At 71.0% G+C, this 55,457-nt stretch carries 43 protein-coding genes and 1 pseudogene; 23 read left to right on the top strand and 21 right to left on the bottom strand.

The window, feature by feature from the left end; genetic code table 11:
- Positions 1-779 (bottom strand): annotated as a pseudogene (locus tag ABD327_RS31680) (hypothetical protein); the annotation flags it as partial.
- Between the two features lie 1,016 nt (positions 780-1,795).
- Here ABD327_RS31680 and ABD327_RS31675 point away from each other — a divergent pair.
- Complete coding sequence (locus ABD327_RS31675) at positions 1,796-4,948, top strand: AfsR/SARP family transcriptional regulator (RefSeq protein WP_344456098.1); 3,153 nt, start codon at positions 1,796-1,798, stop codon at positions 4,946-4,948.
- Positions 4,949-4,987: 39 nt separating this feature from the next.
- Here the strand turns inward: ABD327_RS31675 and ABD327_RS31670 are convergent, their stop codons facing one another.
- The 9 genes from ABD327_RS31670 to ABD327_RS31630 all read right to left on the bottom strand — a co-directional run bounded on the left by ABD327_RS31670 (position 4,988) and on the right by ABD327_RS31630 (position 14,353).
- A complete protein-coding gene (locus ABD327_RS31670; RefSeq protein WP_344456096.1) occupies positions 4,988-5,278 on the bottom strand; it encodes a septum formation family protein in 291 nt (96 codons plus the stop codon).
- A 189-nt stretch (positions 5,279-5,467) separates the two neighbouring features.
- Complete coding sequence (locus ABD327_RS31665) at positions 5,468-6,499, bottom strand: 2-hydroxyacid dehydrogenase (protein WP_344456094.1); 1,032 nt, start codon at positions 6,497-6,499, stop codon at positions 5,468-5,470.
- Between the two features lie 13 nt (positions 6,500-6,512).
- A complete protein-coding gene (locus tag ABD327_RS31660) occupies positions 6,513-7,106 on the bottom strand; it encodes a histidine phosphatase family protein (RefSeq protein WP_344456092.1) in 594 nt (197 codons plus the stop codon).
- The gene (locus tag ABD327_RS31655) at positions 7,103-8,527 is read right to left on the bottom strand and encodes an FGGY-family carbohydrate kinase (RefSeq protein WP_344456090.1); all 1,425 of its coding nucleotides are present in this window, start codon (positions 8,525-8,527) and stop codon (positions 7,103-7,105) included. The genes ABD327_RS31660 and ABD327_RS31655 overlap by 4 nt, the downstream gene beginning before the upstream one ends.
- Positions 8,524-9,993: an FGGY family carbohydrate kinase gene (locus ABD327_RS31650; protein ID WP_344456087.1), complete on the bottom strand. Its 1,470-nt coding sequence runs from the start codon at positions 9,991-9,993 to the stop codon at positions 8,524-8,526. Before ABD327_RS31650 ends, ABD327_RS31655 begins: the two co-directional genes overlap by 4 nt.
- A 1-nt stretch (position 9,994) precedes the next feature.
- Positions 9,995-11,224, bottom strand: a complete 1,230-nt coding sequence (locus ABD327_RS31645) for a sugar ABC transporter permease (protein ID WP_344456084.1) — start codon at positions 11,222-11,224, stop codon at positions 9,995-9,997.
- A complete protein-coding gene (locus tag ABD327_RS31640; RefSeq protein WP_344456082.1) occupies positions 11,221-12,015 on the bottom strand; it encodes an ATP-binding cassette domain-containing protein in 795 nt (264 codons plus the stop codon). Before ABD327_RS31640 ends, ABD327_RS31645 begins: the two co-directional genes overlap by 4 nt.
- A gap of 66 nt (positions 12,016-12,081) precedes the next feature.
- Complete coding sequence (locus tag ABD327_RS31635; RefSeq protein WP_344456080.1) at positions 12,082-13,155, bottom strand: ABC transporter substrate-binding protein; 1,074 nt, start codon at positions 13,153-13,155, stop codon at positions 12,082-12,084.
- Positions 13,156-13,357: 202 nt separating this feature from the next.
- A complete protein-coding gene (locus ABD327_RS31630; RefSeq protein WP_344456077.1) occupies positions 13,358-14,353 on the bottom strand; it encodes a sugar-binding transcriptional regulator in 996 nt (331 codons plus the stop codon).
- Positions 14,354-14,770: 417 nt separating this feature from the next.
- Between ABD327_RS31630 and ABD327_RS31625 the strand changes: the two genes are divergently transcribed.
- The gene (locus ABD327_RS31625; RefSeq protein ID WP_344456074.1) at positions 14,771-16,201 is read left to right on the top strand and encodes a sulfatase family protein; all 1,431 of its coding nucleotides are present in this window, start codon (positions 14,771-14,773) and stop codon (positions 16,199-16,201) included.
- 127 nt (positions 16,202-16,328) lie between these two features.
- Here ABD327_RS31625 and ABD327_RS31620 read toward each other — a convergent pair whose 3' ends face one another.
- Positions 16,329-17,327 (bottom strand): helix-turn-helix transcriptional regulator, encoded by a 999-nt coding sequence (locus tag ABD327_RS31620; protein WP_344456071.1) that lies wholly within the window; start codon positions 17,325-17,327, stop codon positions 16,329-16,331.
- Positions 17,328-17,389: 62 nt separating this feature from the next.
- On the opposite strand from ABD327_RS31620, the gene ABD327_RS31615 reads away from it, so the two are divergent.
- Together ABD327_RS31615 and ABD327_RS31610 are read left to right on the top strand one after the other, a co-directional pair.
- Positions 17,390-17,965 carry a DinB family protein gene (locus ABD327_RS31615; protein ID WP_344456069.1) on the top strand — a complete coding sequence of 192 codons (576 nt, stop codon included), beginning with the start codon at positions 17,390-17,392 and terminating at the stop codon, positions 17,963-17,965.
- Positions 17,962-18,423: a VOC family protein gene (locus ABD327_RS31610; RefSeq protein ID WP_344456067.1), complete on the top strand. Its 462-nt coding sequence runs from the start codon at positions 17,962-17,964 to the stop codon at positions 18,421-18,423. Before ABD327_RS31615 ends, ABD327_RS31610 begins: the two co-directional genes overlap by 4 nt.
- Positions 18,424-18,434: 11 nt before the next feature.
- Here ABD327_RS31610 and ABD327_RS31605 read toward each other — a convergent pair whose 3' ends face one another.
- Both ABD327_RS31605 and ABD327_RS31600 read right to left on the bottom strand, forming a co-directional pair.
- Complete coding sequence (locus ABD327_RS31605) at positions 18,435-19,088, bottom strand: response regulator (RefSeq protein ID WP_344456065.1); 654 nt, start codon at positions 19,086-19,088, stop codon at positions 18,435-18,437.
- Positions 19,076-20,206 (bottom strand): sensor histidine kinase, encoded by a 1,131-nt coding sequence (locus ABD327_RS31600; RefSeq protein WP_344456063.1) that lies wholly within the window; start codon positions 20,204-20,206, stop codon positions 19,076-19,078. The genes ABD327_RS31605 and ABD327_RS31600 overlap by 13 nt, the downstream gene beginning before the upstream one ends.
- 214 nt (positions 20,207-20,420) lie before the next feature.
- Here ABD327_RS31600 and ABD327_RS31595 point away from each other — a divergent pair, with 214 nt between their 5' ends.
- Entirely contained in the window at positions 20,421-21,536 is a 1,116-nt protein-coding gene (locus ABD327_RS31595) for an alpha/beta hydrolase (RefSeq protein ID WP_344456060.1), read from the top strand.
- A 15-nt stretch (positions 21,537-21,551) separates the two neighbouring features.
- Here ABD327_RS31595 and ABD327_RS31590 read toward each other — a convergent pair whose 3' ends face one another.
- A complete protein-coding gene (locus ABD327_RS31590; protein ID WP_344456058.1) occupies positions 21,552-22,955 on the bottom strand; it encodes a family 1 glycosylhydrolase in 1,404 nt (467 codons plus the stop codon).
- 80 nt (positions 22,956-23,035) lie between these two features.
- Here ABD327_RS31590 and ABD327_RS31585 point away from each other — a divergent pair, with 80 nt between their 5' ends.
- The 7 genes from ABD327_RS31585 (at position 23,036) to ABD327_RS31555 (ending at position 30,496) form a co-directional block, all read left to right on the top strand.
- Positions 23,036-23,647 (top strand): TetR/AcrR family transcriptional regulator, encoded by a 612-nt coding sequence (locus ABD327_RS31585; RefSeq protein ID WP_344456056.1) that lies wholly within the window; start codon positions 23,036-23,038, stop codon positions 23,645-23,647.
- Positions 23,648-23,722: 75 nt separating this feature from the next.
- Entirely contained in the window at positions 23,723-24,961 is a 1,239-nt protein-coding gene (locus ABD327_RS31580; RefSeq protein WP_344456053.1) for an MFS transporter, read from the top strand.
- Positions 24,958-26,727: a sulfatase gene (locus ABD327_RS31575; protein WP_344456051.1), complete on the top strand. Its 1,770-nt coding sequence runs from the start codon at positions 24,958-24,960 to the stop codon at positions 26,725-26,727. Before ABD327_RS31580 ends, ABD327_RS31575 begins: the two co-directional genes overlap by 4 nt.
- A gap of 104 nt (positions 26,728-26,831) precedes the next feature.
- Complete coding sequence (locus tag ABD327_RS31570; protein WP_344456049.1) at positions 26,832-27,686, top strand: ABC transporter ATP-binding protein; 855 nt, start codon at positions 26,832-26,834, stop codon at positions 27,684-27,686.
- A complete protein-coding gene (locus tag ABD327_RS31565) occupies positions 27,683-28,708 on the top strand; it encodes an ABC transporter permease subunit (RefSeq protein ID WP_344456047.1) in 1,026 nt (341 codons plus the stop codon). Before ABD327_RS31570 ends, ABD327_RS31565 begins: the two co-directional genes overlap by 4 nt.
- Positions 28,709-28,721: 13 nt before the next feature.
- Entirely contained in the window at positions 28,722-29,837 is a 1,116-nt protein-coding gene (locus ABD327_RS31560) for a sensor histidine kinase (RefSeq protein ID WP_344456045.1), read from the top strand.
- Positions 29,838-29,842: 5 nt separating this feature from the next.
- Positions 29,843-30,496 carry a response regulator gene (locus tag ABD327_RS31555; protein WP_344456043.1) on the top strand — a complete coding sequence of 218 codons (654 nt, stop codon included), beginning with the start codon at positions 29,843-29,845 and terminating at the stop codon, positions 30,494-30,496.
- A gap of 178 nt (positions 30,497-30,674) precedes the next feature.
- On the opposite strand, the gene ABD327_RS31550 is transcribed toward ABD327_RS31555, so the two are convergent.
- The 3 genes from ABD327_RS31550 to uppS form a co-directional block, all read right to left on the bottom strand.
- Positions 30,675-32,117, bottom strand: coding sequence for an oxygenase MpaB family protein (locus ABD327_RS31550; RefSeq protein WP_344456041.1), 1,443 nt, complete (start codon positions 32,115-32,117; stop codon positions 30,675-30,677).
- The gene (gene iscB, locus ABD327_RS31545) at positions 32,117-33,601 is read right to left on the bottom strand and encodes an RNA-guided endonuclease IscB (protein ID WP_344456038.1); all 1,485 of its coding nucleotides are present in this window, start codon (positions 33,599-33,601) and stop codon (positions 32,117-32,119) included. Before iscB ends, ABD327_RS31550 begins: the two co-directional genes overlap by 1 nt.
- 265 nt (positions 33,602-33,866) lie before the next feature.
- Positions 33,867-34,577 carry a polyprenyl diphosphate synthase gene (uppS, locus tag ABD327_RS31540; protein WP_344456036.1) on the bottom strand — a complete coding sequence of 237 codons (711 nt, stop codon included), beginning with the start codon at positions 34,575-34,577 and terminating at the stop codon, positions 33,867-33,869.
- Between the two features lie 356 nt (positions 34,578-34,933).
- On the opposite strand from uppS, the gene ABD327_RS31535 reads away from it, so the two are divergent.
- Entirely contained in the window at positions 34,934-36,556 is a 1,623-nt protein-coding gene (locus ABD327_RS31535; protein WP_344456034.1) for a Na+/H+ antiporter, read from the top strand.
- Between the two features lie 47 nt (positions 36,557-36,603).
- Here ABD327_RS31535 and ABD327_RS31530 read toward each other — a convergent pair whose 3' ends face one another.
- Positions 36,604-37,107, bottom strand: coding sequence for a hypothetical protein (locus tag ABD327_RS31530; protein ID WP_344456032.1), 504 nt, complete (start codon positions 37,105-37,107; stop codon positions 36,604-36,606).
- A gap of 28 nt (positions 37,108-37,135) precedes the next feature.
- On the opposite strand from ABD327_RS31530, the gene kdpF reads away from it, so the two are divergent.
- From kdpF to ABD327_RS31505, 6 genes are read left to right on the top strand one after another with little or no spacing between them, the layout of a single operon-like run.
- Positions 37,136-37,528, top strand: a complete 393-nt coding sequence (gene kdpF, locus ABD327_RS37540) for a K(+)-transporting ATPase subunit F (RefSeq protein WP_425547270.1) — start codon at positions 37,136-37,138, stop codon at positions 37,526-37,528.
- Positions 37,529-39,190, top strand: a complete 1,662-nt coding sequence (gene kdpA / locus ABD327_RS31525) for a potassium-transporting ATPase subunit KdpA (RefSeq protein WP_344456030.1) — start codon at positions 37,529-37,531, stop codon at positions 39,188-39,190.
- Complete coding sequence (kdpB, locus tag ABD327_RS31520) at positions 39,190-41,325, top strand: potassium-transporting ATPase subunit KdpB (protein WP_344456027.1); 2,136 nt, start codon at positions 39,190-39,192, stop codon at positions 41,323-41,325. The genes kdpA and kdpB overlap by 1 nt, the downstream gene beginning before the upstream one ends.
- On the top strand, positions 41,322-42,236 hold the full coding sequence (locus ABD327_RS31515; protein WP_344456025.1) for a potassium-transporting ATPase subunit C: 915 nt from the start codon (positions 41,322-41,324) through the stop codon (positions 42,234-42,236). Before kdpB ends, ABD327_RS31515 begins: the two co-directional genes overlap by 4 nt.
- A 14-nt stretch (positions 42,237-42,250) precedes the next feature.
- Positions 42,251-44,755, top strand: a complete 2,505-nt coding sequence (locus tag ABD327_RS31510; protein WP_344456023.1) for a DUF4118 domain-containing protein — start codon at positions 42,251-42,253, stop codon at positions 44,753-44,755.
- The gene (locus ABD327_RS31505; RefSeq protein WP_344456021.1) at positions 44,756-45,433 is read left to right on the top strand and encodes a response regulator; all 678 of its coding nucleotides are present in this window, start codon (positions 44,756-44,758) and stop codon (positions 45,431-45,433) included.
- 4 nt (positions 45,434-45,437) lie between these two features.
- Here ABD327_RS31505 and ABD327_RS31500 read toward each other — a convergent pair whose 3' ends face one another.
- The 3 genes from ABD327_RS31500 to ABD327_RS31490 form a co-directional block, all read right to left on the bottom strand.
- Positions 45,438-46,112, bottom strand: a complete 675-nt coding sequence (locus tag ABD327_RS31500; RefSeq protein WP_344456019.1) for a response regulator — start codon at positions 46,110-46,112, stop codon at positions 45,438-45,440.
- Complete coding sequence (locus ABD327_RS31495) at positions 46,109-48,607, bottom strand: DUF4118 domain-containing protein (RefSeq protein WP_344456017.1); 2,499 nt, start codon at positions 48,605-48,607, stop codon at positions 46,109-46,111. The genes ABD327_RS31500 and ABD327_RS31495 overlap by 4 nt, the downstream gene beginning before the upstream one ends.
- A 144-nt stretch (positions 48,608-48,751) precedes the next feature.
- Positions 48,752-49,141 (bottom strand): nuclear transport factor 2 family protein, encoded by a 390-nt coding sequence (locus tag ABD327_RS31490; protein ID WP_344456015.1) that lies wholly within the window; start codon positions 49,139-49,141, stop codon positions 48,752-48,754.
- 346 nt (positions 49,142-49,487) lie between these two features.
- Between ABD327_RS31490 and ABD327_RS31485 the strand changes: the two genes are divergently transcribed.
- The 4 genes from ABD327_RS31485 to ABD327_RS31470 all read left to right on the top strand — a co-directional run bounded on the left by ABD327_RS31485 (position 49,488) and on the right by ABD327_RS31470 (position 55,413).
- Entirely contained in the window at positions 49,488-52,304 is a 2,817-nt protein-coding gene (locus ABD327_RS31485) for an AfsR/SARP family transcriptional regulator (protein ID WP_344456013.1), read from the top strand.
- A gap of 361 nt (positions 52,305-52,665) precedes the next feature.
- Entirely contained in the window at positions 52,666-54,021 is a 1,356-nt protein-coding gene (locus tag ABD327_RS31480; RefSeq protein ID WP_344456011.1) for a helix-turn-helix domain-containing protein, read from the top strand.
- 58 nt (positions 54,022-54,079) lie between these two features.
- Positions 54,080-55,132, top strand: a complete 1,053-nt coding sequence (locus ABD327_RS31475) for a beta-ketoacyl-ACP synthase III (RefSeq protein ID WP_344456009.1) — start codon at positions 54,080-54,082, stop codon at positions 55,130-55,132.
- 47 nt (positions 55,133-55,179) lie between these two features.
- On the top strand, positions 55,180-55,413 hold the full coding sequence (locus tag ABD327_RS31470; protein WP_344456007.1) for an acyl carrier protein: 234 nt from the start codon (positions 55,180-55,182) through the stop codon (positions 55,411-55,413).
- The last annotated feature ends 44 nt before the right edge of the window (positions 55,414-55,457 follow it).

Genomic DNA, 55,457 nt, shown 5'->3' with positions numbered 1-55,457 from the left:
CACCCCTCCTCCGGCGGCAGCACCATCAGACCCGCCTGGAACGCGCTGTTCAGCCAGGCCAGGACCTGCCGCCGGCCATGCCAGGCCCACACGGCCGGATGCACGGCCATCACCACCCGGTGGGTCCGTTCGGGGAGCGCGGCGGCCAGGCGGCCGGGCAGATCCGGATGGCGGCCCAGGAGGCTCCGAGGCCCCCACGTCGACGAGATCACCACGAGACGCTGACCAGGACGCACTCCGAGCGCTCCCCGGTAGGTCTCCCGCAGGTGTTCGCTGGCCGTCATCCGGTCCAGGGCCGGATCTCCGGTGATCTTCACGACCGGTGCGGCCTCGGGACAGAACCGCAGCAGGCGGTCGCGGTGGTCGTCCCGCGCCACGGCCAGCAGCGACGGGATCACCCGGCCGCCCCCGACGAGGGTCTCCGGACGCAGTCCCGCCACCGGCCGTGCCGCGATGGGCCCGTCGCCCTCCCACTGCCGGCTCAGCATCGAGGGCCCCACGCCGTGCGGCACGATCATGACCGGCGCGTTGAGGGCTTCCAGTTCGCCGTACCCGGCCGCCACGGCCAGGTCGAACCGCGTGTTCACCGCCTGAGACCAGGGGATCCCCACCGCCCCGGACCTCCGCAGGTAGCGCGCCGCGCCTTCGGCCAGCACCGCCGCCGGCATCACCGTGTACACCACCTGCACCCGGTGGTCCTGCTCGATCAGCGTCATCACGTCCGCCAGCCGGTTCACGGCCGTCAGGTGGTGAAAGACCACCAGGACCCGTTTCGCCACCGGCAACGTGGCGCCTCTCCCCGCCCCGGGCCCGAAAGGCCCCCGGCCCCATCCCTCGTCCACCGTTCCTCCTCCACCCGTCCGGCCCCGCTCGGGCCACTGGGCAGAGCTTCACCCTCAGAGGTGGACGTCCGGCTTGCAGCACACTGGACGTCTTGGCTGCAATCGAGGTGAGAGAGTATGAATTCACTCGTTCACCGGCTTGCTCGCATCAGATGAAGATGCGCTTCGGTGCCACCGAGGGCACCGAAGCGGGTGCGACGGTGAACGAGATGGTCCCTTTATCCGCGTCGATCCGCGGAGCCCTTGACTCTATTCGCCTGCTTCGGCTCGAGCTCCCGTACCTCAGCCTGTCGGGACGGTTCGGTTGCGGGAGACTTGATGTCCGGGCTGCTTCGGGAAAGCGAGTGGGATAGGAGCCCGGGCTTATGTTCCGGACTCACGCCGACCGGGTGGTCGGGCACTTGCTCCCGGTCTTCGCCTGTCCGCCGGACCGGCCGTGTGCGACCATGAAGATGGTAGAAGAGGTTTCGAAACTTTCGCAGGAAAGGTAGGGCGCCGATACTTGCGCAGCCGGAACCGAGATTCCTGCCGCCCCTGTCGAGGTGACCGAAGGGGTAGAGGCTGCGCGGACTGGCGACGTCGCCGCCAGGAAAAACACCGCCAGCATTATGCAACAGCCGAATATGGCCTTCTTCATTGAGTGGTTTTCTCCTCGGCGAAAGGTGAAAAATATATCGTTGGCGTTCGGTGGCATGAATGCGAATCGATGCCCGCCGAGCCTTGGTCACGATGAAATCGGAGACCGAAGTGTCGGCGCGATCAGCCTAGGGCATTCCAAGGGTGGCCGCAAACGCGACATTATGCCCCTCACCTGCGAATTCACCGAAGATTTAGCCCACACCACCCCATGGTGGACATAATTGACATAATCCTGTAACGCCTCAAAGGTGATTTTCCTTCTATTGTGCTGTGACACTGGCACAGGATGGACAAGGGATCCGGCGGAGGCAGGGATGGACGCCGTTAAAGTGTTCGGACCGCTGACGGTCACCTGGCAAGGCGAACCGTGCGATCTCGGTGGTGCGCGTGAGCAGAGCGTTCTGGCGGTCCTGCTGCTGGAGTGCGGACGGCCGGTCGCGGCGGAGAGCATCATCGCGCGGGTGTGGGACCAAGAAGCTCCCGATATCGTCCGCGGCACCCTGACCTCTTACATCTCGCGGTTTCGAGGCCGGTTCAAGAGGCCCTCCGGCCAGGTCATGGAGATCACCTCCCAGAACGGCACGTATACGTTGCACGCTGACACCGAACGAATCGACCTTCATCGTTTTCGGCGGCTGCGGCGCCAGGCGCTGGCCATCGGAGAGAGCGGCGACACGGCGCAGGCGGCCGCATTGCTGCGGGAGGCCGACGAACAGGTGCAGGGCGACCCGCTGGCCGGGCTGCCCGGCCGGTGGATGCAGCAGATGCGCACCAGCCTGAGTGAGGAGGTCAGAGCAGCCGGGCTGGAACGGATCGCCTTGGAACTGCGCCGCGGACGGCATGCCGAGGTGGTCAGCGAGCTGTACCGGCTTTTGGCGCAGCATCCAGAGGATGAAGGACTGGCCCGACATCTCATGATCGCGCTGTACCGGTGCGGCCGGCAGGCCGACGCCCTACGCGTCTACCAGGAGACGCGGATGCTGCTGAAACACAGATACGGCTCTGAACCCGGAGAGGGACTCCGGGAGACGCATCAGCGGATTCTGCGGCAGGACTTGGGTCTGGCCGTGACCCCGTTGTACCGGCGTGAAAGCAGCAGTCAGCCTTCCACCCTCCTGCCCCGCCCTGAGAACCTCACCGGCCGTAGCGGCGAATTGAACATGCTTCTGCGGCGTTCCGGTGAGAGCGCCGGTGACGAAAGACCTGGGCCGGTGGTCGATGTCATCGAGGGTATGGCCGGAGTCGGGAAGACTGCTTTGGCGGTTCATGCCGCTCACGCCATGACACGGCAGTATCCCGACGCGCAGTTGTTCCTGGATCTGCGTGGACATGATCCGGAGCAACGGCCGCTGACGGCGGCGTCCGCGTTGTCGGAGCTGCTGAGAATGCTGGACCTGCCTCCGCCGCGGATTCCGCACGACGTGACCGAACGGAAGCACCTGTGGCAGCGGGAACTGGCCGACCGGCGTGTCGTCATCGTTCTGGACGATGCGACCTCCCTCGATCAGATCGTGCCGCTCCTTCCTTCTGCACCGGGTTGCCGGGTCCTGGTCACCACCCGGCGGCGGTTGCGCGGCCTTTCCGGCGCCGTCCGCCTGCCACTGGACGTCCTGACCCCGGACGAGGCCACCGCGTTGCTCACCAAGACCGCGGGTCGGAAGGGAATGGCCGCCGACCCCAAGGCCCGTGAGATCGTCCGGCGCCTGGGGCACCTGCCGCTGGCCATCAGACTGGCGGCCTCCAACCTGCGTGACCGATACGCGGGGGACACCGGCGCTTTCGTCGCTGATCTCATTGCCGGTGAGTCCGGAGCGGCGGGCCGGGAACCGGCGGACGCCGCAGTCATCGCGGCCTTTGAACTGTCCTACAGGCAACTGGACGCGAACGGGCAGAGGCTGTTGCGGAGCCTGGCCTTCACCCCTTGTCCGCGCATCACCGTCCGTGCCGCCGCCGCGCTGGTCGGTCGTCCGCCCGATGAGGTGGGCGGACATCTCGAGATGCTGGTGGACCACCACCTGCTGTCCGCCGGCGACCAGGGCGGGTACGTGCTGCACGATCTCACCCGCGCCTTCGCCCGCGCGCGCAGTCTCCGTGAGGACACCACGGCATCGCGACGCCGCGACATCCATCGTCTGGTCATCTTCTATCTGGAGACCACGGGCGCAGCCGACCACGTGCTGCATCCCTACCGGCGCCGGCTCACCGTCGCCCCGGCAGAACGGACCGTGCAGTCCCGCTCAGAAGCCCAGGCGTTCATGCAGGCCGAATGGCCGAACATCCTGGCGGTCGCCCGCTATGCCATCCGACACGAATGGAAGCGGGCCGGCGCCGATCTCATCATCGCGGCCTCCAAGTTCCTGGAGAACTCCGGACTGTGGGAGGAATGCGCCTCGGCCGATCTCGCCGCGCTTCAGGCGTTCCGTAGCCTGGGGGATCGGAAAGGTACCGGCCAGGCACTGCTGGAGCTGGGATTCGTCACCTACCGTACCGGCCATCACCAGCAGGCGCTGCAGTATGCGCATCGAGCCGCGTCACACTTCCGGGCTCTCGGCGACTCGGCGGCTGAAGCCGAGGCCATCGACTGGGCCGGAGTCGTTCACTGGTCGATGGGCAAGGCCCGCGCGGCCCTGGCCTACCACCAGGAAGCCCGCGGCATCTACCGGAGAACCGGGAACCTGTCGGGTGAGGCCCAGGCCCTTGGTCACGCCGGCATAGCGTTCTGGCAACTGGGACGCTACCGGGAGGCGATCGAACACCTGAGCGAGGCCCTGGCGGCCTTCCAGCAGGTGGGCGACCAGCGGAACGAGGCCATGACGCTCAACAACCTCGGCGAGGTGCTCCGGCAACGCGGCCTGCACCGCGACGCGATGGAGCTGTACCAGAAATCCATGAAGATCTTCGCGGAGATCACCGGCCGACAGTACGACGCCATCATCCGGAACAACCTCGGCAGCATCCACTACTACAAGGGTGACTATCCCACCGCTTTGGACCATTTTCGCCAGGCCCTGACCACATTCTGGGCGACCGGTGACCGCCGCAACATCGCCAGCGCCCTGAACAGTATCGGTGCGGCCTATCAAGAGATGGAAAAACACAGCGAAGCGCTCATCCACCACTACCGGGCCCGCCAGATGGCCGAGAGCATCGAGGAGTCCTACGAACTGATACGCGCACTCGCCGGAACAGCCCGGGCCCAGAGCGGCCTCGGGGACCACGAACGTGCTCTGGCCTCCTACGAATCAGCGCTCGTCCTCGCTCAGACGACGAGCGACCCCTACCAGCAGGGAATGATCCATGACGGCATCGGCTCGGCCTTCCATCACCTCAACGATCCGGACACCGCGCGTATCCATTGGCGCCAAGCACTGAACCTCCTCCAGGAGCTCAGCGTCCCCGAAGCGGAGACCATCGCCATTCGCCTGGAAGCCATGGAAGACGACACGACTCCAGGGGGGCCGGGATAACCGTCCGGGAGCGCTCGATCACCAAAATCCCGGGTTCTCTCAGGGGACCAGGGACCGGTGGAGGAAGTCGCTCTCGATGGGCGAGACCAAGCACAGGACCTGCCGGTTTCCCTCGGCCCAATCCGAACGGGTTGGAGAGACGCCGTAGTAGTCGAGGAAAAGGTGCTGAGGGTGCTTCTCGAAGAAGGCGTTGAGCATGTCGTCGCACTTGCCGTCGATCGTCTCGTCGACCGCCTTCTGTCCGGGGTAGGGGCCTTCGGGAAGGGGCTCGGTCGACAGGACCTGGAACTCGTGCGGCTTCGAGCAGTTCTTCAGGAGGCGTTCCTTCACACTCTCGCCGGTGTAGACGTCGTTGAATCAGTCGCCGGGCTTCAGATCGGGGAAAACGTCATCAGAAGCGGGCACCGACCGCATGCTGGATCACCACGAATTCTCCTGTACCGGTGGACGGCAGTCCCCCCGGCAGGCCGCGCGAAGTGATGGCGGGGCGGCCTGCCGTTGTGGGGGAGGGGCCGGGGGTCAGGGCAGGACGGCGGGGTTGGCGAGGTGGAGGGGCTTTTCGCCGCGGAGGTGGCGGGCGACGTCGGCGGCGACGATGGTGGCGGCGTTGGCGGCGGTCTCCTTGGAGGCGCCGGCGAGGTGGGGGGTCATGACGAGGTTCGGGGTGGTGAGGAGGCGGGAGCCGGCGGGGATGGGCTCCTCGGGGAAGACGTCGGTGGCGGCGCCGAAGAGGTGGCCGGAGTCGAGGGCGTCGCACAGGGCGTCGTAGTCGAGGAGGGAGCCTCGGGCGCAGTTGACGACGACGGAGCCGGGGGGCATCGCGGCGAGTTCGGCCCGGCCGATCATGCCCCGGTTGTCGGCGGTGGCGCGGGCGTGGACGGTGAGGAAGCGGGAACGTTCCAGGAGCTCGGGGAGGGCGACGAGTTCGACGTCGGGGGCGGCAGAGGCGTCCAGGTAGGGGTCGTGGACGAGGACGGCGGCGCCGAAGCCGCGGAGCATGGCGGCGACGCGGCGGCCGATGGCGCCGTAGCCGACCAGGCCGACGGTGCTTCCGGCCAGTTCGGGGCCGACGTTGTCGTACTTGTAGTAGTCGCCGCGCCAGACGCCGCCGGCGAGGTCGCCGTGGGTCTGCGGGATGCGGCGGGTCGCGGCGAGGATCATCGCCAGGGTGTGCTCGGCCGTCGCGACGGCGTTGCGGCCGGGCGCGAACGTCACGGCCACGCCCGCCTCGGTGGCGGCCTCCAGGTTGGCGTTGACCGGGCCGCCGCGGCTCACCCCGAAGAGCCTCAGCCGGGGGGAGGCCGCCAGGACCTTCTTCGTCAGCGGCGCCATCTGGGTGACGCAGACGTCCACGCCGTCGAGCGCCTCGATCAGTTCGTCCTCGACGTCGGAGGCCTCGTCGACCTCGCCGACCCGGCTGAAGGGCGTCACGGGCCACGGCAGCGTCAGCTCTCTGGCCTCGAAGTCCACGGGGACCTCCCGGCGCAGCGCGTCGAGGAAGAGGCTGTTGAGCACGAAATGGTCGCCTGCGGCGAGAATCCGGATGGTCACGGGAAGAGCTCCGTCACTGGGTGGGAGAGTTGTACTGCAGGAGTGCCGCGCGTCCTTCGCGCAGGCGGATCTCGGTGAGGGCGCCGTTGTCCAGGCGCGGCAGCCGCCGCCGGTACTCGCCGAGCGGGATGCCCAGCAGCCGGCACAGCGTCAGCCGGATCGCGGTGGTGTGCGCGACGACCAGGACCCGGCCGCCCTCGATCTCGGTGAGGCACGACAGGAACCGCTCGGCGGCCGCGTACGGGTCCTCGCCGCCGGGCAGCGGGTTGGCGGCGGGGTCGGCCTCGAACGCGGCGCGCTCGGCGGGGAAGCGCTCGTCCATCTCGGCCTTGGTGAGGCCTTCGCCGCTGCCGAAGTCCAGTTCGCGCAGCCGGGCGTCCACGCGCAGGTCGACGCCCGCGGCCTGCGCGGCGGCCTCGGCGGTGATGCGGGCGCGGCTCAGCGTGGAGCACCACACCGCGTCGAGTTCGGCGCTCTTGGCCCAGACGGCCAGGCGTTCGGCCTGCCGCAGCCCCTCGTCGGTCAGCGCGATGTCGCTGACGCCGGCGTAGCGGTTCTCGGCGTGCCAGACGGTCTGGCCGTGCCGGACCAGGACGAGATCGGTCATCGTGCGCTTCTTTCGTGTGCGTGCGCGGCGACGTGGCCGGGCAGCCAGCCGCGCGCGGCCAGCTCGTCCACGAACCGCAGGTAGAGGGTCGGGTCGGCGGGACGCGGCTCGATCACCTCGCGGGTGCGGGCCATCCGCGCGGTGAGCCCCTGGGCGAGCAGCGCCATGCCGAGGGCGGGCTCGGCGTTCTCCCGCAGCGTCACGGGGCGGCCGAGGACGTCGGCGCGCATCCGGTTCCAGTAGCCGCTGCGGGTCGCCCCGCCCGTCAGGATGATCTCACCGTCGACGGGGGCGCCGAGCAGGTCGAGGTAGTCGAAACACAAACGTTCGACGAAGGCCGCGCCACGCAATGCCGCCGCGTAGCGGGACACGTCGTCGTCGACCGTGCCGAGGGTGAAGCCGCGCGCGTCGGGGGCGTTGAACGGGAACCGCTCGCCGGGCGAGACCAGGGGATAGGTCACGGCGTCCAGGCCGGTGCGGTTCTCGGCCTCGGCGGCGAGGGCGTCGAGGTCGCGGCCGGGGAGGTCGCGGGCGAGCACGCCCGCGCCGGTGCTGGAGGCGCCGCCCGGCAGCCACCCGCCGTCGGGCGCGCGGTGGGAGTACACGACGCCGAGGGGGTCGTGCACCAGTTCGGGGGTGACGCCCTTGAGGACGAGGGTCGTGCCCAGCACGCTGTTCCAGCTGCCGGGCGCGGTGGCGCCCGCGCCGAGCTGCGCGGCGCACCCGTCGGTCGTCCCGGCGATCACGGGGGTGCCTTCGGGCAGTCCGGTCGCCCGGGAGGCGGCCGCGCAGACCGTTCCGAGCACGGAGCCGGGACGCACGACGGAGGGCAGCACCGAGGCGGGGACGCCCAGCACCTCCATGACGTCGAACGGCCACTCCTCCTCGATGAGGTCGACGCCGGTCTTCAGCGCGTTGCTGAGGTCCGTCGCGGTCTCGTGCCCGACGAGCCTGCGGTTGACGAAGTCGTTCTGGTGTGCCAGCCGGGTGCCGTCCGGGTGTTCGCGCAGCAGCCACAGCAGCTTCGGCAGCGCCCATGGTGGCTGCATCGCCCGGTAGCCGAGCCGTGCCCAGACCGCGCCGCCGACCGTGTTGACCCGGGCGAGCTCGCCCGCCGCGCGCCGGTCGTCGTACATCAGCGCCGGTGAGCGCGGGTTCCCGGCGTCGTCTACGAGCAGGACCGTGCCGGAGGTCGCGTCGACCGCGACGCCGCCGACGTCCTGCCGCGCGACCCCCTCCAGCGCCGCCGAACAGGCGGCCGTCAGGGCGTCCCACCATTCGGCGGGGTCCTGCTCGTGCCGGTCGCCGTCGCGGCGGCTGGTGAGCGGGCGGGACGCCGAGCCGACGACGTCGCCGACATCGGTGACCGCCATCACTCGGACACTCTGTGTCCCGAGGTCGATACCGACCCAGACCGTCATGAGTTCCTCTCCCAGGGCGGGACCCCGGCGCGCAGCGCCCGGAACCCGGCGAACTTGTCGTGGTAGACCCCGGCGCGGTCGGGGTCGGGCTCGAAGGTGTCGCGCAGCCGCACGAGCGCGCGCGCCGCCTCGGCGAGGCCGGTGAAGGCCCCGGTGGCGACGAGCCCGGTGAAATAGGCGCCGCGCGCCCCGACCTCGCGGTCGGCCGAGCGGTGCACGGGCAGCCCCGTCACGTCGGCGATGAGGCCGGCCCAGAAGTCGTTGGCGGCGCCGCCGCCGCACACGCGCAGGTCGTCGGTCCGCCCGCCGATCGCGGTCAGGCAGTCGCGGACGACGAGGGAGAGCCCTTCGAAGACGGCCCGGGCGAGGTGCTCGGGGCCGTGGTTCAGGGTCAGCCCGACGATCGTGCCGCGGGCGGCCGGGTCGGTGAACGGGACGCGCTCCCCGGCGGGCGACAGGTACGGCAGGAACGTCAGCCCGCCGGCGCCCGGCTCGGACCGGGCGGCGAGTTCGGCGAGCGCCTCGGGCCCGGGGACGCCGAGCGTCCGGCAGGCCCAGTGCAGGACGTCGGCGCCCGCGAGGGTCGGGAACGCCCGCAGGTAGCCGGTGTCCAGGGCGAGCGTGACGCCGACGGGTTCGCCGTCCAGCGGCGGCTCGACGACCATGGTCTCGGTGCACAGGGTCGTGCCGAGGATCCCGCAGGCCCGGCCGGGCTCGATCGCTCCGACGCCGAACGCGGTCGTGGCGATGTCGTAGGGCGCGAGCACGACGGGCGTGCCCGCCGGGAGGTCGAGGGACGCGGCGGCCTCGGCGCTCAGCGCCGCGACGCGGCCGTCGTGCTCGACCGGCTCCGGCAGCAGCGGTGCGGCCCACTCCATCCCGAACAGGGAGATCAGCTCCGGCGAGTACCGGCGCGTCCGCAGGTCGAGGAACGGCGCGGAGGCGTCCGAGGAGTCGACGGCGATCCGTCCGGTGAGCCGGGAGAACACCCATCCACCGCAGGTCAGGCAGGCCGCGGCCGTCTCGAGGCGTTCGGGCTCGTGCTCGCGCAGCCAGGTGAGGATCGCGTGCGGCAGGCCGGGGAACGTGGGGTTGCCGCCGACGCGGAACGCCCGTTCCGGCAGCCCGGCCGCGGCCCACCGGTCGACGACGGCCGCGGCGCGGCCGTCGTTCCACAGGATCGCGGGCCCGGTCGGATCGCCCGCGGCGTCGACCGGCCAGGCGCCGTCGCCCTGGGCGGTGACCGCCACGAAGTCGACGGTCTCGGCCGGGCCGAGGGCGGCGCGCGCCTCGCGGACGGTCGCCGCCACCGCGGCCCAGACCTCGTGCATGTCCTGCTCGGCGCGGTCGGGGGCGGGCCTCCGGACCTCGGCCCGGCTGCGGGCGACGGCGGTCTCGGCGCCGCGGCGGTCGTAGCCGACCGCCTTGATCACCGAGGTGCCGACGTCGACGCAGATCGCCCCCACGCTAGCCCCTGCCCGAGGAGGTGCGGGACTTGCGCGCCGCCGAGTCGATGATCACCGCGAGCAGGAGGACCAGTCCGGTGACCATGAAGCGGATGGAGGAGTCAAGGCTGAGCAGGGTGAGTCCGCTGGAGATCGACTGGATGACGATGATGCCCAGGAGCGCGCCCCACGCGCTGCCCCGGCCGCCGAAGAGGCTGACGCCGCCGATCACGGCCGCGGCGATGGCGTTGAGGTTGACGTCGCCGGTGCCGCTGCTCTGGTTGGCCGCAGCGAGCCGCGAGGCCATCAGGACGCCGCCGACCGCCGCGAAGGTGCTGCACGCGACGAACACGGAGGTGTAGACGCGCCTGACGTTGATGCCCGCGCGCCGTGCCGCCTCGACGTTGCCGCCCACCGCGTAGACCGACTTGCCCCACTTGGTCCGGGTGAGCAGGTAGTGCATGACCATGACCATGACGAGGAAGAGCACGAACATCCAGCCCACGCCGCGGCCCTGGTTGAGGTACCACACGGCGAAGCCCATGACCGCGAGCAGCGCGACGCTGCGGGCGGCCAGGAAGCCGGCGCCGCTGGCCGACAGGCCGGCGGCGGTGCGGGAGCGGGCGTGCAGGAACCCGCTGGCGAACAGCCACAGGGCGGCGACCGCGACCAGCACGTACGACAGCCACTCCGGCACGAAGGCCAGCTGCGCGAAGTGCACGATGCCCGAGTCGAACGGCAGGTTGATCGCGCCCTTGGTGCCCAGCACGTAGAGCTGCAGGCCCAGCAGGCCCAGCAGGCCGCCCATGGAGATGACGAAGCTCGGCACCCCGAAGCGGTTGAACACCTGCGCGTAGACCCAGCCGACGACGACGCCCATCGCGATCGCGCCGAGCACCGCGACCCCGGCGGGCAGCCCCTGGTCGACGAACAGCACCGCCAGCAGCGCGGCCGACAGGCCGCTCGCCGAGCCGACCGACAGGTCGATCTCGCCGACGAGCAGCACGCACACGATGCCGAGCGCCATGATGCCGACCGCGGCCGACTCCATGGTCAGGTTGACGAGGTTGGCGCTGGACAGGAACACGGGGTTCAGGACCTGCATCACCGTCCAGATGATGATCAGGCCCACGACCACCGGGATCATGCCCAGTTCACCCTGCTTGGCACGGTCCACGACGGTGGCGAACACGCCGCGCACGCCGTCGCGCGCCTGGAGGCGCTCGTCCAGAAGATCGGTCTTCACGCTCACGGGCGCGATCCCTCCTTGCTCTGCCGCTTGGCGGCCCGCTGCGTGACCACGTTGTCGGTCGCGCCGGTGATGGCGGCGATGATGTCCTCGGGGGTGACCTCGTCGACGGCGAAGACCCCGTTGTTGCGGCCGAGCCGGAGCACGGCCACGCGGTCGGCGACCGCCTTCACGTCCGCCATGTTGTGGCTGATCATGATCACGCCCAGGCCGTTCTCGCGCAGCCGCTCGATGAGGTTGAGCACCTCGGCGGTCTGCGCGACGCCCAGGGCGGCGGTCGGCTCGTCCAGAATGATGATCTTGGGGTCGCCCAGCAGGGAGCGGGCGATGGCGACGGTCTGCCGCTGGCCGCCCGACAGCGAGGCGACGGGCACCCGCACGGTCGGGATCTTGGCCGAGAGCCGGCCCAGCAGCTCCCACGAGCGCGTCTCCATCGCGACGGTGTCCAGCCGCAGCGGGCGCAGCTCGTGGCCGAGGAACAGGTTCTCGATGACGTCGAGGTTCTCGCACAGGGCCAGGTCCTGGAAGACGGTGGCGATGCCCAGCTTCTGCGCGTCCTTCGGCGAGTCGATCCGCACCCGCCGTCCGGCGAAGGTGATCGTGCCGGAGTCCGCGGGGTGGACCCCCGAGAGGATCTTCACCAGGGTGGACTTCCCGGCGCCGTTGTCCCCGACCACCGCGACGACCTCGCCGGCCGCGACGTCGAGTTCGATGTCCGTCAACGCCGCCACCGCGCCGAAGGACTTGTTGATTCCTCGCAGGGACAGCGCCTGCTCCGCGTTCTTCGCGGTCATGGGAGGTCTCCTTGACGGTGAAGGGGAGGCGCGCGCCGCGGGGCACGGCGGCGCGCGCCACGTGCGTTACTTGATGCCGAGCTCGGTGCAGGCCTTCTGGTATTCGGCGGTGCAGACGTCGGCGGCCTTCATGATCCCGCTGTCGAAGAGCACCTCCTTGACGTTCTCCCGGGTGACGACGGTCGGGACGAACAGCTCGGAGGGCGTGTCGTACAGGGTGGTCTTGGCCTCGGGGGTCTCGCCCTTGATGAAGGCGTGCGCGATGACCGCGGACGCCTCGGCCACGATCTTGATCGGCTTGGAGATCGTGTTGAACTGGTCTCCCTTGATGATCCGCTGCGCGGCGGCGACCTCGGCGTCGTTGCCGGTGACCGGCGGGACGTCGACGCCCGCGGCCTTGAACGCCGCGATCGTGCCGCCGCCGGTGCCGTCGTTGGCGGCGACCACGCCGGCGATCTGGCCGTCGAACTGCGCGATCTGGCCGCTCACCCAGCTCTGGGCCTTGGCCGGCTCCCAGTCGGGGGTGTCGTACTCGGCCAGCAGCTTGAAGCCGCTGGTGTCGACCGCGCTGTGGATGCCCTTCTTGATGAGCATGGCGGCGGCGTCGGTGGGGGAGCCGTTCACCTGGAGGATGCCGCCCTCGGCCTTCTCCGCCTTCAGGTGCTCGACGAGGGACTCGCCGATGAGGGAGCCGATCTTCTCGTTGTCGAAGGAGACGTAGTAGTCGGCGGGGGTGGCGGGGATCGGCCGGTCGTAGGCGATGACGGCGGCGTCCTGGGACTGCGCGGTCTTGACGATGCTGGCCGCCGCGGCGGAGTCCACCGGGTCCAGGACGATGACCTTTGCGCCCTGAGCGAGCGCCGAGTTGGCCTGCTGCTGCTGCTTGGAGGCGTCGGAGTCGGCGTTCTGGTAGATCACTTCGCAGTCGGAGCACAGCTCCTTCATCTTCGCCTCGAACAGCGGCTTGTCCTGCAGCTCGTAGCGGGTGGAGGCGAGGTCGGGCATCAGGAAGGCGACCTTGGCGCCGTCGCCGCTCGCGGTCGAACCGGAGTCCGACTCCGAGGAGCAGGCGGTCAGGGCGGCGCCGGCGACGAGCGCGGAGACGGCGAGAGCGGCCGCTCGCAGCTGAACTTTCTTCACGATGACTTCCTTACTTACTGGACGCCGAGCGGGACTCCCCGTATCGGCCCCAGCTCCGGGGTGGCACGAGCCTGAGGGTCGACCCGTGGTGCCGACACGGTACGCCCGACTGGAACAAATGTCCAGCAAAAATGTTCAGGGGTGGCACAGGGCTGAGAAAAATCAGACAAAGCGAGGGTATGTGCAGGTCAGAGCGCTGAGGTCAGCGGGCGCGGGTGGCCGCCAGGAGCCCCTCGGCGGTGGGGACGTCGCTCACGAGCACGTTGAAATAGCCGCCGCGGGCGCCCGCGACGATCGAGGGGATCTTCTCCTGGCCGACGGCGACGGCGATCGAGACCGGGATCCGGCGCAGGTCGGCGAGGCTGGTGGCGACGACCCGGTCACTGCCCGGATAGGACACGGGAAGGCCGTCCTGGTCGTAGAAGCGCGAGCACACGTCACCGACGGCGTTGCGCAGGCTGGGGGCGTCCGAGGGCACGAACGACGGGAGGACCTGGCGCATCAGCGGCGCCGCGCCGACCCCGACCAGGGCGCACTTGGCGCGGCCCCACAGCTCGTTGATCCGGCGGAAGGACGGCTCGTCCTGGAGCGACCCGAACAGGGCGGGCCCGGGCAGGGCGGGGGCGTACAGGTAGCTGGGGACGCCGCCGAGCCGCTCGGCCAGGATGCGGGTGGTCTCGTTGGTCTGGAACCAGGGCTGCGGCTCCTCCTGGCCGCCGACCGCGGGCGCGACCATGACGCCCGGGAAGTGGCCGAGGTCCTCCTGGGCGCACTCGTACACCGTCGAGCCGGACGACACCACGATCACGTCGCCGGGCAGCGGCCCGACCGCGGCCAGGGCGCGCGCCACGCCGGGCGCGAGCCAGGGGCCGAGCCTGGGGCCCTCGGCCCTGGGCACCAGGTGCACCTGGCGCAGGCCCACGGCCTCGGCGACCTCGGCGGCGAGCCGGCCCCCCTCCAGCCCGGCGGGCCTGCGGACCCGGATCTCCACGATGCCCTGCCTCCGGGCCTCGGTGAGCAGCCTGCTCACCGTCGCCCGGCTGACGCCGAGCCGGCGGGCGATGTCGGCCTGGTTGGCGTCCTCGAGGTAGTACTGGGTGGCGGCCGCGTACATCAGCTCCTGGGGGAACCGGGCGCCTGCCGCCCCCTCGGTCCCGCCCGCGCCCGCGATGTCCGCGCCCAATCCGCCCGCCCCCATTCTGAAAATATGTTCTGCACGAGTGTAAGCGACCGGGATCGTCGACCAAGAGGATCCTAGGCGGCGGGACCGGTCGGGAGGGACCCGTCTGGAAGGCGCGGCCTTACGGCGCCCGGTGCGCTCATCGGGCGCGACGCGGCGGCCGGGCCGGAAGGTGTCGAGGCGGGTTTCGGTGGAGTTTGCCCGGTCTGCCGCCGGGTAGGGGATAATAATCTACGTCGTAAAGCGCCCGGGTCGAGACGGGCGCCGACGCTCCGGGTCGCTTTGGGGAATTCTCGCGAAGAGGGCCGTGGGCTCATTGACTTAATCCCTACCTGAAAAGTAGGGTTAATTTCTGGGTTGTTTTTCGTCTTTTAGGCATTCTGTGCATGCGATCATGCATCAGGATCTCGCCCGGTGGAAGAGAGAGGTGACCTCTTGGGCGCGCGAGTGCAGCTGGGGAGACGCGGTTTCCTTGCGGGGGCGACCGCGGCCGCCGCGGTCGGCGCGGGCTGCATGCCCGGAAGCCGGCAGCTCCTGGAGGTACAGGCAGAGGCCCGGCCGATCCAGGAGGAGGAGAGGGCCGCGAAACGGCCGAACGTGCTGCTGATCGTCACCGACGACCATCCCAAGCACGCGGCGTGGGCGCTGCGAAAGACGCGCAAATGGCTGGCCAAGGGGGGCGTGGAGTACGTCCACGGGCACACGACCACACCGTTGTGCGCCCCGGCGAGGGCCTCCATCTTCTCGGGCCGCTACGCCCACAACCACGGGGTCCGCGACAACCACCAGAAACTGCTCCTCGACCAGGACGCCACGATCCAGCGGCACCTCAGGGACGCGGGCTACCGCAACGGCATGTTCGGCAAGTTCCTCAACGAGTGGCGGATCGCCAGCCCGCCGGAGCACTTCGAGGACTTCGCCGTGCTCAGCCCCGTCGGCTACGTCGACGGCCGGTTCAACCACAACGGGAAGGTCGCCAAGCTCCCCGGCTACACGACCCACCGCATCCGCGACTTCGCACGCGACTTCATCCGGAAGGGCGAGACCGACTCGAGGCCCTGGTTCGCCTACGTGGCCCCGTACGCCTCGCACGCGCCCTTCACGCCGGAGGAGCGGTACGAGAACGCGCGCGTGCCGGCCTGGTCGGGACGCCCCTCCATGTCCGAGGCCGACCAGCGCGACAAGCCCGCCTACCTGCGTGAAGCCGACGTGTCCAAGACCCGCGGCCAGACCATCCGCCGCCAGCAGATGCGCACGCTCATGTCCGTCGACGACATGGTCCAGGCCCTGCGCGACGAGCTCAAGGCCACCGGCCAGCTCGACAACACGCTCGTGATCTTCATCGGGGACAACGGCTTCCTGTGGGCCGACCACGGCTGGGCCCGGAAGTCGGTGCCCTACCGCCCCGCCATCGAGGTGCCGTTCTACCTGTCCTGGCCCACGGGCGGCCTCGCGTCCGGGACCAAGGACCGCCGACTCGTCGCCAACATCGACATCTCGGCGACGGTGCTGGACGCGGCCGGGATCAGGCCCCGCACGCCCCAGGACGGCCGGTCGCTTCTCCGCCGGGGCTCGCGAGACCACCTCCTCGTGGAGTTCTGGCGCCGAGGAGTCGACCCCCGCCTCCCTCACTCGTGGGCGTCCTACGTGACCAAGACCGAGCAGTACACCGAGTACTACGACCTCCGTACCGACGCGTCCGGAAAACCCGTCGGCAGCGGAAAAGTCCTCTTCCGCGAGTACTACGACCTCGTCAAGGACCCGTACCAACTCGTCAACAAGCTGCACGAAGCCTCCCGCGCCCAGGAGAAGGCCTGGGGAATCCCCGCCATGGCATCCCGCCTCTCCGCCTCCCGAACCGTCTGACGTCCATCCTTAAAGGCCGCCATGCGGACGGCACCGATGTCCGCGGCGATGAGGGCGTGGACGGTGTGACCTGGTCCGCGGCTCGGGTCGGCGTGCTCGGCGTAGAGGTGGCGGAGGGGTTCGCGGCTCAGGGATCCTCCGCGGCCGGCGCCGGTGAGGCCGCCGCACCGGCCGACAGCAGTCTCTCGGCCAGCACGCGGCAGCGCCTTCGCAGCTCGGGAGGGTCGAGCACCTCGAAGTCGTGCCCCAGCAGGAGCACGTGCATGAGCACGGAGTCGAGTCTCTCGGCGCCGCTGAGCACCTCGCAGAGCTCGTCTCCCCGCTCTCGTACGACGGCCGCCGACGCCGGAATCTGCGCGCGCACCCGCGCCGCCGAGGCGTGCACGAGGAAGCGCGCCTGGTGCGGGTAGACCCGGCTCGCCACGTTCTCCTGCACGTACGTCGCCGCGTCGGGCGCCGCGCGCGGGCGGAAGCGCCAGGTCCGCGCGGACACACCGGTCATCCGGTCGACGCGGAAGTTGCGCCAGCCGTCGCGGTCGAGATCGTAGGCGAGGAGGTACCAGCGCCGGTCGGAGGCGACCAGGCGGTAGGGCTCGACCCGCCGCTCCCGCACCTCGCCCCCGGACGGATAGTCGAAACCGGCCTCGACCTCGTCGCGGCAGGCTCTGGCCAACGTCATGAGCACCTGGGGGTCGACCGGCGTGCGGCCTCCGCCGAAGGACTCCACCGAGCCGGAGAGCGCGTGCACCTCGTGCCGCAGCCGGGTGGGCAGCACCCGGTCGAGCTTGGTCAGCGCCCGGAGCGCGGCGTCACCGGCTCCGGCGACGCCGCCGCCCGCGCCGGCGAGCAGTGAGGCCACGGTGGCGATCGCCTCCTCGTCGTCCAGAAGCAGCGGCGGCAGGTCCTGCCCGGCCCCGAGCCGGTAGCCGCCGCCGACGCCCTGACCGGCGTGCACCGGATAGCCGAGCGAGCGCAGCCGCTCGACATCCCGCCGTACCGTGCGCGGCGTGACCCCGAGCCGGTCGGCCAGCTCGGGGCCGGTCCAGACCTGCCGCTGCTGCAGCAGCCCGAGCAGGGTGAGCACCCGCTCCGTCGTACTCCGCTCATCCCCGCCTGTCGCGCCCATATCGCCCACCCTGTCAGAGATAGCGGACCGATCCCGTCCGCCATGGGTGTCAGAGTGGATCCATGGACGCAGACGACCTCGACTGGAACCGGACACTGCGTGAGCAGTGGGAATTCCACTGGAACCACCAGCTGCGAGCCCGGCTCGACGGCCTCACCGACGACGAGTACTTCTGGTCGCCGGTGCCGGACGCCTGGAGCGTACGGCGGCGTGGCGACTCGACGATGCCCGTGCAGCCCGGTTCCGGTGACTTCACGATCGACTACGCCTTCCCGGAGCCGGTCCCTACGCCTTTCACCACGATCGCCTGGCGACTCGGCCACGTCATCGTCGGCGTGCTCGCCACGCGCAACGCGGCGCACTTCGGTGCGCCGGCGGCGTCGTACGAGACCTGGGAGTACGCCGGCGGCGCGGCCACCGCGCTCGACCAGCTCGAGGTCCAGCTCGACGTCTGGCTGGCCGGGGTGCGCGGCCTCGGCGCGGCCGGGCTCCGGGTCCCGGTCGGCGAGAAGGAGCCTTTCCCCGAGCTGCCCATGGCCGATCTGGTGCTGCACATCCACCGCGAGCTGATCCACCACCTGTCCGAGGTCTGCCTGCTGCGCGACCTCTACCTGCACACGAACGGAGCAACCCCATGAGCCGCCACATCCAGGTCACCTTCGACGCCCACGACCCGCGGGCGCTGTCCTCCTTCTGGCGCGACGTCCTGGGCTACGTCCACCCCGGCCCGCCCGGCGTCGACCTGCCGGAGGGCGCAGACCCGCTGGCCGCGTGGGACGGCTTCCTCGCCCGGATCGGCGTACCGGAGGAGCAGCGCAACACGAGATCGGCCATCGAGGACCCGGACGGGCAGGGGCCCCGCCTGTTCTTCCAGCAGGTGCCGGAGGACAAGGTCGCCAAGAACCGCGTCCACCTCGACGTCCGCGCGGCCCCCGGACTGCAGGGGGAGGAGCGGATGGCGGCACTGGAGGCCGAGTGCGCCCGGCTCGTCGCGCTGGGAGCGACGCGGATACGCCGCGACGAGCCCAAGCCCCCGATGAGCGCCGGCTTCATCGTGATGGCCGACCCCGAGGGCAACGAGTTCTGCCTGGACTGACGCGGCTTGGGTCAGGCGAGTCCCGCGTCGTGGGCGAGGAGGGCGATCTGGGTGCGGTTGTCCAGGTCGAGTTTGGTGAGGATGCTGGAGACGTGCGCCTTCACCGTCGTGATGCTCATGGCGAGTTCGGCGGCGATGGTCGCGTTCGTCAGGCCTCGGGCGATCGCGAGGGTCACCTCGTGCTCGCGCGGGGTGAGGGCGGCCAGGACGGCACGGGCCCGCTCATAGGATCCGGTCTGGGCGACGGTGCGCTCCATGAGCCGGCGGGTGACGCTCGGGGACAGGATCGGGTCTCCCGCGGCGACCCGGGTGACGGCTTCCACGATCTGCGAGGGCGGGGTGTCCTTGAGGAGGAAGCCGCTGGCGCCGGCGCGCAGCGCGTGCAGGACGTTCTCGTCGGTGTCGAAGGTGGTCAGCACGATCACCTCCGGAGGGCGGGCGCGGGCGCGCAGCCGGCGGGTGGCGGTGATGCCGTCCACCCGCGGCATGCGCAGGTCCATCAGGACGACCTGGGGGGCGTGGGCGTCGGCGGCGGTGACGGCCTCCTGGCCGTCGGCGGCCTCCGCGACCACGGTGATGCCTGCGATGCCGTCCAGCATCATGGACAGCCCGGCGCGGACCAGGGCGTCGTCGTCGACCAGCAGCACGCGGATCACGTCGGCCATGGTAGCCGCGCCCGGAGCCGGAACAGCCCGCCGGTGATCTGGTGGTCCAGCCGCCCTCCGGTCAGTCGTACCCGCTCGGTGAGCCCGACCAGGCCGAGCCCGCCGTCCGGGGTGAGAGGGGCCTGGCCCGCCGCGGGCATCGGGTTGCGGACGTCGATCAGCAGGTCCTCACCGGGAGCGCCGCGCAGCACCACTTCGGCCTGCAGGCCGGGGGCGTGCTTGCGCGCGTTGGTCAGCCCCTCCTGCACGACGCGGTAGGCGGCCCGGGCGGTGCCCGCCGGGAGCTCGGCGACGTCGGCGGCCTCGTCGCGCAGCAGTACCGGCTGGCCTGCCTGCCGTGCTTCGGCGAGCAGCCGCGGCAGGTCGGACAAAGTGGGCCGAGGCTCCAGGCCCTCGTCCGCATCGTCCTCCTCACGCAGCAGGCCGATGACCTGGCGCAGCTCCTCCAGCGCCTGGTGCACTCCGGTGCGGACCACCCCGGCGGCCCGGGACAGCTGGTCGGGGGAGGAATCCGGGCGGTATTCCAGCGCTCCGGCGTGGGTGGCCACCAGCGACAACCGGTGGGCCAGCACGTCGTGCATCTCCCGGGCGAGCGCGTGCCGCTCGGCCATACGGGCCTCGGCGACCAGCCTGCCCTGTTCGGCCTCGGCGCGCAGGGCACGCTCGTGCAGCGAGATGAGCAGCGCGCGACGGGAACGGGCCCACGCGCCCCAGCCGAGCAACGCGCCGTACGCGGCGCAGATCAGCAGCAGCCACCAGCGGAGGGAGATGCCGGAGCCGGGCCGCCACAGTCCTTGGACCAGGTGGGCCGCGACTCCCGCCGCCGCCACCGCCGCGGCGACGGGGAATCGCCTGCTCTGGGCCACCTGCAACGCCCCCATCGTCGCCGCCGGGGTGGCCGCCGGGGAGGCCGCGGCGAGCAGGGTGGCGGCGAGCGCTCCGGAGGACGGCCACCACAGCTGGGCGACGGCCGCGGCCAGGCTCACCACCGCGACCGCGGCGTCCAGCCACAGCAGGGACCCGCCGGCCTGCCCCCACAGCGACACGGCGGTCAGCACGCCCATTCCAAGGAACACGCTCGCCACCGCGACCGGACGGGGAGGGTGGGTCTCGATCACCGTCTCAGGCTAATCCCCGGTGCGGCGGAGCCGTCACCTACCAAAGTCGGACCCCGCCCCTGCTCGAGGAGGGCGGTGCGCGACCGCTCGCCCGATGCGACGGACCAGGCGAGGAGGCGAGGCTGACCGGTATGAACATCCCCATCACCGGACCCCCGCTCGCCGTGATCGGCGCGTCTGCGACCGCCCCCGCCGTGCCCGGGCCGGTGCGCCGATGAACCCTCCCTACGGATACCTGATCACCTTGGTCTACATCGCGATCTGCACCCTGCTCGCGCTGACCGCCCCTGCCCGGCCCCGGCCGCTGGCCATGCTCGCCTTCCGCCTCGCCGTCGCCGTCAACGAACTGCCCTTCGCGGCGTTCGCCTGGCTCCTGGCCGCCACGGTCCTCACCCTCGTCCAGGGCGACCTGACTCCGCTCCTCGCCACCGGCGCGGCGGTGACCATGGCGGGTCTCGGCCTGGTGGCCTGGCGCGGACGCCGAGCGCTGCCCGCCGTACAGCGCGCCATGGGCGCGGTGCCCGTCTCGTCCCGCCTGCCGTACGGACGCATCCTGCTGCGGCCCTTCTTCCGCCGCCGCCACGCGGTGGAACGCATCGCCGACCTCCGGTACGGTCCGGCCGGCAGGCGCAACCTCCTGGACCTCTACAGGCACCGTTCCCGGCTGCCCTCGGCCCCGATCCTCATCCACCTGCACGGCGGCGGCTACACGTCGGGCCGGAAGAACAGCCAGTCCCTGCCGCTCCTCTACCGCATGGCCGACCAGGGTTGGGTGTGCATCAGCGCGAACTACCGGCTGCGCCCTCAGGCGACCTTGCAGGAGCACCTGGAAGATGCCGGGAAGCTGCTCGCCTGGGTCCGGGAACACGGCCGCGCGTACGGAGGCGACCCTGATCGGATCGTCTTGGCGGGCAGTTCGGCCGGCGCCCACCTGGCGTCCCTGATGGCGCTCACTCCCGACGAGGCCGGTTTGGGTGCCTCTATCAAGGCGGTGATCGGCCTGGGCGGCTACTACGGCCCCTACTACGGTATGGATTCGCGGTCCTCGCCCTCGGCCCGTGTCCGGCCGGACGCGCCGCCGTTCCTCCTCGTCCACGGAGACCACGACACCGTCGTCCCGGCCGAGGACGCCCGGCTCTTCGCCGAGCGCCTACGCGAGTCCTCGACCCGGCCGGTCGTCTACGCCGAGCTGCCCGGCGGGCAGCACGCCTTCGACCTGTTCCACTCGCCGCGCTTCGAAGCCGTCATCAACGCCGTCGACGCGTTCACCGCCCGGGTGCTGTCGTCCGGCTCCCCGGTCCCGAACGCCACGACCGGCGATCGGGGATGAGCTCCGCCGTCCGTTTCAGGGAGCGGACGGCGCGTCCGGTCGGCGCTGGGACTCGAGCTGGGCGCGGAGCCAGTGGTAGGACGCCTTCGGGGTGCGTTCCAGGGTCTCGAAGTCGACGTGGACGAGGCCGAAGCGCTGGCTGTAGCCCTCGGCCCACTCGAAGTTGTCCAGCAGAGACCAGACGAAGTAGCCGCGGACGTCCACGCCGTCGGTGATGGCGCGGTGCAGGGCCCGGAGGTGGCCGTCCAGGTAGGCGACGCGGTCGTCGTCGGGGCTGCCGGGCTCGTCGTGGGAGGAGCAGCCGTTCTCGGTGATGGTGATCGGGGGGAGGGCCGTCCCGTAGCGGGCGCGCAGGCCGGTGAGGAGTTCGTGCAGGGCGTCGGGGACGACGGGCCAGCCGAACGCGGTCACCGGGTGGCCGTCGATCGGGGCGTCCTCGAAGGGCAGGCCCACTTCCTGGATCCGGTCGCCCACCTCGCCCAGCACGGACGGGCCTTCGTGCGGTGCCGATCCGGCGGGCGCGGCGACCCGGGTCGGGCTGTAGTAGTTGACGCCGAGGCCGTCGATCGGCGCGGAGATCAGGGCCAGATCGCCGTCCTGGACGAACGGGAACTCGGTCATCCCGTAGGCGGACAGGTCGGGGTAGCGGCCCAGGAGGAGAGGATCGGTGAACAGGCGGTTCTGGAGGGCGTCGAAGGCGTCCGCGGCGGCCCGGTCGGCGGGGGTGTCGGCGGCTGTCCAGACCGGGCTGTAGTTGTTGGTCAGCAGGATCTCGCCGGTGGCGCGTTCGCGTAGCGCCGGCACCGCCAGGCCGTGGCCGAGCAGCAGGTGGTGGGCGGCCGGGAGGGCGTCCAGCAGCAGCATCCTGCCGGGTGCGTGGGTGCCGAGGCTGTAGCCCTCCGACATGTGGACGAACGGCTCGTTCAGCGTGATCCAGGCGGCGACCCGGTCGCCGAGCCGGTCGGCGACGAGGGCCGCGTAGTCGGCGAAGCGGTGGGCGGTGTCGCGGTTCGTCCAGCCGCCGAGGTCCTCGAGCGCCTGCGGCAGGTCCCAGTGGTAGAGGGTCAGGAAGGGCGCGATGCCGTGTTCGAGGAGGGCGTCGACCAGGCGTTCGTAGAAGTCCAGGCCCCGGGTCTCGGCGGGGCCGCGGCCGTCCGGCTGGACACGCGGCCACGCGACGGAGAACCGGTAGACGTCGGCGCCGAGGCCGGCTATCAGAGCCACGTCCTCGGGCCAGCGGTGGTAGTGGTCGCAGGCGGTCTCGCCGGTGTCGCCGTTCTTGATCCGGCCGGGCTGCGCGCAGAAGGCGTCCCAGATGCTCGTGCCCCGCCCGTCGGCCTGGACCGCGCCCTCGATCTGGTACGCGGCGGTGGCGGTGCCCCAGCGGAACCCGTCGGGGAAGCGGGGAAGCGCGTCCATGGGTGACTCCCGTTCTAGCATGAGCGATGACGGCATTAGAACATGAACAAGTGTCATATTTCCAGATTGGGGGGCGGCCCATGACCGGAGGCGTACGGCGCGCGCCGGTGCAGCGCCGCAGTGTCGAGCGGTTCGAGCGGCTGCTCGACGCCTGCGCCGAACTCCTCGCCGAAGTCGGCCACGACGCGCTGACGACGAGGGGCGTCGCCCGGCGGGCGGGTGTCCCGATCGGCACCCTGTACCAGTTCTTCGACGGCAAGGCCGGCCTGCTCCAGGCACTGGCCTCGCGGAACCTCGGGCTGCTGCTCGCGCGGGTCCGCGAACGGCTCGCGGGGGAGTCCGCGGGAGACTGGGGCGAGGCCGCGGTCCTGGTCTACGACGAGATCCTCGCGATGCGCCGCGTCCTGCCCGGATTCTTCGTGGCCGACCCCGGGGACGGCAGCCCGTTCGACGCCGACCTCGTCCGCCGCGCCGACACGGCGATGGCCGGGGAGTTGTACGCGCTCGGCCTCCGGGAGGCGAACCTGCCGCCCCTGCCAGACCCCGAACGGGTGCTGCTGGTGGCCATCACCTCCACCGACGGTCTGCTCAGACTCGCCTTCCAGGCGCACGAGGACGGGGATCCCGCGGTGATCGCACTCGGCGCGCGCATGCTGCGCGCCTACTTCCGCGAGATCGCTGACCCGCAATAACATGAGCCTTGTTCACTTTTGCCGGGATCGATGATATCCCTTACCCGGACCGTGGCCCCCCGCGCTGAGGTGAACATGCTTCCAGGACGCAACCCCCCGCCTCCCGCACCGGACCCTCCCGGCCTCGGCCGCGACTGGTTCCTGGGCTACTCGCTCACCTGGTTCGCCTACTGGCTGCTGGTCATGATGCCGCCCCAGTTCATGACCCCCCATCTGATCGGGATCATCGAACCGGAGCGCAAGGTCGGCATCCTGTCGTTCCTCCTGATCCTGAACGCGGCGGTCGCGGTGGTCTGCGTGCCGCTCGCGGGCATGGCGTGCGACCGGACGCGGAGCCGGTTCGGACGCCGCCGGATCTGGGCGGTGGGCGGCCTGGCGGTGGGCGGCGTCCCGTTCGCGCTGGTGGGCTCGCAGGACGACTGGCGGGTCGTGGCGGCGCTGATGGTGCTGGTCTCGATGGGCACGTCCTCGTTCCTGGTGGCGCTCAGCGCGGTGATCGCCGACCGGGTGCCGCCGCACCGGCGCGGGACGGCGTCGGCGGCGATGGGCGTGCCCCAGGTGGTCGCCGTCGTCGTCGGCATGGTGATCGTGACGATGCTGGTCACCTCGCTCGGAGCGAGCTGGGCCGTGATCGCGCTGCTGGCGGCGGTGTCCGCCGCCCCGTTCCTGCTGGGCGGACGCGACCGCCCCGCCCCCGCCACGCAGCCCGGCGCATGGGTGAAGGCCGGGGAGAAGGTGCCCTTCCCCCGTCCGCGCGAGCATCCCGACTACTACTGGGCGCTGGCCTCGCGCGTGCTGATCAACGCGGGCAACGGCATCGGGACGGCCTACCTGCTGTACTTCCTGGACGACGTCCTGCACCGCGAGGACCCCGACACCTCACTGCTGATCCTCACGCTCGTCTACCTGGTGTTCTGCGCCGTGTCCGGCTTCCTCGGCGGCAGGCTCTCCGACCGGCTGGGACGCCGCAGAGAACTGGTGGCGCTCGCCGGCGCGCTCCAGGCCGCCGCGGCCCTGCTGCTGGCGATCGCCCCGAGCTGGCCGACCGCGATCGTGAGCTCGGTGCTGCTCGGCATCGGCCTCGGCGCGTTCCTGTCGGTCGACCAGGCACTGGTCACCGACGTCCTGCCCGACCAGCGCACCCGCGCCCGCGACCTCGGCATCATCAACGCCGCGCAGAACGTCCCGCTCTACGCGGCCGTCGGCTGGGCCGTCCTCGCCCTCCTCGACGACTACCAGGCCCTGTACGCGGCCGCCGCGCTCATCATGGCACTGGGAGCCGCGTCCGTCATGCGGATCAGGAGCGTCCGATGAAAGCCATCATGGTCATGTTCGACAGCCTCAACCGGCGGTTCCTGCCGCCGTACGGGGCCGAAGGGGTGCACGCGCCCAACTTCACCCGCCTCGCCGAACGGACCGCCACCTTCGACACCTGCTACGGCGGAAGCATGCCGTGCGTGCCCGCACGGCGCGAGATGCACACCGGCCGCCACAACTTCCTGCACCGCGGATGGGGCCCTCTGGAGCCCTTCGACGACTCGGTCCCGGAAATCCTCAAGGAGAACGGCGTCTACACGCATCTGGCGACCGACCACCAGCACTACTGGCTCGACGGCGGCGCCACCTACCACCCGCGTTACAACACCTTCGAACTCTTCCGAGGCCAGGAAGGCGACGAGTGGAAGGGGCACGTCGCCGATCCCGACATCCCCGAGAGCGTTCCGCACACCGCCGGCCCGCTGCGCCGCCAGGACTGGATCAACCGCCTCTACCTGGCGGAGGAGGCCGACCACCCGCAGACCCAGACGTTCGACGCCGGCCTGCACTTCATCCGCACCAACCACACCGAGGACGACTGGTTCCTCCAGATCGAGACGTTCGACCCGCACGAGCCGTTCTTCAGCTACGACGACTACAAGAAGCTCTACCCCGAGGACTACGACGGCCCGCACTTCGACTGGCCCGACTACAAACGGGTGACCGAGACCCCCGAACAGGTCACCCACCTGCGCAACCAGTACATGGCGCTGCTGTCCATGTGCGACCGCTCCCTCGGCCGGGTCCTCGACCTGATGGACGGCCTTTCGCTGTGGGAGGACACCCTGCTCATCGTCTGCACCGACCACGGACTCCTGCTCGGCGAACACGACTGGTGGGGCAAGAACACGCCGCCGTTCTGGGAGGAGACCATCCACACCCCTCTGTTCGTCTGGGACCCGCGCAGCCGCGTCGCGGGAGAACGCCGGAAGAGCCTGGTTCAGACGATCGACTTCGGGCCGACGCTGCTGGAGTTCTTCGGCGTCGAACGGACCCCTGACATGCGGGGCATGCCGCTCCGCGACGTCGTGGCCGAAGACGTCCCGGTACGCGACGCGGGGCTGTTCGGCTGCTTCGGCGGCCACGTGAGCGTCACCGACGGCCGGTACGTCTACATGCGGGCGTGCGCGGCCCAAGGCAACCAGCCCCTCGCCGAGTACACGCTGATGCCGACGCACATGCGGGGCCGGTTCCCGGTGGAGACCCTGCGTCAAGCCGCCCTCGCCGAACCGTTCTCCTTCACCAAGGGCGTCTCGACGCTCCGCGTACCCGGCTACTCCTACACCGACCCGTACGCGTTCGGAACCCTCCTCTACGACCTGGAAAGCGACCCGGAACAACGGTCGCCGCTGATCGACGACGACCTCGAACTCCGCATGGCCACGCTGCTGACCAGGCTGCTGCGCATCGAAGAAGCCCCTCTGGAGCAGTATGAGCGGCTGGGCCTGCCGCAGAACGGTCCCGTGACCCGTGACCACCTGCTCGTCCAAAAGCAGTGGGAGCAGGTGCAGGCGGCGGAACGGCCACCGCTCACCGCCGGGGAGTTCCCCTCCTCAAGGCTCGGCGTGCTCACCCCCACCCGCGACCTCCTCGCCGAACCCGCTGCCGAGGCGGTACTGCGCCGTCATCTGGGCGCGCTCATGGAAAGCCCGATGCTGCCCGAGGCGCTGCCGTTCTCACTCCTGGAGATCTCCGAACTGGCGACCGGCCTCATCAGCCGTGAGACCTTGCACGCCATCGCGGGAGACCTGGCAGGACTATGACCGGAAGCCGGAGGAGATCAAATGGCCGAAAGTACGGTTGGGTAGAGAGGGAACCGTGCTTTGGGGTGATGTCGAGATAAGGGGCGATTTTCCAGGATGGGGCCATGCCACATCAAGGATCCTCGCCCCCGGTGCTGTACGCCGAGGGGCTGACGAAGAAGTACGGACGGCGGACCGCGTTGAGCGGCGTCGATTTCACGGTTCCCCAGGGGAGCGTGGTCGGGCTGGTCGGCCCGAACGGGGCCGGGAAATCGACGCTGCTGCATCTGGCCTGCGGCCTGATCGAACCGACGTCCGGCAGGCTGCGGGTGCTGGGAGAACGCCCGGCGGCGCACGCCGCGCATCTGGCGAGGGTGGGGTTCGTCGCCCAGAACGCGCCGGTGTACGGGACGTTCAGCGTGGCCGACCACCTGCGCATGGGGGCGCGGATGAACCCGTCATGGGACGGAAGGCTGGCCGAGCGGCGGATCGCACGTGCCGGGCTCGACCTCGCGCAGAAGGCGGGCGGGCTGTCGGGCGGGCAGCGGGCGCAGCTGGCGTTGACGGTCGCGGCGGCCAAGCGCCCCGACCTGCTGATCTTCGACGAGCCCGCCGCCGCGCTGGACCCCCTGGCCCGCGAAGGATTCCTGAAGAGCCTGACGGATTTCGTCGCCGAACTCGGCGCCAGCGCTGTGTTGTCGTCGCACCTGCTCGGAGACGTCGAGCAGGTCTGCGACCACCTCATCGTGCTGTGCGACTCCCGCGTGCAGCTCGCCGGTGACGTCCGGGAACTGCTCGCCGCGCATCGCCGGGTGCCGGTTCGGGACGGGTCGCCCGACGGCGTGGAGCCCGTCCGGGTGAACGGCGAGTACGCGATCGTACGGATCGGCGCCGTGCCACCGCCTCGAGCCGAGCCCGTCACGCTCGAGGAACTCGTCCTCGCCTACATGACCCGGGCGGCGGGGGAGGCGCGGCGATGATCTGGTTGAGCTGGCGGCAGTTCCGCCTCCAGGCGTGCGTCGCCGCCGTCACGCTGGCCCTGTTCGCGGCATACCTCCTGTACCTCGGTACGGACATCCGCGACGCCCACGCCTCCGCTCTCACCCGCTGCGGGCGTGGCGGCGACTGCGGGCAGATCATGAACCAGTTCCAGTCCGGCTACCAGAACACGCTGCTGCTCCTGGCCGCGGGGCTCGGTCTGGCGCTCGCGCTCATCGGCGCGTTCTGGGGAGCTCCGCTCGTCGCGCGGGAGTTCGAGGCGGGCACCCACCGGCTGGTGTGGAACCAGAGCGTGACCCGGCGCCGCTGGTTCGCGAGCAGGCTCGCGTTCACCGTCCTGGCCGGTGCGATCACGGCGGGAGCGGCCGGAGCGCTGCTCACCTGGGCGGCCGCTCCGGTCGACGAGGCGGCGGGCAACCGGTTCAGCACCGTCCTCTTCGGCTCCCGCGACCTCGTCCCCGCCGCCTACGCCGTGTTCGCCGTCGTGTTCGGCGCCGTCGTCGGGCTCCTCGTCCGCCGGACACTGCCCGCGATGGCCATCACGCTGGTCGGTTTCCTCGCCTTCCAGTTCTTCGTGCCCAACGTGATCCGGTCCCATCTCATGGCACCGCAGCGGACGACCCTGGCCATGACGGCCGAGGCCGTGAACCAGGCACGCAACCTGGGCAACTTCAGCGGCGACGCGGTCATCGGAGGGATCACGGTCCCCGGACGCCCCGACGCGTGGGTCAGCCGCACGAGCCCGCTGCTCACCGCCGACGGCGACCCGCTCGAAAAGAGCGCCTTCAACGCCTGCCTCGACGACCCGCCGAAGACCGACACCAGGGGAACGTTCGGCGACACCGCCGCCTGCCTGGGCGGACTCGGCCTCCACCTCGAGGTCGACTACCACCCCGGCGGCCGGTACTGGGCGTTCCAATGGCGCGAGACCGGGCTCTACCTGCTGCTCAGCGGTCTCCTGACGGCGTTCGGCCTCTGGCGCGTCCGACGCGGGCCAAGCTGACGGGATGAACGGTATGAACCGTACGGATCGACCGGGCGGGATCGTCGGCGGCATCGGACTCGGCACCGTGTTCGCCCTCACGATCACCACCACCGCGTACATGATCGGCACCACCTGGGGCGGCGCGCACTGGCTGTTCGGCTGCGCCGTCGGAACGGCGGTGTGCGGGCTCGCGCTCCTGCACCGGCGGTGGCGGGAGAAAGCGGCGTTCGCGGGTCTGGCCGTCACGGCCGCGGCTATCGGAGCGGTCGAGGTCCTCGACCTGCCTCAGCAGCCCGGTCCCGACACCGTTCTCGGTCTGGCGGTGCTCACCGGCACGGCGGTCAGGACCGCACCGCCGGCCCGGGCCTGCGCCGTGGCGGCGGGAGGCGCCCTGGTGGTCGTCGGCACGTGGCTGTGGGGGACCGCCGCCGTTCCGGTATGGGCCACCGCGGGCTGGGCCGTCGCCGTCGCCTTCGGGTGGCGGCGGCGGTTCCTCGACGGCCGGGCCCGAGCCACCGTCGAGAAGGTGCGCCAGGACGAACGGCTGGAGCTCGCCCGGGAACTCCATGACATCGTCGCCCACCACCTCACGGGCATCGTGCTCCAGACCCAGGCCGCGCAGATCGTCGCCCGAAAGGACCCGGCGCGGGCGGTCGACGCTCTGGCCGAAATCGAAGCGGCCGGGTCCGAGGCCCTGACCGCGATGCGCCGCACCGTGGGGCTGCTGCGCGACACCGGCGACGCCCCGCCGACCTCGCCGGGGCCGGAAAGGCTCGGTACGCTCACCGAGCGCTTCAGTGAGCAGGGCCCGCCCGTCCGCCTCACCGAGCCCGACGACACGGAAGACTGGCCGCAGGAGGTGAGCAGCACGGTGTACCGGATCGTCCAGGAGTCTTTGACGAACATCGCACGCCACGCCCCGCACACCCGCTCGGTCACCGTCGAGGTCGGCCGGACACATGAGGGGCTCACCATCGAAGTCACCGACGATGCCGTTTCGGTGCCCTCCCGGTTCCCCCAGCGCGGCGGGTACGGCCTGATCGGGATGCGTGAACGCGTCGAGCGGCTCGGCGGCACCCTGGAGGCGGGTCCTCTCCCGACCGCCGGATGGTCGGTGCGCGCGTCCCTCCCTCTTTCCTCGGAGTAGCCCGGATGCCCATCAAGGTGCTGGTCGCCGACGACCAGGCGATGATCCGCGGCGGCCTGCGGCTCATCCTGGAGGACCAGCCCGACATCGAGGTGGTCGCCGAGGCCGCGGACGGACCCGAGACGATCGCCCTGGCCCGCCGGTTGCGTCCCGACGTGTGCCTGGTGGACATCAGGATGCCGCACCTGGACGGCATCGAGGTCACCCGCGCGCTGGCCGGACCGGACCTGCCCGACCCGCTCCGCGTCGTCGTGGTCACCACCTTCGACCTCGACGAGTACGTCTACGGAGCCCTGCGCGGCGGCGCGGTCGGCTTCATCCTCAAGGACGCGGGCCCCGGCCTGCTCGTCGAGGCCGTCCGTGCCGCCCACAACGGAGACGCGCTGATCTCACCCTCGATCACCCTCCGCCTGCTGAGTCATCTGGCGGCCTCGAAGGCGCCACGCCGTTCCCCCTCCTCACCGCTGTCCGACCGTGAACTCGAGGTCGTGCGCGCCCTCGCCCGCGGCCGTACCAACCAGGAGATCGCCGCGGAGCTCTTCATCTCCCTCAGCACCGTCAAGAGTCACCTGTCCGGCATCCAGTCCAAACTCCAGCTTCGCAACCGGGTCGAGGTCGCCGCCTGGGCCTGGGAGAACCACTTCGTGAAGGCCGTCTGAGCCGTGTCAGGTGCTCTGGAGACCGCCTCGCATCATGCGGCTCGGCCGTTTCGGCTGAGGCCGGTGAACTCCGCGACGGGGCCGGGTTCAGGTGCGGATGAGGAGGCCGTCGTAGCCGAGACCGCGGCCACCTGTACCCGCGCCGGAGCCGGGTCCAGGGCCGAGTCCAAGGCCGGGTTCAGGTCTGGGTGAGGAGGTTCTCGTAGGCGGCCGAGTGATGGCGGCCCGCCATGAAGGCCAGGAACTCCCGGATGAAAGCGCTGCGAGACAGCTCGGCGGAGCCGCCTGCGGCAGGGTCGTGGTCGAAGGTCGTGCGGAAGAGTGAGCGGTACTCCTCGGGGCTGATGGTCTGGCTGCCGTCGGTGTCGACGGCGTCGAAGAGGACTTCGGCGATCTCGATCAGGGCGCGCCCGGCCAGGGTGGTGGCGGTGGCGTACTCCTGCCCGTCGATACGGCCGTCGCCGTCGGCGTCCATGGCGGTGCGCAACTCCTCCCACCAGGCGGCGTACGCGGTGAAGAGCCGGTCCTCGGCCTGCTCGTCCAGGTCGAGGCGGGAGGCGATCTCCCTGGCCATGGCGGCGAGGTCGGGCCAGTCGAGGTATCCGTCCCCGGTCTGGTCCAGCACCTCGGCGAAGAACCGTTCGGCGGGCCGCCGGGCGGCACCGCCGGGCCAGGAGCGGGCGGGGACGGGGGTGACGAGGCGGAGCAGGGCGCCGACCTTCCCGGCGTGGCCGCGCAGCGACTCCACCACCGGCGAGCCCGACCCCGTCCCGGTGTCGAGGCCCAGGGCGTCCAGGAGTATCTCGGCCCTGGTCCAGGATGACGGCAGCCAGCGGGTCGCGAGCCCGGCCGTCAGATAGGCGCCGTGCATCAGCACCCGCGCGCCCGGCAACGTGCTGAGGTAGGCCTGCCGCCGGTAGGACTCGGGGAGCGACGCGACGGTGATGGCGGTCGCCAGCGGTCCGGCCAGGGCGCGGACCGCCGCCCACGTCGCGGGGTGGTCGCGCAGCAGCGGCGGCGCGGGCACCTCGGCGAACAGCCGGTAGAGCACGGCGTGGACCGCCTCGGTGTTCTCCAGGCCCTCGAGGATCATCTTCTCGTAGTAGGGCCAGAACTCCGCGAGGGTGGCGGGGAGCCGCCCGCCGTCCTCGTCGCCCATGTGGCCGAGGAAGGCCCGGAACTCGGCGTACAACCGCTCCTGCGAGGCCTGGTCGAGGGGTTCCCCGCCCAGCCGGCACATCGCGACGGTGGACTCGAAGAGCGTCGCCACCACCCAGGCCCGCGCCTCGGGGTCCATGGCGTCGTAGGGCCGCCCCCGGGAGTCGATGCCCGAGATCCGGGAGTGCATCCGGTTGAGCCTGGTCGCCTCCTTGTCGCGGACCTCCTCGTCACCGCCGACGATGCGCTGGGTGCTGACCACCGTGTTGCGCAGCCGGCGCCACGGGTGCGCCACGAACGTCGAATGATCGATCAGGGCCGCGCCGATCTGCGGGTGCGCGGCCTCCAGGATGCTGGCGCGGGTCGCCGCGAGCCCCCAGCGCGCCTCGTTGCAGAGCCGGTGCAGAAGGGAGTCCTCGCCGAAGGCGGCGGCTCCCGCCGTGGTGTCCGCTGTCTCGGTCATCAGATCTCCTTCGCGGATACTCCCGGCTTCAGCCGGGAGAGGAAACGAAGCTCCTGCGGAGCAAAGCAGCGGGTAGGCGATTCGCCGCCAGGCGGACCGCCGTCGTATGAACCTCGGCCTTGGGTCAAGGGCGTTGCTCCTTCAGGTTGGCGGGTGTAGGCGTAGCCGTCAGCCCGCTGGAGCAGACAGAAGTACTTGTGCCGGGCGGTGTGGAGACCGCTTGCGGTCCGTACGGCGAAGCTCCCGGAAGAGCGAACGGCGACCCTGCCGGTATGGGTGCCCGCGTTCTTCCCAGATGGCACGACGGCCCGGACCAGGTCGCCGGTGGCGAAGCCGAAGAACTGCTTGACGCGGGGCAGGCGTAGGCGGGGAAAGCCGTGCTTGTCGGCGCGGGTTCGGGCGTAGGTGCCGCGTCCGGTGGCTGTGACGACCAGGACAGTCCGGGGCCAGGCGGTGACCGTGTCGAGGGTGCCGACAGCGAGGGCGTCAAGGGTGTGGGTCTTGGGCAGGGCGCACCGGGTCCGGTTCCACTTGGTGCGCCCGCCGGACGCGGTGCGCGTCGGCATGCGCTGGTCGAGGGCCCGCCACAGGGCCCACCTGGTGGCGTTGACGGCGGCGGCGTCCCGGAGTGGGGCCTTCGCGCGCTTCAGGATGTCGGCGGCCCGCTTCGGAGCGAACTCTTCGACGGGCCGGTCTGACTTGGCTTGGTTGCAGGGGATGCACGCGAGGGTCAGGTTCGAGACCCGGTCGGACCCGCCACGGCTGCGGGGCCGGATGTGGTCGATGTTCAGGGGCACGCCCGTCGTGCCGCAGTAGGAGCAGGCCCGGCCGAACTTCGCGAGGAGGTACTCGCGGGTCTCGGTGCCGTGCAGGGTGCCGTGCTGGTACTCGACTCCTTCCAGTGGGCGGCCGGCACTGATGGCGTGGGTGTCGAACGCCACCCGCTCGACGTGGACGGCTTGGACGGGGGCCCAGCGGGCGAGCCGATCCACCCATGAGGTCGTGGTGTCGACGCGGTGCTGGAGCGACGGCGGCAACCATCCCTTCGGGCGGGCGCGGTTCAGAAAACGCGGGGCACGGTAGCGCAGGTTGCGGGTACGGCGGCCCCGCCGGTAGGCGGAACGCCGCTCCAGTTTCTTGCGGATGGCCGCACCGCGGTGGTCGAGCCGGATGCCGTACCGACCCCGGCGCTCACCATCCCGGGCGGTGAAGACGACGATGCCGGTGTGCTTGCTACCGGGGTCGATACCGATCTCGACACCGTCGGTCTCCGAGGCGGAGGCGGCGCGGTCCTTGAGGCGGATCACGAACGGGGTGTGCCGGGCGACGACCGCGCGGCCGGATGCCAGGAGCTTGCGGGCCCTGGCGGGACTGGTGGGCTGGAGCGGGGTGCCGTGCAGGTCGAGGACGAACACGGCGGGGTCGGCCTCACGGCCGGGCTCCCGGACCTGGTGGTCCGGGGTGACGCCACCGGAAGCAGGCACGCTGCCGGTGATCTCCCCTCGCACATGTCCCACGCCGGGTGCCGTACGGCGTCCGAGCCCCGTTTCGTTCCTGATCCCGGGGTTGTCTACTGACTCGGATTCCAGGGCCAACTCCTGAGGAAGCACAGATGGGTGGGTCTTCTGTCCTGCGTGGAACGTAGCCAACTCGGGTCACCTCCAATAGGTGTTGGCTGGTGCTGGTAATGGCGGGCTCTCAGCCGGTTGGACTGAAAGCCCCCGCCTTCAGGCGGGGGATCCCGTTACGTCAGCTCTTTCCCGTCGGGGTCGGTATCCGGACGGCGCCGAAACGGCGTTCGCGCCCCCGGTAGGAGTCCAGGCACTCCCAGAAGTGGGTGGCCCGGAAGTCGGGCCACAGCACGTGGGGGAAGGTCCATTCGGCGTAGGCCACCTGCCAGAGCATGAAGTTGGAGATGCGGTGCTCTCCCGACGTGCGGATGACCAGATCCACGTCCGGTGTGTCGGGATAGGGCAGGTGATGGGCGAAGCTCTCCTCGGTGACCTGCTCGGCGGGCACCCGGTTGCGGATGAGGGAGCGCGCGGCCCGCACGATGTCGCGGCGCCCGCCGTGATCGAACGCCACGGTCAGCGTCATCCGCCTGTTGTCGCGGGTCAGCGTCGTGAGGTCCGCGATGTCCCGCGCCAGGTCCGGGGGGATCCTGATGTCGGAGTCGCCGAGGAACCGGCACCGGATCCCCCGCGCGTGCAGTGTCAGGGCGTGCTTGCGGATGGTCCGCCGCACCAGTTCCATCAGGAAGTCGACCTCGCCGTCCGGGCGTCGCCAGTTCTCGGTGGAGAAGGCGAACAGACTCAGCCAGGGAATCCCGGCCGCATGCGCGGCCTCGATGACGTCGATCACCGCGGTCTCCGCGGCCTTGTGTCCCGCGGTCCGGGGCAGCGACCGCTGCGCCGCCCACCGGCCGTTCCCGTCCATCACACACGCCACATGGCGAGGCATGCCCGTCATCGTGTCCCAGCCCCCCGTCGCAGATGCCCGAGACCTTCACGCGCCGCCGAAGCGGACTCGCTCACGAGACGCAACCGGACAGCCCGTATCCGTCCGCATTCATGACCGAGCTTTGACGCGATGAGGAAAACATAGCTCACTCAAAGTGAGCATCCGTAGCTTTACGCGAGGGGATACCGGTCAGAGTTATGTCACCGCTCCGCCACCGGATGCGGTCGTCACCCGTGATGCTCGGCGAACTCGGTTCTGGTCTGTGTCGGTTCGTCCGGGATGGCGCATGGTCCGGTGCGCGATCGACCGGTCCGGCGGAGCGACCGGCCGTGGCCCGCTGCCTGGGAGGTGCGCCTTTGCTCGGCCTGGAACTCGTGGTGATCCTGGGCGTGGCGGTGCTGGCGTGCAACCTCGCCGGACGGCGCTTCAGCGTCGCTCCGCCGGTGCTGCTGCTGGTCTGCGGCGTGCTGCTCGGGTTCGTCCCCGCGCTGCGTCAGGTGCGCCTGCCGCCCGACGCGGTGCTGCTGCTGTTCCTGCCGGCGCTGCTGTACTGGGAGAGCCTGACCACGTCCCCGCGGGAGATCCGCAGGGGCCTGCGCAACATCGCCCTGATGGGCACGGTGCTCGTCATCCTCACGGCCGGAGCCGTGGCGGTGGCGGCGCACGCGCTGGGTCTTTCCTGGGGGCCGGCGTGGGTGCTGGGGGCGGCCGTGGCGCCGACCGACGCGACGGCGGTGGGGGTGCTGGCCCGGATGCTGCCGCGCCACGACGTCACCCTGCTGCGCGGCGAGAGCCTGGTCAACGACGGCACCGCGCTGGTCGTCTACGGGCTGGCCGTCGGCATCACCGTCGGTGAGGAACAGCTGAGCGCGATGCACGTCACCTGGTTGTTCCTGCTGGCCTACCTCGGAGGGGCGGCGGCCGGGGCGCTCACCGCCTGGGTCGGGGGGTGGGTGCGCCACCGCCTGAACGACCCGATGTCGGAAAGCGCGATCATGCTTCTGATCCCTTTCACCGCGTTCCTCTTCGCCGAGTCGATCGAGGCCTCCGGTGTGCTGGCCGTCGTGGTGTGCGGGCTCATCATGAGCCAGATCGGCCCGCGCGTGGGGCAGGCCGGTGCGCGCCTGCAGACGGTGGGGTTCTTCTCGCTGTCGGTGTTCCTGCTCAACGGCTCCCTGTTCGTCCTGGTGGGGATGGAGTGGCAGTCGGCCGTGCGCGGTCTGACCAGCCTCGCCCTCGTCCGGGCGTCGGTCGCCGTCGTCGTCGTCTTCGTGGTGCTCCTGGGCGTGCGCTTCGCCTTCCTCTTCGTCTCCGACTTCCTGGTCCGCCTGCTCGGACACCGTCCCCGGCGGCGGGCGCGCCGGGTCGGCGACCGTGCCCGGGTGGTCAGCGGGGTCGCGGGATTCAGGGGCGCGGTCACGCTCGCCGCCGCGCTCGCGGTCCCGTCCGTGCTGGACTCGGGTGCTCCGTTCCCCGGACGCGACGTGATCGTCTTCGTGGCGGCCGGGGTCATCGCGGCGACGCTGGTGGTGCAGGGCCTCCTGCTGCCGGTCGTGGTGCGCTGGGCCCATCTGCCGCCGGACACCTCCGTCACCGCGGAGCTCCGCCTCGCCGAGACCCTCGCCACGGAGGAGGCGCTCGCCGAGATGCCCCGGATCGCCGAAGACATCGGTACCGACCCGGAGGTCCTCAAACGACTTCGCCGCGAATACGAGACCCACCTGGTGATCCTGCGTTCCACCGACTCCGACTCCGACCTCGACACGGACGCCGACGCCGACACGGACGCCGATACGGATCTGGCGGTACGGCGCGCCCAGGACGATGCCGCGTTGCGCCTGGCCATGATCGCCCGCAAACGCGCCGTCGTGCTCCGTCTCCGCGACGAGCGCCGCATCGACGACATCGTGCTGCGCCGGATCCAGGCCGCCCTCGACCTCGAGGAGGTGCGCCTGTCCCGACGCCCGTCGTCCGGATGACATCTCGACGCGGTCGCGAACACCCCCCGGTCACACGCGCTTCACCGTCATGATCCGGGTTCGGCGAAGGCGAGGAAGACGTCGCGGTCGGAGATGCCCCAGGGGGCCCGGTCGATGCCGGGCAGGTGCATGATCGCCATCGAGCGCAGGTACTGCAGGAATTGGTAGGTGTTGGTGTCCGACCAGTCCTCGAGCTGTTCCGGGGCGGTCTGGTACTGGTAGAAGTCGATGGCCCGGAGGATCACGAGCGGGTCGGGGCTTCCCGGCAGCGGGTCGAACGCGTACCCCTCCACCTCGGCGGCGTCGGGGATCTCCTCGTCCTCCTCGTCCCACCAGTCGCACATCTCGAAGTGGAAGAGCCAGATCTCCCGTCCGAGTTCGCTCGCGTTCTCGCCGGTGAGCTTCACCTGCGAGTGCGGTACTCCGCTGCTCCCGTCGGGACTCTGCCTGTCGAAGGAGAACCGCGCGTACTCCGGTTCGCGTTCGCCCCACTCCACGGCCGCGGTGAGCAGCGCGTCGATGTGGGCTCTCTCCACCAGGATCTCGCTCATCTCCGCCTCCTGTTGAAACGCAACGGACATGGCGATCCGACCACTGGCCACTGACAAAACGCATGAGCCGGCGCCGCGGGGCGATCGGGAGCGGCCGCGTATGAGTCCCGTAAAGACGGCCGGGTTCGGCGTATGGAAGGCGTTAAGGAACGGAGAAAAGGCGAAAAACGGGTGTTTTCTTCGATGTGACACCGGTGCCGACATCCGTCGAACCTCGAAATCGAACCTCGAACCGGAGAAGAACAGCAGCCATGGCAGACCTCGTTCTCATAGCGCTGACCATCGCGGTCTTCGCGTTGCTCGGCCTCGTCGTGAAGGCGGTGGGACGCCTGTGAGTCCCGACAACGTCGTCGGCCTGATCCTCGCGATCGGCTTGACCGTGTTCCTGGTAGCGGCCCTACTGCGTCCGGAGAAGTTCTAGATGGGCTCCACCACCGCGGGAGTCGTCTTCATCGTCTCCTTGCTCGTCGCTCTCGCCCTCGTGCACGTCCCCCTGGGCGACTACATGTACCGGGTGCTCGGCTCCACCAAACACAACAAGGTGGAACGTGGCATCTACCGGGTCATCGGCGTCAACCCGGCCTCCGAGCAGAAATGGAGCACCTACGCCAAGAGCGTCCTGGCGTTCTCCCTGGTCTCCTTCCTGCTCCTCTACGGGCTCCAGCGGCTGCAGGACAAGCTGTTCCTGAACCTGGGCTTCGACCCCGTACCCGACCACGTGGCCTGGAACACCGCCGCCAGTTTCGTGGCGAACACCAACTGGCAGGCGTACTCCGGCGAGAACACGATGGGCTACCTGGTCCAGATGGGCGGCCTGGCCGTCCAGAACTTCGTGTCCGCAGCCGTCGGCATCGCCGTCGCCGTCGCGTTCGTCCGCGGGTTCGTGCGCAAGAAGACCGAGGAGCTCGGCAACTTCTGGGTGGACCTCACCCGCGCCACGCTCAAGATCCTGCTGCCGATCGCGGCGGTCGGCGCGGTCGTCCTGGTGGCCGGCGGCGTCGTGCAGAACTTCATCGACCCGCAGACGGTCACCACGGTGACCGGCGGCTCGCAGACCATCACCGGAGGGCCGGTCGCCTCCCAGGAGGTCATCAAGGAGCTGGGCACCAACGGGGGCGGCTTCTACAACGCCAACTCCGCCCACCCGTTCGAGAACGCCACGAACTGGACCAACTGGATCGAGATCTTCCTGATCCTGCTCATCGCCTCCGCGCTGCCCCGCACGTTCGGCCGCATGGTCGGACAGAAGCGGCAGGGATACGCGATCGTCGCGGTCATGGGCGTCCTGGCGCTCCTGTCGATCACTGCCACCACCGCCGCGCAGGTCGCCCACCACGGCACCGTGGCCGAGGCGATCGGCGCCTCGATGGAAGGCGTCGAGCAGCGCTTCGGCGTCGAGAACTCGGCGATGTTCGCCGCCTCCACGACCCTCACCAGCACCGGGGCGGTGAACTCCTTCCACGACTCCTACACGAGTCTGGGCGGCGCCGTGCTGATGCTGAACATGATGGTCGGCGAGGTCGCGCCCGGCGGCGTCGGCTCCGGCCTGTACGGCATGCTGATCCTCGCCGTGATCACGGTGTTCGTCGCCGGCCTCATGGTCGGGCGCACACCCGAGTACCTCGGCAAGAAGATCGGCGCCCGCGAGATCAAGTTCGCCTCGATGTACTTCCTGGTCACCCCGGCGCTGGTGCTGATCGGCACCGCGACCGCGATGGCCTTCGCGGGGCCGCGAGAAGGCATGAACAACCCGGGGGCCCACGGCTTCTCCGAAGTGCTCTACGCCTTCGTCTCCGCGTCGAACAACAACGGGTCGGCGTTCGCGGGGCTCACGGTCAACACCTGGTTCTACGACATCGCGCTCGGCCTGTGCATGCTGCTGGGCCGGTTCCTACCGATCATCCTGGCCCTCGGCCTGGCCGGGTCGCTGGCCCGTCAGATCCCTGTCCCCGTGTCCGCGGGCACGCTTCCGACGCACCGGCCGCAGTTCGTCGGCATGGTCGCCGGCGTCACCCTCATCCTCGTCGCCCTGACTTTCTTCCCGGCGCTCGCCCTCGGGCCGCTGGCAGAAGGGATCCACTGATGTCCACCCCCCTGCAGACACCCCGGCAGGCGCCTGAGCAAGCGCCTCGGCAGGAGTCGGCCAGGGTCTCCAGCGGCCTGCTCGACCCGAGACTGCTGCTGACCTCGCTGCCGCTCGCGGTCCGCAAACTCGATCCGCGTGTCATGTGGCGCAACCCCGTCATGTTCATCGTCGAGGTCGGCGCGGTCTGGGCGACGTTCCTCGCCGTCCGTGAGCACACCGTCTTCGCGATCGCGATCATGGTCTGGCTCTGGCTGACGGTGGTCTTCGCCAACCTGGCCGAGGCCGTCGCCGAAGGCCGCGGAAAGGCCCAGGCCGACACCCTGCGCAAGGCCAAGAAGGACACCACCGCGCGGCGGCTGGTGAACGGCCGGGAGGAGCGGGTCCCGGCGGCCGAACTCCGGCAGGGCGACGTCGTGGTGGTCGAGGCCGGGCAGGTCATCCCCGGTGACGGCGACGTCGTCGAGGGCATCGCCTCGGTGGACGAGTCGGCGATCACCGGCGAGTCCGCGCCCGTCATCCGGGAGTCCGGCGGTGACCGGTCCGCGGTGACCGGCGGCACGAAGGTGCTCTCCGACCGGATCGTCGTGAAGATCACCCAGAAGCCGGGCGAGTCGTTCATCGACAAGATGATCTCCCTGGTCGAGGGCGCCTCCCGGCAGAAGACCCCGAACGAGATCGCCCTCAACATCCTCCTGGCCGCGCTGACGATCATCTTCATGATCGCCACCGCCACCATGCAGCCCTTCGCCATCTGGGGCAAGATGAGCAACCCCGGCGTCCCGGACACGGGGGCGCTGGACGGGAACGGGGTGACCGGCATCGTCCTGGTCTCCCTGCTGGTCTGCCTCATCCCCACCACGATCGGCGCGCTGCTGTCGGCGATCGGCATCGCCGGCATGGACCGGCTCGTGCAGCGCAACGTCCTGGCGATGTCCGGCCGCGCCGTCGAGGCCGCGGGCGACGTCAACACCCTGCTGCTGGACAAGACCGGCACCATCACCCTGGGCGACCGGCAGGCCTCGGAGTTCATCCCCGTCGGCGGCGTCTCCGAAGAGGAGCTGGCCTCCTCCGCGCAGCTCGCCTCCCTCGCCGACGAGACGCCCGAGGGCCGCTCGGTCGTCGTCTACGCCAAGCAGGCCTACGGGCTGCGGGAGCGCGGTCCCGGCGAGCTCTCCCACGCGCAGTGGGTTCCCTTCGCCGCCCAGACCCGCATGTCCGGCGTCGACGTGGACGGGTGGCGGCTCCGCAAGGGCGCGGCGTCCGCGGTGGCCGACTGGGTGCGCGAGCACGGCGGACTCGTCTCTCCCGCTCTCGGCGACGTCGTGGACGGCATCTCCGCCAGCGGAGGCACCCCGCTGGTCGTCGGCGAGGTGAAGGACGGCCGGGCGCGCGTCCTGGGCGTCATCCACCTCAAGGACGTCGTCAAGGCCGGCATGCGCGAGCGGTTCGACCACATGCGCGCCATGGGCATCAAGACGATCATGGTGACGGGCGACAACCCGCTCACCGCCAAGGCCATCGCCGAGGAAGCCGGCGTGGACGACTTCCTGGCCGAGGCCAAGCCCGAGGACAAGCTCGCCTTCATCAAGGCCGAGCAGGACGGCGGGCGCCTCGTCGCGATGACGGGTGACGGCACCAACGACGCCCCCGCCCTGGCCCAGGCCGACGTCGGCGTGGCGATGAACACCGGCACCTCCGCCGCCAAGGAGGCCGGGAACATGGTCGACCTCGACAGCGATCCCACCAAGCTCATCGAGATCGTCGAGATCGGCAAGCAGCTCCTCATCACCCGGGGTGCGCTGACCACGTTCTCGATCGCCAACGACGTCGCCAAGTACTTCGCGATCATCCCCGCGCTGTTCGTCGGCCTCTACCCGGGCCTGGACGCCCTCAACATCATGCGGCTGTCCAGCCCGCAGTCGGCGATCCTCTCCGCGGTGATCTTCAACGCCCTGATCATCATCGCGCTGATCCCGCTGGCGCTGCGCGGCGTGCGCTACCGGCCCGGCTCCGCCTCCCAGCTGCTGAACCGCAACCTCGCCGTCTACGGACTCGGCGGAGTGATCGCCCCCTTCGTCGGCATCAAACTCATCGATCTTCTGATCCAGTTCATCCCGGGGATCTCCTCATGAACAGTCTTCCCGGCTGGCTGCGCCGGCACCTGGCGGCGCTCCGCGCGCTGCTGCTCCTCACCCTCGTCTGCGGCGCCGTCTATCCGCTGGCCATCACCGCCGTCGCCCAGCTCCCCGGCCTGAAGGACAAGGCCGAAGGCTCGTACGCCGAGGTCGACGGTGAAAGGGTCGGCAGCGAGCTGATCGGCCAGCCGTTCCTCGACGCCGACGGCAACCCCCTCAAGCAGTACTTCCAGGTCCGGGACTCCAACGCCGGCGACGGCTGGGACCCGATGTCCACCGCCGCGAGCAACCGCGGCATGGAGGACGTCGTCGACGTCCTCCCCGATCCCGCGCTCGTGCGGGCGGGCAAGGAGGACGAGAACGCGCGCGAGTCGCTGCTCACCACGGTCTGCGCCCGCAGCCTGAAGTTCGGTGAGCTCGACGGAGCGGACGGATCCCGCCCGTACTGCACCGAGAGCGGTGTCGGCGCGGTCCTGTCGGTGATCGGGCCACGTGACGAGACCGGCATGGTCTCGCGTCCCATCAAGGTCGTCAGCGTCAACGAGGCCTGCCCCGCCACCCCGTTCATCGCGGAGTACAAGGGTGTCAAGGTCGAGTGCGCCACCTACGGCGAGGACTACGGCGAAGGCCAGACCGTGCCGATCCGGGGCGATGCTCCGGAGCGGCCGGCCGTCCCCGCCGACGCGGTCACCGCCAGCGGCTCGGGCATCGACCCGCACATCTCCACGGAATGGGCGGAGCTGCAGGCCCCGCGGATCGCCGCGGCCCGCGGCATCCCGGCCGACCGGGTCGAGCGGCTGATCGAGGACAACACCACCGGCCGCGCCCTCGGCTTCATGGGAGAGCCCGCGGTCAACGTCCTCACCCTCAACATCGCGCTCGACAAGACCGCCCCGTTCCAGGGCTGAAGAAGGAGACGACCATGGCCAGGGGACGGCTCCGCATCTACCTGGGGGCCGCCCCCGGCGTGGGCAAGACCTACGCCATGCTCGCCGAGGGACGCCGCCGGGCCGACCGGGGGACCGACGTGGTCGTCGGGTTCGTGGAATGCCACGACCGGCACCGCACCCTCGCGCTCCTGGACGGACTGGAGATCATTCCCCGGCGCACCCTGACCTACCGGGGCGCGGAGTTCACGGAACTGGACGTGGACGCCGTCCTGGCCCGCGCCCCGCAGGTCGTCCTCGTCGACGAGCTCGCGCACACCAACATCCCCGGCAGCGGGGCGAAGAAGCGCTGGCAGGACGTCGAGCGCCTGCTCGACGCGGGCATCGACGTCGTCTCCACGGTGAACGTCCAGCACCTGGAGTCGATGAACGACGTCGTCGAGGAGATCACCGGGGTCCCGCAGCGCGAGACGGTCCCCGACGAGGTGGTGCGCCGCGCCGACCAGGTCGAACTCGTCGACATGTCGCCGGAGGCGCTGCGGCGCCGCATGGCCCACGGCAACGTCTACGCGGCCGAGAAGGTCGACGCCGCCCTGTCCAACTACTTCCGCGTCGGCAACCTGACGGCCCTGCGCGAACTCGCGCTGCTGTGGGTCGCCGGCAAGGTGGACGACCAGCTCGCCCGCTACCGGGACGACCACGGCATCGAGGGAACATGGGAGGCGCGCGAACGCATCGTCATCGCGCTCACCGGCGGGCCCGAGGGCGCGGCCCTCATCCGGCGGGCCACCCGCATCGCCGCCCGCTCCAAAGGCGCGGACCTGCTCGCGGTGCACGTGACGCAGAGCGACGGCCTGTCCGGGTCGAGGCCCGTCCAGCTAGCCCGGCAGCGCGAGATCATCGAGAACCTCGGCGGGAGCTACCACCAGGTCGTCGGCGACGACGTGCCGAGCGCCCTGCTGGAGTTCGCACGGGCCGTCAACGCCACCCAGCTCGTCCTCGGCGTGTCCAGGCGCGGCCGGTTCGCCCAGGTGCTGAGCCCCGGCGTCGGGGTGACCACGACGGCCATGTCCGGTTCGATCGATGTGCACATGGTCACGCACGAACAGGCGCATAAGGGACTCAAACGCCCCGTCCGGGATCCAGGGCCGCCCTCCCGGCGCAGGATCGGCGCCTGGGCGCTGTCCGTCCTGGGCCTGCCGCTGCTCACGCTCCTGCTCTTCCAGGTCAGGACCAGGCTGACGTTGCCGAGCGACATCCTGTTCTACCTGGCGGCGGTGGTCGGCATCGCCCTGGTCGGCGGGCTGTGGCCGGCGATGTTCACCGCCGTCATCGGCTTCCTGCTGCTCAACTACTACTTCACCCCGCCGATCCACCGGATCACCGTCGCCGAGCCGGAGAACCTCATCGCGCTGGTGGTGTTCGTGCTGGTCGGCATCGGCGTGAGCGCCGTCGTGGACCGGGCCGCGAAACGCTCGCGGGAGGCGCTCAGGCTGCACGCGGACTCCGAGGTCCTGTTCGGCCTGGCCGGAAACGTGCTGCGCGGCGAGCACGCCATGGGGAGCCTGCTGGAGCGGCTGCGGGAGACCTTCGGCCTGATCTCGGTGACGCTGCTCGAACGCCCGGACCCCGACTCCGGCTGGCAGATCGTGGCGACCGTCGGCGGCCGCCCCTGCACCGGCCCCGAGGACGGCGACACCGAGATCCCGATCGCCGACGACCTCGCCCTCGCCCTGCGGGGCCGCACCCTCGCGGCATCCGACCGCAGGATCCTGGAGGCGTTCGCGGCCCAGGCCGCGGGCGCGCTGCGCCACCAGCGCCTGGCCGCCGAGGCCGAGAAGACCAGACCGCTGGAGGCGGCCGACCGCATGCGGACCGCGCTCCTCAGCGCCGTCAGCCACGACCTGCGCACCCCTCTGTCCTCCGCCAAGGCCGCCGTCGACAGCCTGCAGAGCTCCGAGATCGACTGGACGGACGAGGACCGCACCGAACTCGTCGACACCGCCGCCCAGTCCCTGGACCGGCTGGACCGGCTCGTCGCCAACCTGCTGGACATGAGCCGGCTGCAGGTCGGGACGCTGGGCATCGCGGCCCAGCCGCTCGCCCCCGACGACGTGGTGCCCCGAGCCCTGGACGAGATCGGGCCGTCCGCGCGGGGCGTCTCCGTCCGGATCCCGCACGACCTGCCGGCCATCGACGCCGATCCCGCGCTGCTGGAGCGCGTGCTCGTCAACGTCATCTCCAACGCCCTGAGGTACGGGCCGCCCGACCGTCCGGTGCTCGTCACCGCCAGCACGCACAAGGACCGCGTCGAGCTGCGCGTCGTCGACCGCGGGCCCGGCATACCCCTCGCCGACCGGGACCGGGTCTTCCTCCCGTTCCAACGGCTCGACGACCGCGACAACCACACCGGTGTCGGGCTGGGCCTCGCCCTGGCGCGCGGCCTGACCGAGGCGATGGGCGGCGAGCTCGTCCCCGAGGAGACGCCCGGCGGCGGCCTCACCATGACCCTTTCACTGCCGATCCATCCGGGGGACTAGATGACCAGGATCCTCGTCGTCGACGACGAACCTCAGCTCCTGCGCGCCCTGCGCATCAATCTCAGAGCCCGTCACTACGACGTCGCCGTGGCCGCCACCGGCACCGCCGCCCTGAGCCAGGCCGGCACCTGGCACCCCGACCTGGTCCTGCTCGACCTGGGCCTGCCCGACCTGGAGGGCGTCGAGGTCATCCACGGGCTGCGCGGCTGGACCCGGGTGCCGATCATCGTGCTGTCCGGGCGGGCCGGCAGCAAGGACAAGGTCGAGGCGCTGGACGCGGGCGCCGACGACTACGTGACCAAGCCGTTCGGCATCGAGGAGCTCATCGCCCGCATCAAGGCCGTCTCCCGGCGTGTCCAGCCCCGCGACGAGGCACTGGTCGTCCAGGTCGGGGAGCACACCGTCGACCTGGGGGCCAGGACGGTGACCAACGCCGCGGGCTCCCAGGTCCGGCTCACCCCGACGGAGTGGGACATGCTGGAGATCCTCGTCCGCAACCCGGGGCGCCTGGTCGGGCAGCGCCAGCTCCTCGCCGAGGTCTGGGGCTCCAACCACGTCCGTGAGACGAACTATCTCCGCCAGTACCTGGCCCAGCTCCGCCGCAAACTGGAGCCGGACCCGGCCCATCCGCGGCATCTCATCACCGAGCCCGGCATGGGGTACCGGTTCCAGCCCTGACGCCCTATCCGTCGAAGCGGTAGCCCATCCCCGGCTCGGTGATGAAGTACCTCGGGCGGGCCGGGTCGGGTTCGAGCTTGCGGCGGAGCTGGGCCAGGTAGACGCGCAGGTAGTTGGTCTCGGTCGCGTAGGACGGCCCCCACACCTCGTGCAGGAGGTGCTGCTGGCTGACCAGGCGTCCCGGATTGCGGACGAGGATCTCCAGCACATGCCATTCCGTCGGGGTGAGCCGGACATCGGCCCCGTTCCTGACCACGCGTTTGGCCGCCAGGTCCACGGTGAAGTCCGCGGTGGCGACGACGGCCTCCTCCTCGGCAGGGGCGGCGCGCCGGAGGGCGGCGCGCATCCTGGCCAGGAGCTCGTCCATGCCGAACGGCTTGGTCACGTAGTCGTCGGCGCCCGCGTCCAGGACCTCGACCTTCTCCCCGGCGGAGTGGCGGGCCGACAGCACGATGATCGGGACCCCGGTCCAGCCGCGCAGCCCGTGGACGACCTCGACGCCCTCCAGGTCGGGCAGGCCCAGGTCGAGGAGGACGAGGTCGGGATTGTGCCGGGCGGCCAGCTCCAGGGCCGTCCGCCCGTCGGGAGCGGTGTCGACCTGGTAGCCGCGGGCCTTGAGGTTGATGCGCAGCGTGCGGATGATCTGCGGCTCGTCGTCCACCACGAGTACCCGGGTCATCTCTCCTCCTCGCTGTGGGCCGCGGGGAGATCGAAGACCATGGTCAGGCCTCCGCCGGGCGTGTCCTCCGCGGTGAGGGTCCCGCCCATGGCCTCGGTGAGACCGCGGGCCACTGCCAGGCCGAGACCGACGCCCGTGCCCCGCGGAGCGTCGCCGAGCCGCTGGAACGGGACGAAGATGTGCTCCTTGCCGGCGTCGGACACACCGGGACCGCGGTCGATGATCCGCAGTTCCAACCGGGTTCCCAGCTCGCTGGCGGTGATCAGGACCGGGGCCCGGCTGTGCCGCAGGGCGTTCTCCACGACATTGGCGACGGCACGCTCCAGGAGGCCGGGATCGGCGTCGGCCCACGGCAGGGTCTCGGGAACCTCCAGTTCGATCCGGTCGGGGGAAAGAGAACGGACGGCCTTCAGCGCCACCTCGTCCAGGCCCACGGGCCTGCGGATCAGCTGGACGGCCCCGGCCTGCAGGCGGGTCATGTCCAGCAGGTTCGCCACCAGGCCGTTGAGCTGGTCCGCCGACTCCTCGACGGTGGCGAGCAGTTCCGCCTCGTCCTCGGGGTCCCAGACGACGTCCTTGGAGCGCAGGCTGCTGATCGAGGCCTTGATCGAGGCCAGGGGGGTGCGCAGGTCGTGGGAGACGGCGGCGAGCAGCGCGAGCCGCACCTTGTCGGCCTCCTCGAGTTCCCGGGTGCGCGAGGCCTCCTGCGAGAGGCGCAGCCGCTCCAGGGCGGCGGCGGCCTGGTAGGCGAAGGCCGAAAGGACCCGCTGGTCGGAGGCGGGCAGAGTCTGGCCGCGCAGCGCGAGCACGAGGTCGTCGTCGACCTTGACCTGCAGATCCGCCTCGTCCGGGGTCGCGCAGGGCACTCCCGCGCAGCCCGCGACCGTCCAGCCGTCCCGGCTCCTCTCCAGCAGGGAGACCCCGACCAGGCCGAACGTCTCCAGGACCCGCTGGAGCAGCGCCGGCAGGGTGGACTCGCCCTTCAGGACACTGGTGGCCAGCAGGCTGAGAGTGGCGGCCTCCGCACGGGACTCGGCGGCGGCCCGCCGGTTGCGCGCGGCGGAGTCCACCACGGCGGAGACGGCGCCCGCCGCCAGGAGCGACAGGAGCAGCGCCAGGGCGTTCTCGCCGCCGGCGATGGACAGGGTGCGGACCGGCGGGGCGAAGAACCAGTTCGCCAGCACGAAGCCCGCGACGGCCGCCGCCATCGCGGGCCACAGCCCGCCGACCAGGGCCGCGGCCACGGCCGCGCACAGGTAGAGCATGAGGTCGGCGGCCAGCGTGAGGTGCTCGCCGAACGCGCCCAGCAGCAGGGTCAGGAGGATCGGACCGGCCAGCGCCACCGCCCAGCCTGCGCCTTGGCGGTGCCGGCTCAGAGCGGGGGCCTTCACGGCGCGCGGCGCCTTCCCCTTCCTCGACTCCTCATGGGTGACCATGTGCACGTCGATGTCCCCGGACAGGTCGGTGACCAGCCGGCCGACGCCGGGCCCGAAGAGGTACTGCCAGTTCGGCCTGCGGCTGGTGCCGATGACGATCTGGGTCGCGTTGATCCCGCGGGCGAACTCCAGCAGCGCGGTCGGGACGTCGTCCCCGGCCACCTGGTGGTAGGTGCCGCCGAGGCTCTCGACCAGGGCGCGCTGCCGGGCGAGGGCCTCGGGGGATCCTCCGCTGAGACCGTCGCCGTGGGCGATGTGCACGGCCGCCAGGTCGCTGCGCCCGCTGCGGGCGGCGATACGGGCCGCGCGGCGGATCAGGGTGCCGCCCTCGGGGCCGCCTGTGAGGGCCACGACGATCCGCTCCCTCGTCTCCCAGGTGCTGTCGATCCCCTCCTGCTCGCGGTAGCGGGCCAGACCCTCGTCCACGCGGTCGGCGACCCAGAGCAGCGCGAGTTCGCGCAGGGCCGTGAGGTTGCCGACGCGGAAGTAGTTGGACAGGGCGGCGTCGACCTTCTCGGCCGCGTAGACGTTGCCGTGGGCCATGCGGCGGCGCAGCGCGGAGGGCGACATGTCGACGAGTTCGAGGTCGTCCGCGGCGCGCACCACCGAATCCGGGACGGTCTCGCGCTGCTCGATCCCGGTGATGCTCCGCACGACGTCGTTGAGCGACTCCAGGTGCTGGACGTTCACCGTGGTCACGACGTTGACGCCCGCCTCGAGCAGCTCCTCGACGTCCTGCCAGCGCTTGGCGTTGCGGCTTCCGGGCACGTTGGTGTGGGCGAGCTCGTCCACCAGGACGACCTCGGGCGCGCGTCTCAGGACGGCGTCCACGTCCATTTCGGTGAAGCGGGCGCCCCGGTACTCCATCTCCCTGCGGGGGACGATCTCGAGATCGCCGATCAGCTCCCGCGTCCTCGGCCGGTCGTGGTGCTCCACGAGCCCGATGACGACGTCCGAACCCCGTTCACGTCGCCGCCGGCCCTCGCTGAGCATCGCGTAGGTCTTGCCGACGCCGGGAGCGGCGCCCAGGTAGATGCGGAGTGTCCCTCTGCTGGTCATAACGGATCAACTCTAAATCCCGGCCGGATCCGTCCTCGAGGCGCACCCGGCCTCTCCGCTTCGCGGACCGTCCGTACGGGGGACGCCTTGGGCTCCCGCCGCGGGCGAGGCGGGCAGGACGCCGTCCCGGAACGGCCACCGGGGTTAGGGGGAGGGCGGGGCGAAGTAGAAGCGGCGGTAGCCGAGGAGGAGGCCGTCATCGGACAGGGTGAAGAAGTCGGCGAAGTCGACCGGGGACGCGGGGGAGCGGCGGGTCAGCCGGCCCATCACCGCCACCGCGTCGCCCTGCGCCACGACCTTGTAGACGTGGTGGCGGGACGGGGGGCCCGCGAGCTGCGCGTGCAGGTCGAGGAGCCGGCGGCGGCCCTGGCCGTGGGGGACGCCCGGACGGTTCACCTGGGCGTCGTCGGCGAAGAGCGAGCCGTAGGCGTCGAGGTCTCCGTCGTCCAGGTAGCGGTAGGAGAGCAGGACGTGGTCGACTCCCGCGGCGGTGGCGGCCGCGCTGGGCAGGGGGTGTCCGGTCGGGCGGCTCATGGGTTCTCCTCACGGAGCTGGCGGGGCGGGGACGGCACGGGCCGTCAGGGCCACTGTCCGCCGAAGGCTTGACCTTTCACTATCCTCCGGCTATCCCGGAGCCGTCTGTCGGCGGTGACACAGCCCCGCGAGGGGATTTGAAACCGCGAGGACACGTGCTTTTAATCTTTCGCCATGGACAGGTTTTGGTTATTTGCCTACATTGATCTTGGAGTAGCGCCTCCGTCTTATTCCTGAATAGCTGGGAGGGCACCCCATGCTCGGAACGTCGGCGAGCGGGACAGGGCCGGAGCGGCTGGCGTTCGGCATTCTCGGCCCCCTTCAGGTGCAGGGTCCGCATGGTCCGGTGCGGATTCCGCCGGGCCGCCAGGAGACCATCTTCGCCGCGCTCCTGCTGGAGGCGAACCGGGTGGTCAGCACCGACTACCTCGTCGACCTGATCTGGGACGAGGACCCTCCGGACACCGCGCGCACCCAGGTGCAGATCTGCGTGTCCCGCCTCCGCAAGATCCTCGCCGAGGCCGGCCTCACTGCGGCCATCGCCACCCGCCCGCCCGGCTACCGGCTGGAGACCGGGGACGAGGAGCTCGACCTCACCGTCTTCAACCGGACGGTCGGCGAGGCGCGGGTGCTGGTGAAGGAGGGACGGACCGCCGAGGCCGCCGAACTGCTCCGCTCGGTCGTCGACCTGTGGCGGGGCCCCTGCCTGAGCGGCGTCGCCAGCGAGGCGCTGCGGACCAAGGCGCTGCGGCTCGACGAGGACCGGCTCGCGGCCATCGAGACCCATCTGGAGCTCGAGCTCGGCCTCGGCCGCCACCACCAGCTCGTCGGGGAGATCGGTCGGCTGGTGCACGAGCACCCGCTGCGGGAGCGGCTGCGCGCCCAGTACATGCTCGCCCTGTACCGCTCGGGCCGGCAGGCCGAGGCGCTGGACGCCTACCGCGCGGGCCGGGACCTGCTCGTGGAGGAGCTCGGGCTGGAGCCGGGCGAGGACCTGCGGCTGCTGGAGACGGCGATCCTCTCCGGAGACCCCGCCCTGCAGCCCGACGCGCGGCCCCGCGAGCCGGTCGCCGAACCGCCGCGGCGGGCGCCGGCCTACCGCGAGGAGAAACCGCACCAGCTCCCCGCCGACACCGCCGACTTCGTCGGCGACCCGGGCCTCACCGGCGCGGTCGCCGACGCGCTCGGCACGGCCGGGCGCGCGGTGCCCGTGGTGATCCTCGTCGGCAGGCCCGGCGTCGGCAAGAGCACGCTGGCCACCCACATCGCGCACCGGCTGGGAGACGAGGCGTTCCCCGACGGCCAGCTCTACTGCGACCTGCGCGGGACGAGCACGGAGCCGGTGGCCGCGAAGGAGGTGCTCGGCCGCTTCCTGCGGGCGCTCGGCATCCCCGGGACGGTGATCCCCGACTCGACCGACGAGCGCGCCGAGATGTACCGGACCCTGCTGGCCACGCAGCGGACGCTGGTGGTGCTGGACGACGCGGCGGGCGAGTCCCAGATCGCGCCGCTGCTGCCGGGGTCCGGCAACTGCGCCATGCTCGTGACGAGCCGGGCGCGGCTCACCGGACTGCCCGGGGCGCGGCGTTTCGAGCTCGACGTCCTGGACGTCGAGCAGTCGATCGACCTGCTGCGCCGCGTGGTCGGCCCAGAACGCACCGACCGCGAGCCGCAGGCCGCCGTCGCGCTCGTCAGGGCGGTGGGCGGGCTGCCGCTGGCGCTGCGGATCGTGGCGTCGCGGCTCGCGGCCCGGCCGCACTGGTCCCTGGCGTCGATGGTGCAGCGTCTCGCCGACGAACGGCACCGGCTGGACGAGCTGGCGCACGGCGAGATGACCGTCCGCGCCAGCCTCTCCCTCACCCACGACGGGCTGCCGGCCCAGCACCGCCGGCTGCTGCGGCTCCTCAGCCTCGCCGACGGCCCGGTGCTGCCCGGCTGGCTGGCGGGCGCGCTGCTGGACGACGACCGGCCGCGCCCCGCCGACCTGCTGGAGGCGCTGGTCGACGTGCAGATGCTCGACGTCGTCGCGGTCGAGCCGACGGGCGAGTTCCGGTACCGCTTCCACGAGATCATCCGGATGTTCGCCCGCGAGCAGCTCGCCGAGCACGACAGCCCGGCGGCGCGGCGGGCCGCCGCGGAGCGGATGACCGGCGGCTGGCTCGCGCTCGCCGAGCAGGCCCACCGGAAGATCTACGGCGGGGACTTCACCGTCCTGCACGGGCGGGCGCCGCGCTGGCGGTTCCCCGACGGGTACGCCGCCGAACTGCTCGCCGATCCGCTGGACTGGATGGACCGGGAGCACGTCAACCTCGTCGCCGCCGTGGACCAGGCCGCGCAGGCCGGGCTCGACGAGGCCTGCTGGGATCTGGCGACCACCATGGTCAGCCTGTTCGAGCCGCGGGGCTACACCGACCTGTGGGAGCGGACGCACCAGAGGGCGCTGGAGGCGGTGCGCCGGGCGGGCAGCGAGCGGGGCACGGCCGCGCTGCTGGCCTCGCTCGGCACGCTTCACCTCAACCGCAGGCAGCCCGCCCTGTCGCGGGCGTACCTCGACGAGGCGCTGGCGCTGTTCGACCGGCTGGACGACCGGCACGGCGCGGCGCTCTGCCTGCGGGACCTCGCTCTGCTGGAGCGGCTGTCAGGGCGGGACGACCGCGCGCTCGAGCTGTACGAGCTGGCGATGCGGGACTTCGACCGGGTCGGCGACATCGTCGGAAGGGCGATCGTCCTGACGCAGAGCGTGCCGATCGTCGACCGGCGGGGGGAGGGCGAGCGGGCTCTCGCCCGGTTGGAGGAGGCGCTGGCGATCTACCGCTCGGTGGGCTACTCGGGCGGTGAGGCCCGCGCGCTGCGCAGGCTCGGGCAGATGCTGCTGCAGCGGGGCGAGGCGGTGGAGGCCGAGGGCAAGCTCGCCGAGGCGCTGGCGCTGGTGCGCGCGGGCGGCGACCTGATCGGCGAGAGCCATCTGCTGGGCAACCTGGGCGAGCTGCACCTCGCCCTGGGGAGGGGGGAGCGCGCCCGGCCGTTCCTGCTCCAGGCGCTGGCCATCAGGGAGCAGATCATGGACGCCGACGGGGCGGCGGCGATCCGCCGTGAACTCGACGGACTTCCGGAGGCGCCCGGCGGACCGGATCCCCTGAGGGCCGCGCTGCCGGAGGGCTGAGCGCGGCGGGGACGAAGGGGAGCGCCCCGGCCGGGAGCGGGGCCGGGGCGCTCGGGGAGTCGCGTGCGTCGGGGAGAGAGGCTCAGTCCCACGGGTCGCTGGAGGCGGGGGCGATCAGCGGGGTGCGGGCGGTGGCGGTGGCGGGGGCGACCATCGGGTCCTCTTTTCTCATCTCCTGACCTGATGCAACCAACGTAAGAAAAATGGGAATCCCCGGATTATCCCTCTCCTTATCCCCGGATTATCACGGGCGGCTCCGCGCGCTATCGGTGGCGATAGGCGGTGTGATGCCCGGTGAATAAGCGACTCCGGAGTATGGGCGGAAGCAAGACCGGAACCCGAGGAGAAGGGTGATCGTCGAATGGCCGTTGACACCGCCGCCGGCGCTGGAGCACTGCATTTCGGCATGATGGTGCGCCGGCACCGGATCCGCATCGGACTGACCCAGCGCGAGCTGGCCGACTTCTCGACCATCAGCGTGCGCGCCATCCGCGACATCGAGCAGGGCAGGGCCAGGCGCCCCCGCACCGACACCGTACGGCTGCTCGCCGACGGGCTGAGGCTCGGCCCGCGGGCCCGCGCGGCGTTCGAGACCGCCGCCAACCGGGGGATGGCCGGCCGGGCGCTGAAGGAGGGCTTCCGGGCGGAGCCCCCCGGCCCGCCCGCGGTGCTCGACCCCATCGTCGGCCGGGAGAGGGAGGCCGCGGTGATCGAGGACGAGCTCGGTTCCGGCGCGGAGCGCCTCATCACGATCGTCGGCCTCGGCGGGGTGGGCAAGACCCGCCTCGCCGTGGAGGTCGCCGGACGGCTGCGCGCCGCCGCTCGGTTCCCGGTGCTCTGGTACACCATGCCCGGCTCGTCGGCGCGGACCGGCGGCGACCTCGCCGGAGGCGACTTCACCGACGTCACCCGCGGCTGCGTCGAGGACGTCTTCGGGTCCGGCGACGGGCAGGGGGTCGGGGCCTTCGCCGAGCTGGCGGGGGACGGGCCCGCGCTGCTGGTCGTCGACGGCCTCGGCAGGCCGGAGCCGCGGCCCGACCGGCTCGCCCGCCTCCTGAGGGAGTGCCCCGACCTGCGGCTGCTGGTCACCGCCGACGAGCCGTGCGGCGTGCGGGGGGAACGGCAGTTCCTGCTGGCCCCGCTGGAGACGACCGGCCCGGACGGCGAACCCGCGGACGCGCCCGCCGTCCGGCTGTTCCACGACCTCGCCGACCGCACGGCCCGGCGCGCCCGCCGGACGCCCGCCGAGACCGCGCTCGCCGCCGAGATCTGCCGGCGGCTCGACGGGGTGCCGCTCGCCCTGCGCGCCGCGGCGTCCTGGCTGCTGATCTACGACCTGGAGACCCTGCTGCGCTGCCTGGCCGCGGGCCCCGCCGAACTGCTCGACCACCTGGCGGGGACTGACGGCGCCTCGGGTCTGCGCGAGGCGCTGGAACGCTGCGTCGGCCGGCTCCCCGCCGCGGACGCGGAACTGCTGTCCGTGCTGTCGGCGGGCGACGGCGGCTTCAGCCTCGACGACGTGGTCGCGCTCACCGGGCGGAGCCTGCCCGCCAGCGGACGCGTCGTGCGCGACCTCCTGCTGCGCGGCCTCGTCCGGACCTCGCAGGAGCCGGGGCGGCCGCCGTTCCAGGTCCTGGAGACGGTGCGCGCGACTGCTGCGCGAGTGCCGGAACAACTGCCGTTCGGCGCGCCGCACCGGGTGTCCCATGGGCTCTGAGAACACCGCGAACCCCCCTACCGCCACCGAACACCGCCAGCACACTGGAGGAAGAACCGTGTCATCAGGTCAGGCCGCGACGGCGGTCATCGCGGGGATAGGCGCCTGCCTTCCCGAGCGGATGGTGAAGAACGAGGAGGTCTCCGCCCGGCTCGGCCTGCCGGACGACTGGATCCGCGACCGCACCGGCATCGAGCAGCGCTACGTCATCGAGCCGACCGGGGCGACGTCCGACCTCGCGGTCGGCGCGGGCCGGCAGGCGCTGGACTCGTGCGGCAACCCCGATGTCGACTTCGTGCTCCTCGCCACGTGCACGCCCGACCAGACGTTCCCCGCCACCGCCCCGGCGGTGGCCGCCCGGCTGGGCCTCAAGGGGGTCGCGGCCTTCGACGTGAACGCCGCGTGCTCCGGCTTCATCTACGCGCTCACCATCGCCTCGTCGATGATCCAGGCCGGGGCGTTCCGCTCCGGCCTGGTGATCGGCGCCGAGGCCGTCACCGCCTCCGTCGACCCGCACGACCAGATCACCGCCCCGGTGTTCGGCGACGGCGCGGGCGCGGTGGTGCTGCGCCGAGGCGGTCCGGGCGAACCCGGAGCGGTGCTGTCCCAGGTCATGGGCAGCGACGGCGACCTCCTCGACATCCTGGTCACCCCCGCGGGCGGCTCACGGCAGCGCGCCGCCGGGGTGCCGACCGACATCCCCGAGAGCTACCTGAGGATGCAGGGCCGGCTGGTCTACAAGTACGCGGTCAAGCACATGACCGCGGCGTCCGAGACCGTGCTGGCGCAGACCGGCTGGAAGCCGGAGGACGTCGACTGGCTCGTCGCCCACCAGGCCAACCGCCGGATCCTCACCGCCACCGCCAGGGCGATCGGCGTCCCCGCCGAGCGCGCCGTCGTCAACGTCGACCGGGTGGCCAACACCTCGGCCGCGTCGATCCCGCTCGCCCTCGTGGACGCGATGGCCGAGGGCCGGCTCTCGCCCGGCGACCGGATCCTCTTCTGCGCCTTCGGCGGAGGCATCACCTGGGCCGCGGCGACCCTCGTCTGGCCCGACCTCCCGCCCGCGGCGGCCCCGGCGCCCCCGGTGCCCGCGGCGTCCGCCGTCTGAGACCCCCGCAAGACCGAGAGAGAAACCCCGAGAAAAGGAGACCCCCCATGAACACCACCCTCGACCGGGTCAACGCGCTGGTCCTCAAGGCCGTGCCGGAGCTGGAGCCCGGCTTCGCCCCGTCCGACTCCTTCGCCGACGTGCTGGACGTCGACTCGCTCTCCGTCGTCGAGATCATGACCAACGTCGAGAAGGAGTTCGGCTTCGACTTCGAGGACGAGGACATCGCACACGTCCAGAACGTCCAGGACATCCTCGACATCCTCCAACGCGAGCAGTGACCCGGACGGCGCGGTGTCGCGGGATCCCCTGACCCCGCGACACC

Source organism: Actinocorallia aurantiaca, from assembly GCF_039533685.1.
GTDB classification, from domain to species: domain Bacteria; phylum Actinomycetota; class Actinomycetes; order Streptosporangiales; family Streptosporangiaceae; genus Actinocorallia; species Actinocorallia aurantiaca.
The sequence above is the reverse complement of the archived record's forward strand: the minus strand, read 5'-3'. Positions and strand labels throughout refer to the sequence as shown.

Bases quoted from the DNA above. Each gene is read 5' to 3' on its own strand.
- ABD327_RS31500 (WP_344456019.1), bottom strand. From the start codon at position 46,112: ATGACCCGGGTACTCGTGGTGGACGACGAGCCGCAGATCATCCGCACG.
- kdpB (WP_344456027.1), top strand. From the start codon at position 39,190: ATGTCCACCCCCCTGCAGACACCCCGGCAGGCGCCTGAGCAAGCGCCT.
- ABD327_RS31610 (WP_344456067.1), top strand. From the start codon at position 17,962: ATGAGCCGCCACATCCAGGTCACCTTCGACGCCCACGACCCGCGGGCG.
- ABD327_RS31490 (WP_344456015.1), bottom strand. From the start codon at position 49,141: ATGAGCCGCCCGACCGGACACCCCCTGCCCAGCGCGGCCGCCACCGCC.
- ABD327_RS31630 (WP_344456077.1), bottom strand. From the start codon at position 14,353: ATGGGGGCGGGCGGATTGGGCGCGGACATCGCGGGCGCGGGCGGGACC.
- kdpF (WP_425547270.1), top strand. From the start codon at position 37,136: ATGGCGATCCGACCACTGGCCACTGACAAAACGCATGAGCCGGCGCCG.
- ABD327_RS31675 (WP_344456098.1), top strand. From the start codon at position 1,796: ATGGACGCCGTTAAAGTGTTCGGACCGCTGACGGTCACCTGGCAAGGC.
- ABD327_RS31660 (WP_344456092.1), bottom strand. From the start codon at position 7,106: ATGACCGATCTCGTCCTGGTCCGGCACGGCCAGACCGTCTGGCACGCC.
- ABD327_RS31580 (WP_344456053.1), top strand. From the start codon at position 23,723: ATGCTTCCAGGACGCAACCCCCCGCCTCCCGCACCGGACCCTCCCGGC.
- ABD327_RS31585 (WP_344456056.1), top strand. From the start codon at position 23,036: ATGACCGGAGGCGTACGGCGCGCGCCGGTGCAGCGCCGCAGTGTCGAG.
- ABD327_RS31605 (WP_344456065.1), bottom strand. From the start codon at position 19,088: ATGGCCGACGTGATCCGCGTGCTGCTGGTCGACGACGACGCCCTGGTC.
- ABD327_RS31620 (WP_344456071.1), bottom strand. From the start codon at position 17,327: ATGGGCGCGACAGGCGGGGATGAGCGGAGTACGACGGAGCGGGTGCTC.
- ABD327_RS31595 (WP_344456060.1), top strand. From the start codon at position 20,421: ATGAACCCTCCCTACGGATACCTGATCACCTTGGTCTACATCGCGATC.
- uppS (WP_344456036.1), bottom strand. From the start codon at position 34,577: ATGCCTCGCCATGTGGCGTGTGTGATGGACGGGAACGGCCGGTGGGCG.
- ABD327_RS31615 (WP_344456069.1), top strand. From the start codon at position 17,390: ATGGACGCAGACGACCTCGACTGGAACCGGACACTGCGTGAGCAGTGG.
- ABD327_RS31590 (WP_344456058.1), bottom strand. From the start codon at position 22,955: ATGGACGCGCTTCCCCGCTTCCCCGACGGGTTCCGCTGGGGCACCGCC.
- ABD327_RS31480 (WP_344456011.1), top strand. From the start codon at position 52,666: ATGGCCGTTGACACCGCCGCCGGCGCTGGAGCACTGCATTTCGGCATG.
- ABD327_RS31510 (WP_344456023.1), top strand. From the start codon at position 42,251: ATGGCCAGGGGACGGCTCCGCATCTACCTGGGGGCCGCCCCCGGCGTG.
- ABD327_RS31570 (WP_344456049.1), top strand. From the start codon at position 26,832: ATGCCACATCAAGGATCCTCGCCCCCGGTGCTGTACGCCGAGGGGCTG.
- ABD327_RS31530 (WP_344456032.1), bottom strand. From the start codon at position 37,107: ATGAGCGAGATCCTGGTGGAGAGAGCCCACATCGACGCGCTGCTCACC.
- kdpA (WP_344456030.1), top strand. From the start codon at position 37,529: ATGGGCTCCACCACCGCGGGAGTCGTCTTCATCGTCTCCTTGCTCGTC.
- ABD327_RS31555 (WP_344456043.1), top strand. From the start codon at position 29,843: ATGCCCATCAAGGTGCTGGTCGCCGACGACCAGGCGATGATCCGCGGC.
- ABD327_RS31505 (WP_344456021.1), top strand. From the start codon at position 44,756: ATGACCAGGATCCTCGTCGTCGACGACGAACCTCAGCTCCTGCGCGCC.
- ABD327_RS31515 (WP_344456025.1), top strand. From the start codon at position 41,322: ATGAACAGTCTTCCCGGCTGGCTGCGCCGGCACCTGGCGGCGCTCCGC.
- ABD327_RS31470 (WP_344456007.1), top strand. From the start codon at position 55,180: ATGAACACCACCCTCGACCGGGTCAACGCGCTGGTCCTCAAGGCCGTG.
- ABD327_RS31550 (WP_344456041.1), bottom strand. From the start codon at position 32,117: ATGACCGAGACAGCGGACACCACGGCGGGAGCCGCCGCCTTCGGCGAG.
- ABD327_RS31560 (WP_344456045.1), top strand. From the start codon at position 28,722: ATGAACCGTACGGATCGACCGGGCGGGATCGTCGGCGGCATCGGACTC.
- ABD327_RS31495 (WP_344456017.1), bottom strand. From the start codon at position 48,607: ATGACCAGCAGAGGGACACTCCGCATCTACCTGGGCGCCGCTCCCGGC.
- ABD327_RS31655 (WP_344456090.1), bottom strand. From the start codon at position 8,527: ATGACGGTCTGGGTCGGTATCGACCTCGGGACACAGAGTGTCCGAGTG.
- ABD327_RS31565 (WP_344456047.1), top strand. From the start codon at position 27,683: ATGATCTGGTTGAGCTGGCGGCAGTTCCGCCTCCAGGCGTGCGTCGCC.
- ABD327_RS31575 (WP_344456051.1), top strand. From the start codon at position 24,958: ATGAAAGCCATCATGGTCATGTTCGACAGCCTCAACCGGCGGTTCCTG.
- ABD327_RS31640 (WP_344456082.1), bottom strand. From the start codon at position 12,015: ATGACCGCGAAGAACGCGGAGCAGGCGCTGTCCCTGCGAGGAATCAAC.